Origin of the sequence: Streptomyces sp. PR69 (assembly GCF_026420845.1) — a bacterium.
GTDB lineage: Bacteria > Actinomycetota > Actinomycetes > Streptomycetales > Streptomycetaceae > Streptomyces.
Genome location: NZ_JAOWCB010000006.1, coordinates 222,138 through 270,033, shown reverse-complemented (window position 1 = coordinate 270,033; position 47,896 = coordinate 222,138). Strand labels below are relative to the sequence as shown.

Below are 47,896 nucleotides of genomic sequence, written 5' to 3'. Positions count from 1 at the left end.
CGTTGCCCCGTCCTCACTGAGTCGTGCGGGACTCTGACCGTACTGGTCGAACCGGCCGGCACTGGGTTGAGCTTCGGAGCCGAGGCGACAGTCGACCAGGCGCATGTCGTCGGGGTCTTTGTAAGACCCGAGGCCCGTGGCTCAGGGCTTGCGGACGACCTGTTCCGTGCCGCTATCGAATGGTCCTGGACCCTGACCGAGCCGAAGATCGAACGGGTAAGGCTGTATGTGCACGAGCGCAACACCCGTGCCGCGGCGTTCTATCGGCGTGCGGGTTTCATGGCGAGCGGAGAGACGATGCCCACGCCCGGCGACGCCACGGCACGAGAGGTGGAGTACGAGATACGTCGTCCTGCCGGGCCGTGACGTTCATCGGCCGTCGCCAGGACCTCACCGCGGGTCCTCAAGCGCTGCCAGGTGCTCGGTGAGCGCCACCACGGTGTGGGCGAGCCGCTGTGCGTAGGCCACGGCCTGGGTGAGGCTGCCGTTCGGGGCCTCCTCGGCGAGCCGACGTCCCGCCCGCGCGACCCCCGCCATGGCCTGGGCCAACGGGTCGTCGTTGCGCGGGTGCACCGTGATCCGGTCGCTCACCGCGGGGATGAGCAGCATGATGTGCCCGCGCAGCCGCAGGGTCAGCTCGCTCAGCCCGTCGTCCGTCGGACCCTCCGCCCCTGTGGCCAGCAGCTGCCCGGCGTCCGCCAGCATGCCTTTGACGTCGAGCCGCGCGGGACTCGCTGCCGGGATCACGCAGTGCCCTGGGATGTGGGGGTGGTTGCGAAGCTGCGTTGCAGCGGGCGGCTTTCGCATGGCACTCGGCGGCGAGCGCCGCGCCGCGCTCCTTGTCGAGCGCGGCGCATACGCCGCAGCCGGGTGCGGGCTCTGGGGCCGGGCCCAGTGGGAGGAAGCGCACCGGGAGTGGGGCGTAGAAGGTCATGGTGATCGGCTCCATGCGCAGACGGTGTGGGTACCGTCACACTGCCTGTCCTTGCGCCCCTCGGTGTTCCCGGATTTTGAACAACCGGCCCCTTCGCGTCCTGCTACATGCCGACCCAGGCGGCGAGCGACGACAAGCCTTGCGTCGATATCCGCTGACGCCGTACCAGCGCCCCGATGGTCTCCCTCATCAGCGGGTGATACCGGGCCTGCTGCGGCGCGACCTCACGAGCCGTTGCCAGCGCCTTGAGTGAGGCCTCTGTGCGGCCCATCTGGGCGTATGCTCTGGCCATCTCGATGTGGTACCGGCCCACCCGCATCTTCGGATGCTCGCTGGGAAAGCGCAGCGTCCTAGCCTTCTTCACGGCCTCACCGAGCTGCCCCAGCTCGACGAGCGTCGCCACCTCGAAGTGCTTGACGTTGGTGGTGCCGAACGAGGACCAGTAGACGCGCGGCACGTCACGGCCGATCCCCTTCGCGGTCTTCTTGGCCAGTTCCATGTATCCGCTGACGGTGTCTTCGTTCTTCGCCTGCGCGGCCGCGATGGCCGCGGCCAGGTGCAGGCTTCCCGACACCACACGAGCCTCGACCGACTGGGGGTCGTCGTGCTGCTCGACGAGCTTGTGCCCGCGCTCGATGACCTTCAGCGACATGCGGTTGTCCCCGCGGCGCAGCAGCATGCTGGAGCGCTTCGCCAGCCGGACCGCCAGCAGCAGGGGGTCCTGTGCTTGCTCGGCCATCCATCCCATGCGCTCCAGCGCGATGGAGGCTAGCGTGTGATAGCCGAGCCGGTAGGCGAACTCGTACGCCACCCAGTAGCACCAGGACAGGCAGGTCGCGGCCTGCTGCCGGTCCACTCCGGTCGGCAGGACACTCAGCGCTGTGGTCAACTCGGCGAGCAGCCCGGGCAGATCCTCCCCGACCCCCTTGTACTGGGTGGCGCACGTGCGGGCGCACAGAGCGTCGACCTCGGCTGCTATCTGGCTCATCGGGCGGGGCGTGATGTCCGGGTCCGGGCCCAGGTCGTACATGTCCAGCGCATCGGACAGCGGAGCGATGAGCCGGTCCAAATGGTCCTGTCTCAGCTCCGAGATGTAGGGCTGCCCGTTGAGGACGGCGACGTCCACCTGGAGGACTCTGGCGACGGCGGCGACGACCGCCGGGGTGGCCGGCGCCAGGCCGCTCTCGACCTTGGCGATGCAGCTGCGGGAGAGGAACGCCCGCTCGGCGAGGGCGGTCTGCGTCAACTGTCGTAGCTTGCGATAGTCGGCGATTCGCGCGCCGGTGTGCTCGTCAGCAGGGTGTGCCATGCTGAACTCCGTTCTGACATAGGCACTCAGAACGGTACGCGGAACGGCCCTCGGATTCACCGGGGGCCGTCGCGCTGTTGCCGACGGGAACGTGAAAGTGCTGTTCGGCGCAGCTGGGATGCTTCACCGGTCCCATCACTGCGGGAGCGGCTCCGGCCAGCGGGCGCGGGCCTGTTCGGGGGAGCGGAGCAGGACCAGGGTCGGCAGGCCCTGGTCCTGACCTGAGGCCAGCAGCTCCGGGAGATGGGGAAGCGGAGCCACCGCCGCGACGTCGTCGAGGATGAGCGACAGTGGTGGGTCGAGCCGGCCGGCGGATGACCGTGCGGCCACGCGGCGGCCGTGCTCGACCACGCTTGAGGCGAGTGCCGTGAGCAGCGGCATGGCACCGGGGTGGGTGCGGGGATCCTCAATCGGTTCACCCACCACATAAAGCGTGCCCCCTTCGTTTATGAATGATTCCAAGGAAAGCGAATCGGGCCGATTCCCGGTGCACGCGTCACGGATGTGGATCGAGGAGAGCGCGGACAGCGCACGGGTCGTCAGCTGCTGTGCCACATCGCGGCGTTCGGGGTGCGCGATGAGCGCCGACTCCAGCAGTCCCGCGAGACCGGCGGCGGCCTTGGGGTGGGTGCGGAGGATGCGTACGGCCTCCTGGGCGCCGCCGCCCTGTGCCCAGCGATGCACCTGCTTGAACGGGCGGCCGTCCATGGCGGCGGCATGCAGCCAGCAGCGCAGCAGCGTCTGGGCCGTGTCCGCCATGGTGGCGTCGAGGAGGGCGTGCGGGCGTACGGGGGCGAGGAGCGCGGCGGCGCGGGCCGTGGCCGTGTCGGCGTCCTCGCAGTGTGCCGTGGGCGACCAGTGGAGCCGGGCGGGTGTGTCGCACAGGTGCCCGGGGTCGTAGACCAGGACGGGGCCGAGCTTGGAGCGCGTGTCCTTCGTCTCCGACCAGACGGTGGCGTCCGAGGTGACGACGAGGGCCGGGCCGTCCGCGTCCAGGACTGCCTGGACGGTGGCCGGGCGGCGGGTGGCGGGGTCGCCGTAGAGGACGCGGGGGGTGCGGGGCGACGGGACGGTGGGGCGCGAGGACGGTGTGGGGGACGGGGGTGTTGCCCGGTCGGCTGGGGCTGCCATCTGAACGGGCTGATCGGGCTGGCCCACGGGGGCCGGGCTGGGCGGTGCGACAGCTGCCGGCGGCGGTGCTGCGGAGACGCCCGTGCTGGTCGTGCTGGTCGCGCTGGTCGAGGTGGCCTCGGGGACAGCCTTGGGGGCGGCCTCGGGCGCGGGCTTGGCCGCGGGCTTGGTCTCGTACGCCTCACGACCCCCGTACGCCTCCCGCTCGTACAGCTTCCCCTTCCTCGCCTCGCGGACCGCCCGCCAGCGCGCCGTCGTTCCCAGGACGAAGACGGACAGGACTGTCAGCACCAGCAACTCGCCGATGGCCAGCCCCCAGAACAGCCCGTGGCCCGAGAGCTGCTCCGGCGGGGTGTCCGGCCAGGCGGCGGGCAGGTCGCGCGGGTCGGAGGCCAGGGCGCGCATTGCCAGCGGCGTACGGGTGAAGGCGACCCCGCTCGGCCAGGCGCCGTGCGCGAGCAGGCCCGCCAGGCCCGTTGCCGTCCACACCAGCAGTGTCAGGCCGAGGAGAAAGCCGAGCAGGCCCACCAGCAGGCCGTCGGGGACGCCGCGTTCGCCGGGGCGTGCGTGGCCAGCGCGCCGCGCTTCGTAGTCGTCGTACCGGTCGGGCATATCACGCCACCGTTGATTCCGAGGACTCGTCCAGCTCCAGCTGCTGCTGCTCGATGAGGGCCGCGCGACGCTCTGCCTCCCATTCGGCGGCCTGGACGTCTTCGGGCAGTGAGCGGCCCTCCGAGGCGGATAGGGCGGATGCGGAGGATGCGGATGATGCGGAGGATTCGGTCATCGCGCGGTCGGTGAAGACGATCGGCCGTTCGGCCTCCGTCACCAGGTGCTTGACGACCTGCACATTGCCGTTGACGTCCCAGACGGCGATGCCCGGGGTGAGGGTCGGGATGATCTCGACCGCCCAGCGGGGCAGGCCGAGGACCCGGCCGGTCGCGCGCGCCTCGTCGGCCTTCTGGGCGTAGACGGTCCTGGTGGAGGCCATCTTGAGGATCGCGGCGGCTTCGCGGGCCGCCGCGCCGTCGACGACGTCCGACAGATGGTGGACGACGGCGACGAAGGACAGCCCGAGGCGTCGCCCGAACTTGAGGAGCCGCTGGAAGAGCTGGGCGACGAAGGGGCTGTTGATGATGTGCCAGGCCTCCTCGACCAGGAAGATGCGCTTCTTCCGGTCGGGGCGGATCCAGGTGTGCTCCAGCCAGACTCCGACGATGGCCATGAGGATGGGCATGGCGATGGAGTTGCGGTCGATATGGGAGAGGTCGAAGACGATCAGCGGGGCGTCGAGGTCGATGCCGACGGTCGTCGGGCCGTCGAACATGCCGCGCAGATCGCCGTCGACGAGCCGGTCGAGGACGAGGGCGACGTCGAGCCCCCAGGCCCGTACATCGTCTATGTCGACGTTCATCGCCTCCGCGGACTCCGGCTCGGGGTGGCGGAGCTGTTCGACGATGTCCGTCAGCACGGGCTGGCGGCCGGTGATGGTGGCGTTGACGTAGGCGTGCGCGACCTTGAGCGCGAAGCCGGCGCGCTCGTCGAGGCCGTGGCCCATCGCGACCTCGATGATCGTACGGAGCAGGGCGAGCTGGCCCGTGGTGGTGATCGCCGGGTCGAGGGGGTTGAGCCGGATGCCGCCGTCGAGCGCGGTCATCGGGTCCAGTCGGATGGGAGTTATCCCCAGCTGCTGGGCGATGAGGTTCCATTCGCCGACGCCGTCCTCGCCCTGGGCGTCGAGGACGACGACCTGGCGGTCGCGGAACCGGAGCTGACGCAGGACGTAGGTCTTCTCCAGCGCCGACTTGCCGTTGCCGGACTCGCCGAGGACCAGCCAGTGGGGGGCGGGGAGCTGCTGCCCGTACAGCTGGAAGGGGTCGTACACATAGCCCTTGCCGCTGTAGACCTCACGGCCGATGATCACGCCGGAGTCACCGAGTCCGGGGGCCGCGGTGGGCAGATATACGGCCTGGGCCTGGCCGGTGGAGGTGCGGACGGGCGGGCGGGTCGTCTCCACCTTCCCGAAGACGAAGGAGGTGAAGGCGTCGGTGAGGACGGACAGCGGATCTCGCATGGCTGGGCCCCTATCGGCGGATGCCGGTCGCGAACGGCAGCGTGTTCACAAAGGCCCGGTGGTGCTCGCGGTCGCACCACTCCAGCTTGAGGTAGGACTTGCCGGCTGAGGCCCTGATCGTGCGCTTGTCCTTGGCCAGGGCCTCGGGGGAGCGCGCCGACACGGTGATGTACCCGACGAGGTTGACGCCCGCCGCGCCGCTCGCGAGATCTTCACCCCGCTGGTCGAGCCGGCCGTGTGCGGCGATGTCGCGTGGGTCGACGGTGCGGTTCAGCTTGGCGGCGCGGCTGGCGTCCGCCTCGTCGTTGGTCTTCTCGGTGAGCATGCGCTCGATGGCGACCTCGGTGGGCTCCAGGTCCATGCAGACGGCGACCGTGCGGATGACGTCGGGGGTGTGGACGAGCAGCGGGGCGAGGAAGTTGACGCCGACGGGCGTGAGCGGCCACTCCTTGATCCAGGCGGTGGCGTGGCACCAGGGGGCGCGGGTGGCGGACTCGCGGGTCTTGGCCTGGAGGTAGGTGGGCTCCATGGCGTCGAGTTCGGCGGGCCAGGCGTTGCGCCGGGTCATGGCCTGGATGTGGTCGATGGGGTGGTCGGGGTCGTACATGGAGTGCACGAGGGAGGCGAGGCGGCTCTGGCCGAGCGGCTGGCGTACGCGGATGTCGGCCTCGGCGAGCCGGGCGCAGATGTCGGTCAGCTCGCGGGCCATGACGACGGCGAGGCCGGCGTCCTTGTCGAGCTTGCGGGCGCCGGTGGCCTGGCGGGCGGCGCGGGCCATGGCGTTCGCCTCGGCGGCCAGCTCGCGGGTGTAGTGCATACAGGCGACGAGATAGGCGCGGTGCTGCTCGCTGGAGGTGGAGACCATCGACTGGAGCTGGTCGTACGAGTCGCGCAGCCAGGCCGGGGCGTGGGCGTTGCCGCGCTGGGCGACGTCCTTGGCGTGGGCGTCGGGGTCGGCGGGGAGGGTGCGGGCCAGCATCTGGAGGCGGGTGACGAAGCCGTCGCCGTTGGCGACATGCTTGAGGAGCGTGCCGAAACGGTCCACCAGGGCTTCCTGGTCCTCGCTGTCGCGCAGTCCGACGCCCGGGCCCTCGATCTCGATGGCGGCGGTGACGGTGCGGCGGTCGGCGTGGAGGAGTACGGCGATCTCGTCGGGCCCGAAGGGGGCGGCGAGCCAGTTGATCCGGCCGATGCCGGGGGGCGGTCCGACCTCGACCTCGCGGCCGTCGAAGCGGGTGCCGGCCTCGGCGGCGGCGGAGCGGTAGACGGCGACGCCGCTGCGGACGGTGCGGCGGTAGCTGCGGCTGATCTCAAACCACTTGTAGAAGGTGCGGCCCTTGAAGGGGACGTACACGGCGGCCAGGGCGAGCAGCGGAAAGCCCATCAGCAGCACGATGCGCAGGGAGAGGAAGGGGACCAGCAGTCCGCTCATCATGCCGAGGAACGCGCCGGCGATGATCAGGGCGATCTCGCCGGTCTCGCGGTTCTTGCCGATGATCGCGTTCGGCCGGGAGCGGCCGATGAGATACGTACGGCGGGGCGTGATGGGTTGGGACTGGGTCGTCAACGCCCTCCACCTCCTGTGCCTGTGCCGGTGCCTGTGCCTGTCGTGCTTCCGGCGCCGTGTGCGCCGCGTGTGCCGTGTGTGCCGTGCGTGCCTGAGCCGCTGGTGCTGCGGCTGGTGTGCGGGGTGCCGCCGGACGGGCCTGCCCCCGCGTTACGGGGCGGGGGCGCGGCCGTTGCCGCTGAGCCGCCGCGGGAGCTGTGGGCGGCGACGCCGCCGCTGACGGGGTTGGCGGGGCGGGCCGCGCCGCTGCCCGCGCCGCCGGAGCCGTCACCTGAGGGGTTGCCGCGGGCGCTGTGAGTCTTGATGCCCTGCGAGACGAGAGCGGCGGGGGAGCTGATGACGGCGGCCGCGGCGTTCTCGGCGCTGTTCTGGAGGCGGTTGTTGCGGGAGGACACGATCTCGTCGCCGAAGCCCGGCACGAAGCGGTAGATCATCACGGACGCGAAGATGGCCAGGATGATGATCGCGAGCCCGGAGACCACGGCCGAGAAGGAGTCGGGGCCGCCTTCGGAGGCGAGCGCTCCGGCGAGGCCCAGCACAATGACGATGATCGGCTTGACCAGGATCACCGCGATCATGATCCCCGCCCAGCGGCGGACGTGCCCCCACATGTTCTTGTCGACGAGCCCCGAGTAGACGACGACGCCCAGCAGCGCGCCGACGTACAGGAGCACCGCCCGGATGAACAGTTCCAGATACAGCACGCCGGCGGCGAGGATCGTGACCAGCGAGACGACGATCAGCATGATCGGCCCGCCGCCGATGTCCGTGCCCTTGGTGAGCGCGGCCGAGAAGTTCCCGAAGAACATGTCCGTCTGGCCGCTGCTGCCGCCCGCGATGACTTCGGTGACGCCGTCGGTGGCGGAGACGATGGTGTAGAGGATCAGCGGGGTGAAGGCGCAGGCGAGGACGGTGAGCCAGAGGAAGCCGACGGCCTCGGAGATGGCGGTGGTGAGGGGGACGCCGCGGATGGCGCGCTTGGCGACGGCGAGGAGCCAGAGCACGAGGGTGAGGACGGTGGCGGCGGCGAAGACGATGGCGTACTGGGCCAGGAAGGTGGTGTTGGTGAAGTCCACGGTGGCCGTGGACTTCACCGCCTTGGAGAGCGTGTCGACGGTCCAGGCGGCGGCGTCGGCGCAGCCGCGGGCGAGCGAGGACAGCGGGTCGAGGGCGTCGGCGGGGTCGCTGACCCCGCCGGTGCGCGAGCCGCTGCCGGCGCCTTCGCCGTTTTCGCAGTAGTCGCGGGCGGGGCCGGCGATGAGCGCGCAGGGGTCGTCGCTCTCACTGGGGCTGGGAGTCGGGGTAGGCGTGGGGGTGGGTGTCGGCTCTGCTGCGGAGCGCGCCGCGTACAGGAACACCGTGGAGTGGATCGCCACCAGAGCGGCGAGCACGGTGCGGGCGCGGCGAGGGCTACCGGGCATACGTGAACCCTCCGAATTCGTTGACCGCGTTCGCGATCTCGTCCGACCCGGAGATGGCGTTGTCGCCGGTGACCGGGGTCGGCCCGGTCTTCTGGCTGGTCGTCAGAACCTTCCAGTCGGAGTCGTCCCATTTCAGCTGCACCGTTACGGTGAACCAGCCGCTCGTCACCGGTTTGGTGGACTTCTCCCCGGTGAGGCCGAACAGGCCCATGCACCACACGTCGACGTCGGCTGCGTCCTCGGTGTACTTCCGGACCTTGGTTCCTGCGGGGATGGTGCGGTTGACGAACGTCGTGCCCGCGGGGGCGGTGCCGTCCGCCTTCAGCCCCAGTTGCGCGAGGAACTCAGCCGAGTAGTCGGAGTCGAATCCGGACTGCAGGGCCGCCAGGGTGCTGGGGTCCGCGACCGCCTCCACGATGCGGCGTCGGCGCTCCTTGTTGAACATCCCGTCAGAGCCCAGCGCCACCGCATAGTTCGCCGCCGCGCTCTGCGCCCCCTGCTCGTCGTGGGCGTAACCCGAAGGGATGGTCCCGGCTCCGGCCTTCCCCGTCACCGGCTTGACGCCCGTGGCCGCCGTGGGCCCCGCCCCCGCGGAGTTGCCGCGGGAGGAGGAGCCGCCGTCGCTGTCCCCGCCCCGGTTGGCGAAGGCGATCGCGGCGATCAGGAGGACGACGACGCCGACCACCGCGACCAGCGAGCGTGAGCTGCGGGACGGTCGGCGGGCGCCGCCGTAGACGTCGGGGGCCGGGGCGCTCGGGAGGCGGGTGCGGGTCTGGCGCGGGGGATCGGTCTGCTCGCCGCCGTAGCCCTGCTCGTCGCCGAGGCTCATGGTGCGTACGCCCCCTCAGTCGTCTGCTGTTCCGCGTGGCACGCCGAAGCCGCCGTGTGGGTGTCGTACGACGGCAGCCTTGCTGCTCTCCGCGCAGGTGCGGTGTGGTGACTCGACATCAGGGGACGCAACCTCAATGTGGCCGGACCCGGACCGGCGGGCCCGGCGATGACTGACGGGTGGTTAGACAGCCATCCCGTAGACGATGGTGAACAAGGTCCCCAGCGATCCGATGATGAAGACGCCGGTCAGGCCGGCGACGATCAGGCCCTTGCCCTGTTCCGCGCTGAAGGTGTCGCGCAGCGCCGTCGCTCCGATGCGCTGCTTTGCCGCGCCCCAGATGGCGATGGCGAGGCAGAGGAGGATGGCGATCGCCATCACGACCTCGATCATCACGCGGGCTTCGTTGCCCAGACTCCCGAAAGGCCCCCAGTTTGGGGCGATTCCTCCGATAATGGTGGTGATGTCGCCCTTTTCGGCTGCCAGGATCATGTAACTCACCGCCCCTGTCGGGTTGTTCGGTGCCCCTGCCCCTTGGCATGGGCCGTGGCTCTATCTTCGCTGATGAAACCGTCCGCGTATGCCGACTTGGCTGGTCTCTTTACCCGATCTCCGCACGTATGACCGACTGCACCCGCCCTGACCTGCGATGGCGAGATCAGGATGTGGCGCGAGCAGGCCCATCGTCACTCTGTGTATCACGCTGCGTGACTCCGGGCAATGACTGTCGTTGTCCCACATTTGGGGCGCTGTGAAGCGCGGTGGGCGGCGGGGCGTCGGCGGCGTGGGCTGACGGGGGCAGTCGAAGCGCGCGCGGGGCGCAGCCGCGCGCGGGGTCGGGCGCGCGTTCGAGTGGTTTGCGCCGAGGCGAGCGGCCGTCAGCCGCCCCCTCGCCGGTGTCTGCTGACGTCTACTGAAGTCAGCCGCCGTCAGTAGACGCCGTTGAGGTCGGTGCCCTCGGGGGCGCGGAAGCAGCCGGAGACCACGTACACCGTGATACGGGGTTCCTCGTCGGCCGGTCCCCCGACGTTGAGCGTCGCATTGATGGAGTACCGGTCCTTCTCGGAGTCGGCAGTCAGCTCAAGCGTCCTGGCTTTGCTGTTGTTCGGGCCGTACTCGACGATCTTCCAGCCGTTTTTCGGCAGGTTCTCCCGAAGCCGCTGGAACCCCTGCTTCAGCTCGTCCTGCGAGACTTGGTAGACGGACCATGGGTGCCGCGACATGAACAGGTGCTCCGGGTCCTCCTCGCAGGTGGAGATCCCAGGGCCGGGCTCCGTCGTCTTGCCGCCCTTGATGCCGATCATGTCGTAGATCTGGCTGGATACGGACTTCGTCCGGGCCCGCAGGTCGTCGACCGCCAGCGTGGTGGGGGTGTACCCAAGATCGTCCACGTCTTTCGAGCATCCTGTCGTGAGGGCTGTCATGGCAAGGAGAGGGGCCAGCGTCGCCAGAGTTCGGCGGTGGCCTGCGTTGTTGATGCGTACTGTCACTCAGTCGTCCTCTTCCACCCTGTGGTAATCCCCGACCACGACCAGGGCCTGATTGCGCAGGCTCAGCGAGTCCCGTTTCCAGTAGTCGCTGTGCCCGGAGGTGTCCACGTCCATCCGGTGCGCTCCGAAAGCCTCGTCAGAGGGGACCGTCTGGATGTATCCGGCGTCGTAGGGGATGCCGTTCCAGGTATGGACATCCCACTTCCGGCCGCCGAGCCCGGCGAGCTTTCCCCCAGTGGGGACGAAGTCGTCGCCAGCGGCCGCGGACCAGACATGGCCCTTCGGCACGTCGAGGTCGTCCGCCTCGGCGACCAGCATGCCCGGGCTGCCCGCCACGATGATGTCGTCAGCTGACAGATCGCCCTTGTTGGAGGCGTCACCGACGACCGTGGAGCCGTAGCTGTGGCCGATGACGGTCGTGTGGCTGGCGTCGGCCCCGCCCTGGGCGGCTTCGAGGCCGTCCATGAAGTCGTTGAGCTTCGGTGAGCCGTCGTACGCCCACTGCTTCTCCGTCGCCTCCGAGACAATGGCCTGTGGGGGGTCGTACCCGAGCCAGGTGATGGTGGAGGTGGTTTCGCCGGGGGCTTCGGTGTTGGCTGCGCGCCACATCTCCGTCATCCGGTTGATGTCGCCGCCGATGCCCTCCAGCCTGGCCGTGGTGCCGGGGACGTACACCGCGGTGTTGTCCGCCGTGTCCGGGTTGCCGTTGGCGATGATCGCGCGGCCGGTGCCCTTGGCGTCGAAGCCGAGGAGGAAGGCCGGGGGCAGCCCTTCGGAGGGCGGGGCGTCAAACCGCTTCTGGATGGCGTTCATGCCCTTGAGGCCCTTCTCCAGCTCCTCCTTCCGGGATTTCCACTTGCGCCAGTCCTCGGACTCGACGGCGGCCGGGTAGGAGCCGTTGGGGTTGGCGACGTACCGGGCGGGCTCCGCCGGGAAGGAGTTCAGCTCCAGCTGGTACTTCGCCCGGGTCTCGGCCAGCACCATGCGGTTGGCGTCGTCCCGTACGGCCGACGGGAGGCCGTCGAGGGCGCCGATGGAGGCCGGGTAGAGCGTCGCGTACTCCGCCTGCCTCTCCGCGTCCAGGCTCTTCCACCAGGCGGCGTTATCGGCCGCGGACTTGCCCTGGGGGATGTCCGACGCCTTGGCGTAGTCGCCGGCCGCCTTCTGGAGGTCCCTGGTGTCCTGGGCGGCGTCCGCGAACATCGCGTCGGTGACGTCGAGTCCGTCCGTCGTCTTGAGCTTGCGCAGCACGCGCGCGTACCGGCCGTCGATCTCGTCCGCCTCGCGCACGGCGGCGGCGATGTCCTCGGCTATCTGCTCGGCGAGCGCCTTGTTCCGATCGGCGCCTCCCTCCGCGCTGCCAGGAAGAAGGGGAATCGGTGCGCCAGGCGTGGCTGTGGCGTTGCCGGAAGCGAACGGGACAGCAGCGGGGTACTGCACCGATCCGTCCGCCTTGACCGTGAACTTGTTGTCCTCGGCGAGCTGCAGCGCCCGCTTCAGCTTGTTCTTGGGCGCTTCCAGCTCGGCGGCCAGGCCGTTGAGGGCGGTGCGGATCAGACCGCACTCGGTGTGGATGTACTGGTAGTTGCGGCTGAGGCGTTCGAGGTCGCCGATGGCCGCGGTCGCCGTCTCGCCCTTCTGGGTCTCACGGAGCTTGCCGAGCATTTCGTTGTCGACGCGGTCCTTGGCGGCGTTGGCGCGGCTGGAGACCTTGCCCCAGCCGTCGGCGGCGTCCGTGTACTCGCTGAGGCTGACTTGTCGCAGTTCCTGCCAGGTGGTCACCGCGGGCCGGCCCCGTTTCCGCTGTGCGGCCGCTGGCGGTCCCAGTCGTGCCTGGTCTGCTCTTCGCGCTCGCCGAACTCCTTGCCCGCCGTCTTCAGGGCGCCCTCCAGGCGGGAGCATTCGTTCCGTACGGCGGTCAGGCGGCCCTTCCAGGAGGTGAGGACCTCGGCGAGGGCGGAGGTGGAGTCGAGGCCCTTGGCGTTGTCGGCAACGCCCTTGGAGGCGGTCTCCAGCTCGGTGAGGGCGGAGGACGAGGAGGTGTGGAGCGCGCCCGCGACGCCGGAGGCGGCAGTCCACGGGCCTTTGCTGCTCTTCAGGTCGAAATCGGAGCCCCCGCCGCCCCCGCCGTTGCCCCCGGCACTGCCTCCGCCGTCGGTGGACGCCAGGCGCATGCCAGTGCCGCCGCTACCGCCGCGCTCCGCGCCGGTCTCGGCGTCGCCGAACAGCTCCTGCCATTTCTCGCTGAGCGCCATGCGCCCTCCCCCGTATTTGCGATCGGATTGCTTCCGTGAAGCTAACGGACGGCGGGGTGTGCGTCCAGCGCGGGTCGAATGGCGCAGCAACACCCCCTCCTCATATGGGTGTTGGCTATCGTGTCGAAGGTGACCGAATACGCTGATGACAGCGCTCGAATCCTTTCCAGGATCGACACTTCTCGACCGCATACCGCCCGAATCTGGAATTATTGGACAGGCGGCAAGGACAACTACCCCGTGGACCGCGAGGCCGGGGACCAGATCCGCAATCTGCATCCGGGCATCGTCGATTACGCCATGGCAGACCGGCATTTTCTCGGGCGTTCCGTGCATCACCTGGCGGGCGAGGCGGGGATACGCCAGTTCCTGGACATCGGCACGGGCCTGCCGAGCGCCGACAACACGCATGAGGTGGCCCAGCGGGTCGCGCCCGACGCGCGGATCGTCTACGTGGACAACGACCCGCTCGTCCTCGCGCACGCCCGCGCCCTGCTCACCAGCTCCCCCGAGGGCCGTACCGACTATCTCGACGCCGACCTCAGGGACGTCGACGCCATCCTGGAGCAGGCCGCCAAGACGATCGATCTGAGCGAGCCGGTCGCGCTGATGCTGCTGGGCATCGTCATCTTCATCGAGGACGACGAGGAGTCGCGGCGGATCGTGCGCAGCCTGATGGACGCCCTGCCGTCCGGCAGCCATCTGGTGCTCTCCCACACCATCACCAGCCCGGCGATGCCGGATGTGGACCAGGCCGTCGCCTTCTGGAACGAACACGGCACGCCGAAGCTCACCCAGCGGACGCCCGACCAGATCGTCCGCTACTTCGACGGGCTGGAGCTGCTGGAGCCGGGCGTCGTCAGCTGTACGCGGTGGCGGCCGGAGCCGGGCGACGGTCCGGAGCCGGAGGAAGTGGCGATGTACTGCGGGGTCGCGCGCAAGCCGTGACGGAGGTCGTGGGCGGCGGCCGTGACGTATGAGACGCCTGTGAATTCCGGCAGGAAGACAACCCGTTCATGTGACGATATGTGTCATGAGTGAGAACGGGGACCGCGGTGGGGCCCAAGGCGGCATACCGGACCGGCCGGAACGTCCACTGCGGCTCGCGGACTTGGCCGGTGAGCCGTCGAAGACGCCGCCACCGCCACCGCCACCGTCCCCTGTCCAGCCGACCGTCGCGAACATCGAGGCGGAGGCGGCGGACGAGGCCGAGGCGCGCCGCCGTGAGTTCGCCGCCCTGCTGGGGGAGTTCCGTCGTACGGCCGTACTGGTGCCGCTCGACGCACACGGCAGCCTCTGGTCGGCCGAACAGGGCGGCGTGCGCTGGATCTGCGCCTTCTCCGACGAGGCGGCGCTTGCCCGGTTCGCGTATGCGCAAGGCGACCCCGGCCGCGAGTGGGAGTACCGCACCGTGCTGGGCGCACGGCTGCTCGATGTGATGGTGCCGATGCTGGGGGTCCCGGCGGGTGTGGCGCTGGACGCGGGCAGCGAAGAAGGAATGTTGTTCCCGCCGGTCGCCGGGGTGGTCCCGGACGCCGCGGCGGTCGACTTCGGGGGAGAGCAGCGGTGAGCGGGAACGATCCGGATCTGGCCGCGCCCCCGGGCGCGCTGGAGCAGATCGCCAAGGGCATCAACAGCGCCTACGCGGAGCTCAAGGACCTCGGCATGATCGGGGAGGCGTCGGCCGGCCGGGGCTTCTCGGATCTGGCGCTCAGCGGTCTTGAGCTGGGCCATGCGGGCCTGACGGGGGAGTTCGAGACGTTCTGCGAGCGCTGGGAGTGGGGTGTGCGGGCGCTGATGCAGCGGGGCGCGGGGTTCGCGAGCGCGGTCGGGCTGTCGGCGGGCGCGATCCATGAGCAGGAGCAGTACATCAAGGGGACCTTCAAGATCGCCGCGAACTCCCTGAACGGCAACCCTCATCTGTCGGAGGAGGAGGTCAAGGCCAAGTCCTGGCAGGAGATCAGCACCCAGAGCGTGCTCGACGACGCCGACTGGAGCGCCGAATCGTTCCAGCAGGCGCATGCCGAGGTGAAGCAGACCTGGAAGGACACGGCGTACGACGTCGAGGACTCGCTGCTGGACTCCATGGAGACCTCGGGCGCGCTCGACCCGAAGCTGCGTGAGGCGCTCGACGGGGAGCTGAAGGAGATGCTCGACCCGTCCGACGAGGCGGTGCGGCGGGCCGAGGAGCCGGGCTGGGACGGACGCTGATGGGCGGCCTCGACAAGCTCGGCAATCTCGTCGGCGCCGGATACGACAAGGTCCGGGACGGCGTCGACTGGGGCAAGGAGAAGCTCGGCCAGGGCATCGACGCCGCCACTGACAAGATCGGTGACGGCCTGGAGTACATCGGCGCGGAAGACATCGCGGACAAGGTCGAGGACTGGGGCGACCGTACGGCCTCCTCGCTCGGCGCCCACGTGGGAGAACAGCAGCTCGGCGAGACCGAGGACGCGGACGAGCTGATCCACGGCAATCCCTCGAAGATCACCGCGGCCGTGCGGAACCTGCGGGACTTCCGCGACGCCTTCAACAGCGTTGGCCGCGGCATGAAGGGCCTGGACTCCAGCCACTGGAAGGGGGAGGCGGCCGACGCGTTCCGGGAGAAGTTCGCCACGCACCCCGGCGAGTGGATGCGGGCCGCGGACGCCTTCGACGACGCGGCCAAGGCCCTCGACTCGTACGTCTCCACCGTGCGCTGGGCGCAGGGCCAGGCAAAGGAGGCGATCGCCCTCTATAAGAAGGGCCAGGAGGCGTCCAAGACCGCGGTCGACGCGTACAACGAGAAGGTCGACGCGTACAACGCCGCCCGCAACGGCCCCGATCCGCTGCCCAAGCCCGCGCCCTTCACCGACCCGGGCGCGGCGCAGCGCGAACGCGCCCACGAGATCCTCAAGGAAGCCCGCCGCCAGCGCAACGAGGCCGGCGACACGGCCAAGTCGGCCGTCACGGCGGCCATGGCGCACGCGCCGAAGGAGCCGACGGGCCTGGAGCGCGCCAAGTTCGACCTGGCGGACTACGGCGTCGCGCAGGGCGTGGAGATGATCCACTTCGGCGGCGGCATCGTGAAGGGCACCGCAGGCATCCTCAACTTCGTCCGCAGCGTCAACCCGGTCGACCCGTACAACCTGACCCACCCGGCGGAGTACTACAAGAGCGTCAACATGACCCTGGCGGGCCTCGCCTCGACGGCCGCCAACCCGGACCGGGCGCTGAAGAACGCGTGGGAGGCAGCCAAGGGAGACCCGAGCGAGTTCCTCGGGCGTCTCGTCCCGGAACTCATCGGCACCAAGGGCGCGGGCAGCATCAGAACCCTCGCCCGCGCAGGCGCCCGCAACGGCCTCAAGGAAGGCGCTGAATCGGTTGCCCGCGGCCCACTCGACAGTCTGACGAGCAGGGGGTCAGGGGGCGAGATGCCCTCATTTGAGGAAGTCAAGCGCGCAGTAATGGAAAGCAATCCGAAGATCAGCTCGGCTAAGTGGCCAGATGATGACGGACGGTACTACGCGACTCGAGTACTTGAAGGTGGACGCCCCGACGGTGAAACGGTTTTCGCGGGCCATGGATTCCTTAGGCCGAATGACGGCGAAGTAACTGTTCCTGGCGGAACGAGTATCTCCTTCTATGTGCCGGACGGTGAGAGGATTCCTGGCCTGAACGGTGTTGCTGTGGAGGGAGGGTCCTACCCCGGCGGCGCCGTGGAAACATTCCACCCCGGGCAAAAGGTGCCCAATTACACGCTAGGACCTCCCGAAGCCGTGGGGCCGGGAGGGTTTACCGTGTACGAGAACTCAATCACGGTGGCCCGTCGAACGTTGCTGAGTGACCTTTTGAAGGAAGATATGGGGAACGTTCACTGGGCGGCATGTCGAGAGTATGTTAGGCGGTAAGATGAGTTGTGGAAAGTCGGAGGTAGGTAGTGGTGGCGGATAAGGATCGGCTTGGCGAGTCGTGGACACTGACAACAGTATCCATCGAAGTGGAGACAGGAGACGTTGACCCTGAGGTCGTAACGCAGCGGCTAGGGTTGACGCCGACGGGTGTCTGGCGGCCAGACGCTGGCATCCAGAGCATCAAATCCGAGATCGGAGCGTACTGGCTACTTGAGTGCGATGATCGCACGACGAGAGTTTTCTCTGAGCAGCTGGACGAAATCCTCAAGGCCGCAGAGCGGGTTTCGTCAAAGTTGTCGGAATTGCAAGATGAAGGCTTCGCCGTCGCCCTTGTCATCAGAGGGTACGCCGATCACGATTCGCAACTTCTTATTTCTGCATCGAACATGATGAGGATTTCTCGGTTGGGAATCCCGCTAGTAATGCAGCCCAGCTTGAGTGACCGCTAGCTGCGTTACCGTATATCAATAGAGAGTGGACACGTCGATGGATCTCTGGACTTCGCTCAACACATCGCTAGCCGTTACGAAACAAGGCTTGGATCCGAAATTTGTCAGCGAGGCGCTGAAGGGCGGTGCGCAAGGCGCTGATCTCGAAGAGGCCTTCATTCATTCGGGTGTGAACTGGTGGTCCTACACCCTGGATGAGAGCTTCGCCGAGAGTCTGGATTCCCAAATTGGCTCTCTTGTTGCCCGCATCTCGCCGCGCCTGACCGCAGTCAAAAAAATCCGAGATGCCGGTTATTCAGTCCAGGTAGCCATCGCAGGCTTCGTCGAACCGCGTCAGGTTCTGCCTGTGTCTTCGGCGGCGGTGGCCAAATTGGCCTCGCTCGGCCTTCCAGTGTCCTTCACGACACTCAAAGCGTCGGGTCCAAGCGAGGACCCCCTCGCTTGGCTCGACTGAGAGGCTCCTGCTTCAGCAGCGCGCAGCTGTGACAGACCTGCCGATGCAGTGACCGCTCCGGAGCGCCCGGGGATGGAATAGCGGTACGGGTACGACGCCGACGGCGCGGTCACGACGATTGTCTACGTCCGCGACCGGTACGGCCGTCTGAAGTCCGAGACGGTGAACGGCCGTACGGTCTCCTACGGTCACGACGAGCTGGGCCGCCGCACGTCGCGGACGACGCCCTCCGGCGCGGTGAGCAGCTGGACGTACGACGCCGCCGGCCGCCGTACCTCCCTCACATCCTCCGGACACGAGCTGTCCTTCGAACGGGACGCGGCGGGCCGGGAGGTGGCGCGCAGCGTCGGCGAGACCGTCACGCTCGCCAGCACCTTCGACGAGCTGGGCCGGCTGACCGGCCAGACCGTGACCGGCCGCGGCCGCACGCTCCAGCGGCGCAGCTACGCCTACCAGGCCGACGGGCATCTCGTCGGCATCGACGACCTGCTGGGCGGCAGCCGCCACTTCGATCTCGACCCGGCCGGGCGGGTCACCGCCGTCCACGCGGACGGCTGGACCGAGACGTACGCGTACGACGAGGCGGGCAACCAGACCGGGGCGGCCTGGCCCGCCGCCCACCCCGGCCAGGAGGCCACCGGCCCCCGGTCCTACTCCGGCACCCGCATCACCCGCGCCGGAAACGTCCGCTACGAACACGACGCCCTCGGCCGCATCACCCTGCGCCAGAAGACCCGCCTCTCGCGCAAGCCGGACACCTGGCGGTACGAGTGGGACGCCGAGGACCGCCTGACCGCCGTCACCACCCCGGACGGGGCGCGCTGGCGCTACCGCTACGACCCGCTGGGCCGCCGCATCGCCAAGCAGCGCCTGGCCGCCGACGGCGAAACGATCCTGGAGCAGGTCGCCTTCGTCTGGGACGGCACCACCCTGTGCGAGGAGACCACCACCTCAGCCGCGCTGCCCAACCCGGTCACACTGACCTGGGACTACGACGGCCTGCGCCCCATCGCCCAGACGGAACGCATCACCGCGGCGGCTGCCCCGCAGGAGGAGATCGACCGGCGCTTCTTCGCGATCGTCACGGATCTGGTCGGCGCCCCGACCGAACTGATCGACGAAGCGGGCACGATCGCCTGGCGCACCCGCAGCACGCTCTGGGGCACCACGGCCTGGAACGCCGACGCCACGGCCCACACGCCGCTGCGCTTCCCGGGCCAGTACTTCGACCCCGAAACGGGCCTCCACTACAACTACTTCCGCCACTACGACCCCGAAACAGCCCGCTACCTCACCCCGGACCCCCTGGGCCTCACCCCGGCCCCGAACCCAGGCATATATGTCACCAACCCCCACATGTGGGCGGACCCACTTGGCCTTTCGCCGTGTCCCAATGGCGGGAGTTGGGACCCCAACGAAGCTCCCTACATCTATCGAGGTGTGAGTTTCGCCGACGGTTCCGCCCCCGACCATTGGCAGCGGATGTATCAGGACGCCTTGGAGGGGCGGGCTGTGCCGCATGGCGGACATTCGGACGTCCAGCGGCACGTGGGTGGCGATGAGGGGACGTGGAGTACCTTCACGTCGTGGACGACTGACCTTGACGACGTCGCACGGGAAGCCAGCACGTATGGAAATGGTCCAGGTGTCGTTCTCAGGATACCCAACGCGGACGGGCCAGGATATTCGCGAGTCCCTGGCGTTTCGTACCCCTATGAGGAATTTGAAGTCACCCTTGAGGGGATCATTGAGGGGGCGGAGATAAGTATTGGTGGGGGCCCGTGGCGTAGGCCGGGCTAATGCGAGTGATGTTCGAGACGCGTTTTCAGTTCCTCGATGGCTGAAATCACAGAATGCTCTGCCTTGTCATTAGCGTGGCTGCTAGGCGGCATGATGATCCAATCGCCATGTTTTGGTGCAGTGTTGAATAGCACGGCGTGGCACTCTCGGCATTTCGCGATAGAAAGTGGCTCCAAGAGCGAGTCGTTGCTGATGCTGGCGAGGTGAGCACCGAGCGTTGCATCGATGCGACGCCTTTCGGATTCGCCCTGCACTACAAGCCATGGGGTCGGAAGGTGATGCGGTTTCCATGCATCGAACCTGTCCCTGATATCTTGATTGTTCCCCGGCTGCTCGCTCCGGCTCCCGTAGGTGTTTGCGAAGTTGCACAGGGTTTGAATGAGTCTGTACTCGTCAGGTTCTTGGGATGACCAGGATGGCCACGCATTCGTGGCCAGGAAGCGGTCGGCGTAACTGCTTTCTAGTTGAGCGTCCAGGTAGAGAAGTCCGCCCAAAGCCCATGTTTCTGCATGATTGCGAGTTTGCAACCGGAGGGATTTGTCAAGGTAAGAGCTTATGGCTTCAGCGTCTGCCGGACTGCCGAAGCGAGTCAAAGCGAAACAGTACCCTTTGAGCTGGTTGCTTCCTTCCTGCTGGAGCAGCAAGTTGCTGATAATATCCCGAAATCCGGTGCGCATGTCGATGGCGATGAGCCAGGCGGCAGCGAGACTGGCTCGCCAATCAGATTTGAGAAGGGCGATTATTTCGTGGTCTGCAGCTCTGGATGCCGCTTTAGCGAGTGACCGTCCGAACTCGTCTCGCTTTTCTTCGCCCATGTGTGCGATGTTCCAGCCGTGCAGCTTCATATAACGGCGCTCGGGCATCACGTAGCGGCGGACAGCGGCGAGGATCTGTGGTTCATCGTTGGGCATCAGCACATGAGCATTCTTCCTGATTCGGTCACTGTAAGCCATCGACTTCGTGGACTGCGATCAATGAGCGGGTTGGGGCCGACACGGGTGGTACGCGACGCTGCGACGGGAGAATCGCTCATGGGTATTCGTCGAGGACGGACTGGGTGAGGCGGAGCAGGTCCGCTTCGGTGGGCATGTGGGTGCGGACGCGTGGGGGCAGGGCTGCGTACGGTCCGCGGCCGCCTTCGCCGACCGCCTCTTCGACCACGTCCTTGCCGTTGACCCAGAGCCGCACTTGGGCAGCGAACCGGGGACCCGGCGGCAACACCCTGATCTCCAAGCGATCGAACATCAGACCACCCTACGGGGGTGCGCTGACGTCAGCGCGCGGCCCGGCCGGCGCCTGCCTCCCCCGGTCGGCGGGAGGGTCCACGAGGTGCCTCCCCTCTCGTGAACATCGGCCACGTCCCGGGCGGGGCGTGTCCCCGAAGCCGTGCGCATCTTCCGTCGGAACTCGTGAACAGAGCCAAAGGCGAAGCCGACGCCCGGCTCGGTGAGGAAGTGGACGAGGCTGGTGGCGAGGGTGTCCGCGAGGCTGCGTGACAGGTGCAGGCGCTGGGCGATCGAGCGCTGCAGCGTGGTGCGGGACCAGCCGTGGCGGTCCGCCGCCGAGACGTAGAGTATCCGCCCCCCGTACCGCCAGATCTGGCGGCCAGCGGTCGGTCGGCACGATCTCGGCGCCGTCGGAGCGCAGGTGCCCCGGCAGCGGCAGGTGCCGCCCCAGCAACACCAGCGGACCTCGTTTCGCGAGTCGCCGCTTCAGGGCCGTCTCCGGCATTGGGCCGCGTCCACGTTCACCGGTGCGGGGCTCTCCCGTACCGGAGTCGGAGCGCTATCGGCCGGATGTTTCGGCACTCACCGAACCTCCGAGGGGGCGGGCCTGGCCTGCTGAAGGCCGATCTGACAGAAAAGTGCCTTCTCCGCCTCCCTGCGGAGAAGGCACTTTCGCGTTTCCGGGGGGGTACCCCATGTCACGTACGTTTTCGCGATGAACCATGCGCGAAACCGAGTGTGAGATTCTCCCGGGCGACCCGGCCATCAGGCCCTGTCGAGATAGAACTTCTCGTGCTCGCCGCCGTCGGCGTTGACCTGGCAGTTCACCGTTCCTCCGGGGCCGGTGGCGGTGGTCACCCCGCTGTCGGTCACCATGCGCAGGTAAATGCCCGGGAAGGCCGCCGACTCGAAGGAGAACGAACCATCCGCCTGGGGGCGAAGGTGGTACTTCTCGTAGGGGTGGGCGCCGTATTGACAGTTGACCTTCCCGCCGCCGGCCATGGTGGCGGGGACCCCGGTGCCGTCCATGCGCAGGAACACGTTCGGGAAGGCCGCCGACTCGAAAGCGTACGACCCGTCTGCCTGTGGCCGGACCTTGTACGTTGTCCAGGGGCCGGTGCCGTACTGGCAGTTGACCGTCCCGCCGCCGGGGTCGGTGAAGGACGTCACCCCGGTCCCGTCCATGCGCAGGTAGATGTTCGGGAAGAACGTCGACTGGATCGTGATGGGCGTGTCCCCGAGCTTTGCGAGGTCAGCTGCCGATAAAGGCATGATTGCCTCTCCTTCGGTATAGGTGTGCCGTGGACGAGTCGAATTCAGTGCCGATGGCGGCAGTCTTTGCGGCGCTGAATGCTGGGACAGCGGATTGCAAGGGGCCAAACCACGCGGCCTCATCAGCTCTATGAGCAACTCCCCGCAGAAAGGAAGCCCGCCGAATCGCGGATAAGGCGGCATCGCAGCCGCCGTCTATGTCACCCCGCCCCCCTATTCCCTGCCCCCACAGGACTGAACTCACTGTATTCGCGGGAACACAGCCTGTCCACCCCTCGTGCTTCAGTGAGCCTTTTTCGGCCTTTCAGTGAAGTATGAAAGTTGTCCTGACATCGTGTGCCCTGCCGGGAGCGCCGGGAGCGCCGGAAGCGTAGGAGTGAATCGCCTGACGTCATGGGTATTCGTCGAGGACGGACTGGGTGAGGCGGAGCAGGTCCTGCTCGGTGGGCATGTGGGTGCGGACGCGTGGGGGCAGGGCTGCGTAGGTGTTGACCGCGGGGGAGTGGGTTCGGCCCCGGAGGGCGATGCGGCAGGTGGGGGTGGTGTCGGAGGTGTTCAGCTGGAGGCCGAGGGTTGTGTCGTCGCGGTCCGGGTCGCGGATCAGGTGGTCGACCAGTTCGAGGTAGAAGCCGAGCTTGCCGGTGTCGTCGCGGCGGGTGGGCGGTTTCGTTCTGAGTTCGATGACGACGTAGCGGCGCAGCCTGAGGTGATAGAAGAGCAGGTCGATGTGGAACTTCTCTCCTCTGATCGTGACCGGGTGGCGCCGGCCGACGAAGGCGAAGCCGAGGCCCAGTTCGGTGAGGAAGTGGACGAGGCTGGTGGCGAGGGTGTCCGCGAGGCTGCGTGACAGGTGCAGGCGCTGGGCGATCGAGCGCTGCAGCGTGGCGCGGGACCAGCCGTGGCGGTCCGCCGCCGAGGCGTAGAAGTCCAGTTCGGAGCGGGCCTTCAGATGGGTGACCAGGACCGTGATGTGGCCCCAGGGCAGCCGGGACACCGGCTGCTGTGTGATGGGTTCCGGCCAGCTCCTGGCCATCTGTTGCATATAGAGCAGGTTGCGGCGGGAGAAGCCGCGCTGATGCGGGAACGCCGTCCTCAGGTCGGCGGAGAGCCGGTGCACGACCTTGGTGTGCCAGTCGGCCTCCTTCTCGTGGCGGAGGATGCAGCGGCCGATCTCCCAGTACGTCTCGGTTCGCGAGCGGGCATGGGGGCAGGCGACGGTCTCCTTGACCTCGTTCAGCAGGTCCTCGTACCAGGAGACGCTGTCCGGCCTCTCGTTGGTGTGCGGCATAATGCAGAGCTTTGCCCAATGCTCTGCATATTCGTATGGCACTGGCCCGGATGTCTACCGAATGGGTGAAGTCCGGCCCGCCCAGGTGACTCGGGCGGGCCGGACTGCTGCACGATTAGCGGATGGCCACCATGTAGCCCAGCAGCGCCGCGGCGATCGCCAGGAGGGCGATGAACGTCAGGGTGGCTACCGTGCCGCCCGCGTCGCCGGAGCGGCGCGAGGACTTCTTCCCCGTGGTGTGCGCGTTGCTCGTGCTGGCTGCGTTCGCCAGGTTCTTCACTTGTGCTCCTGTGCTGCTTGCCCCGCCGTGGTCACCGGTGGGTGTCTGACCTCAGCCTTCGTGGCTGTGTGACACAGAGTAGTTGCATCTGGTCCAGACCACTTGACTGGGGTCGCAGCTTGGCCGGAAGCGGCCTATCGCTCCATGAGTCTACGGCTCGACAAAGTGATCGAACTCCCCAGCTCGCACGCCCAGTACGAAGGCGTCCCACTTGCGCCGGGTGGTCGTCACGACCGTGTCCGGATCGCTCGTCTCCCGCAGATAGACCGCGTCGTCCTCACCGTACGCTACCTCGATCCAGGGGCCCGGGCCGGTGGCCCCCTCGGGGGCGGCGCGGATCCAGTCGAGGCCGGGGGGCACGTCAGACATGGTTCTCCTTGACTGCGCCGAGCAGCGCGGTGAATCCCTGGCGGGTGGCGGAGAGTATGGCTCCGGCCGGGTCGGCGCTCTCGGTGAGTCTGACCGTGCGGTCGGCCGGGTCGCGGCTTACGTGTATGCAGGACTCGCCTTCGCCGCAGTACGACGACTTCTGCCAGCTGGGGGACAGCATGGGGCTCCTCACAGGTTCTTGATGATGGCGTGGATGAAGTCACGGGAGGCGGAGGGTGTCAGCGCCAGGTTCTCAAGCCGCTCCAGCACTCGGCGGTACTTGTCCAGTTGGGCCTCGGCGTCGAGCAGGGTCATGCCGTGGGACTGGTCGAGCTGGACCGTGTCCAGCCGCGGCACTGGTCCGTGCACGTAGTAGATGTGCTGGCCTGCACCGGGGTAGCCCCCGGCCTCGAAGGGGATCACTTGGATGGTGATGTGCTCGTGCTCGCCCATGGCGAGCAGATGACGCAGTTGCTGCCGGGCGACGTCAGGGCCGCCGAACCTCATGCGCAGGGCGGCTTCGTGAACGATGGCCTGGTACGGGGGTGGGGCGTCCCTGTGCAGTACTGCTTGGCGCTTCATGCGGAATGAAAGCCGGTGTTCGATCTCGGGCTGCGTCAGTTCCGGGACCACCTGGCGGAAGATCTCCAGCGCGTGTTCGCGGATCTGGAGCAATCCGGGGAGGCCCGAGGTGTGGGCCGTGCGCAGGGCGTGCCCATGGTGTTCAAGCTCGGCGAGGTCCAGCAGCCCAGGAGACAGGATGTCGCGGTACGCCTCCCACCAGCCCCGCCTGCGCTCACCGGTCATCGAGGCGAGGGCGTCGACGAGGGCCTGGTCGGGGCAGTCGTAATGGCACGCCAGGGTCCGTACGCGGTCGGCGCTCACGCCGTACCGGCCGGCTTCGATGTTGCTGATGCGTGCCTGGTTGCCGCCGAGCAGCTTCGCGGCCTGTGTGGCGGTGAGCCCGGCGCGTTCCCGGAGCCTGCGGAGTTCGGTTCCGAGCCGTTGCCGCCGGGCCGTTGGGATGGTGCTCGGGTTCATCAACTGCTCCCCGGTCCGGATCACTCGTATGGGTGTACTTGGGAATCAAATCCATGGATTTCATGGAATGTATTCCATGAAGCACCGTAGCGTCTGTACCAGGACGACGCCCGGAAGTGCACCGCTAACGCAGCGGCAGAGCCACCGGGCTCCCAACATCCGCTCCGCGAAGGAGACTTCCGATGGCAACCGTAACGCCGCCCTGGGCCTACACCCTCCAGCTCCCGCACGACCCCCGCGGCCCCGGCGTCGCCCGTCAGACGCTGCGGACCGTGCTCGCCGCGTACGGCATGGGCGGCGGGCAGATGGCCGAGGCGGCGGAGGCCGTTGCCGGGGAGATGGTGGTCAACGCGTATCTGCACTCCGACGGGCCTTATACCCTCCGGCTGCGGTCCATGGAGCCCGACCGGCTCCGGGTCAGCGTGTGGGACGGGAATCCGGACATCCCGCCGCCCTTCCAAGGGGCGCACGCGCCCGGTGCGGCCCCGCACGAGGAACGCGGGCGCGGGCTGCGGATCGTCGAGGCGTACGCGGATCGGGTCGGGGCGTATCCCCTCGGGGACGGCGGGCTCTTCGGGGAGGGCGGCGGAAAGCTGCTCTGGGCGGAGTGTCGGGGCGGCTGAACCGGGCCCGGGCGTCGTTACGCTGCTGGAGCCCTTGCCCGGCAGAAGGAGCGGAAGGAGCGGACATGCACCAGCCCAGGCGCGGCAAGCACGCGGAAGTGGTGCGGGTGCTGCGGCGGCAGATTGACGCCGACGCGCACAAGGGGCTGGCCGCGTACGAGGTCGTGTCCGTCCGGGGGCGCGGCGGCGGCATGGGCGATGCGGTGACCGCCGACCTCGCCGTACTGCCCGCGGCCTGGGGCGAGAGTGACGACACCCTCGCCGATGCGCACAGCGTGGCCCTCGCCGTCGACGTGGCGGCGGAGGAGGGGCAGATCGCCCGGTACGCCGGGGCCGGTGTGCCGGTCCTGCTCGTCGTCGATCCCCGGCGCGGGGCCTGGACGCTGTACGACCGTCCCGAGGGCGGCTCGTACCAGGGGGCGCACCACGGGCGATACGGCGACGACATCCCCGTCCCCGAGCCCCTTTCGCTCGCCCTCGCCACCGGACTGCTGCCCCGGTACGCCTGACCGCCCCTCCGGGCCCCACCGCGCTGCCGCGGCCCCCTCCTGCCGTACCGGCTGCCGACCTAGACTGACGTGAGCGGACACCCCTGTGACCGAAGGGCGGCTGACGGTGCGTAAGGCGTGGGCAGTGGGGGGCGTCTGCGTCGGGCTGTGCCTGGGTCTTGTCGCGCTGCTCGTCGTCGGGACGTACGCGGCGGCCGCCGGGCTCGTCGGCGGAGCCGGCAAGAGCGGTGCGGTGGCGCTCGCCAAGGGGGCCGTGCCCGCGCGGTACCAGGGGCTCGTGCAGACGTGGGGGAACCTGTGCCCCGCCATCAACCCCGCGCTGCTCGCCGCCCAGCTCTACCAGGAGAGCGGCTGGAACCCCCGCGCGCAGAGCCATGCCGCCGCCCAGGGCATCGCGCAGTTCATCCCCGGCACCTGGGCCGTGCACGGCATCGACGGGGACAAGGACGGGGACCGCGACGTCTGGGACCCGGCCGACGCCATTCCGTCCGCCGCCTCGTACGACTGCAAGCTGGCCGAGTATGTGAAGGACGTGCCGGGCGACCCGACGTCCAATATGCTCGCCGCCTACAACGCGGGCGCGTACGCCGTCATCAAGTACCAGGGCGTGCCCCCGTACCGCGAGACACAGAACTATGTGAAGGTCATCCGCACCCTGGAGAAGAGCTTCGCCCGGCCTGTCGGACGGGTCCAGCCCTCGCGGCAGGCGGCCGGGGCCATCTACTTCGCCCAGCAGAAGCTCGGCGCCAAGTACCTCTGGGGCGGCGAGGGCACGCCCGAGGACGGCGGGCGGTTCGACTGCTCGGGGCTGACCCAGGCCGCGTACCGCACCGTCGGCATCGAGCTGCCGCGGGTGGCGAACGACCAGTACAACGCCGGGCCGCACCCCGGCCGGGACGAGCTGCTCCCGGGCGATCTGGTGTTCTTCTCCGACGATCTGACGAACTCGCGGGCCATCCGGCATGTGGGGATCTATGTGGGCGGCGGGTACATGATCAACGCGCCGTACACCGGAGCCGTCATCCGTTTCGACAAGATCGACACTCCCGACTACTTTGGCGCCACCCGAGTCACCGAGGACGGCGCCAAGGCGCTCCCGAAGGATCTGCCGACAGGTCTGACGCCGGAGCAGCCGTCGTCCTCCGCGGGCGACTCGCAGTCATGAGCCGCGTTTCCGTCTCTCTTGGATAACGTCATCGTGATCATTCCGTGGAGAGCGGAACGCGCGGCAGGAAGCGGCCGTTCCGTAGAGACGGCAGGGTTACGGAAGCGAAAGCAGGGTCGCAGCAGATGTCGCAGCGGATGGCTGGACTCGCAGTCGACGGGGGCAACCCGGACGTCGGTCTGCTCTTTGACATCAACGGCCTGACCGAGGACACGCCTTCGTGGTTCGACCGCGCCATGACCTTCGTCGGGGAGTACGGAATCCTCCTCGCCCTGGTGCTCACCATGCTGTGGTGCTGGCTCAGCGTGCGGCGGCGCGGCACCCCTGAGGACTCGGTCTCCGCCGTCGCCGGGCTGATCTGGACGCCGCTCGCCGCGGGCGTCGCGCTGCTCGTCAACATCCCGATCCGCGGCTTCGTGGAACGCCCGCGGCCCTTCCTCGACCACCAGGGCCTGGACGTCCTCATCGACGGCAAGACCGACTACTCCTTCGTCAGCGACCACTCCACCCTGGCCATGGCCATCGGGGCCGGACTCTTCCTCGCGCACCGGAAGTTCGGCTTCGCGGGCATCGGGCTGGCACTCGCCGAGGGCTTCTGCCGCGTCTACATGGGCGTCCACTACCCCACCGACGTCATCGGCGGCTTCGCCCTCGGCACCGCCGTCGCGCTGCTGCTCGCCCCGCTCGCGCTCGCGCTGCTCACCCCGTTCGTCTCCGCGGTCGCGGCGTCCGGGCGGTTTGGGCGGCTCGTACGGTCCCGGCGGGCCGGTTCCGGTTCCGGCTCCGGCGGCGGCCGGGGGCAGCGCGCCGCGGGGTCCGCCGCGGATGCCGGCGCGGACTCCTTCGGGGTTCCGGAGCCGCGCACCGGCGGGCCCGGGCCCGGCGCCTGCGAGAACGACCTCGCGGCCTGACGGGCGGGGACGCGGCCCCCGTCGCCCCCGTCCCCCTCCGGCCTCGACCCCCGGCCCCGGCTACAGCGCCTGCGCGAAGTCGAACAGCCGGTCGGGGTCGTACTGCTGCTTGAGCCGGGTGAGCCGGTCGAGCGCCGGGCCGTAGTACGCCTGCCGCCAGTCCCTCAGCGAGGGGTCGGGATAGTTCTGGTACGCCGCCCCCGACGCATACGGCCGCATGGCGGCGTGCGCGTCGCGGAGCCAGGACCGCTGGGCCGTCCCCAAAGTGCCCGCCCGCCACGAGGCGATGTACTGGACGAGCACCCGTGAGCGGCGGTGTACGAAGGCCGTGGCCAGCGGGTCCACCCGGTTGACCGCGCCGCCGAGCGCCGTGAGCAGCAGGGTGCCCGCGCCGCCGCCCTGCGCCACTGTGATCCGGGTGAACGCCTCCGTCTGCGCGATCAGCGTGCGCAGCCCGGCGGAGGCGAGGTCGCGGTCGAAGAAGTCGGAGGCGGCGGAGTACGTCTCGCGCTGAAGCGTTCCTTCAGGACTGCGGCCGGGCGTGGTTCCCGCGAGCCGGCACTGGTCCTCGGTGAGCCCGAGGCAGCCGGCGTTCGCCAGCATCGCGTCCTGGAAGCTGCGGTTCCGGAAGGCGGCGTTGGCCGCGGGCGCGCCGACCCGGCCGACGAGGCGGTCCACCGCGTTGCGCAGCTCGCTCTCCGCGCCGAGGGAGAGCATGTTCACCGAGACCGTGGGGGTCACCCCGCCCGCGCCCGCCGACAGATGCAGCGCCGACCAGATCTCGTCCGGCTGGTCGGGGCCCCAGCGCTGCCAGGCGTCCAGCACGGCCTGAGCCCTTGACCAGGGCCAGGTCAGAAACGCGGCGACGGTGGCGGGGGCCGGGTGCGTACGGAAGCGGAAGCGCGTGACCACGCCGAAGTTGCCGCCTCCCGCCCCGCGCAGCGCCCAGAACAGGTCCTTGTTCTCGTCCGCGTCGGCCGTCAGCACCCGTCCGTCGGCGGTGACGACCGTGGCGGACGTGAGGCTGTCGCAGGTCAGCCCGTACGCCCGCGAGACCACGCCATGGCCGCCGCCGAGCGCGAGACCGGAGACGCCGACGGTCGGGCAGGAGCCGCCGGGGATGGTGCGGCCGTGCCCGGCGAGGGACTCATAGACGCCGATCAGCTTCGCGCCCGCTCCGACGGCCCCGTCCGCCGTCACTTCGTCGAGCGAGGAGACGTCGATGACCAGCCGGCCGTCGCCGGAGGACCAACCGCCGTAGGAGTGCCCGCCGTTGCGGATGGCGACCGGGGTGGCGTGGGCGCGGGCGAACGCCAGGCACTCCTTGACGTCGTCTTCCCCCGCCACATACGCCACGGCCGCCGGTTTCAGGCCGTCGAAGCGTGTGTTGTAGAGGAGCCGGGCGGTCGGGAACTCGGCGTCGCCGGGCCGGACCAGCGCGCCGTCCAGACCGCGGGCAAGCGCGGTCCAGTCGGCGGGCGGCGGTGAGCCGGTGCCGCCGCCGGTGGGCGACGGGGTACGGGCGGGGGTACGGGCGGGCGTGGCGGTGGCCGTGGCCGTGCTGCCGCCGGTCGCGGTGCAGCCGGTCGCGGTGGCCGCCGTCGCGGCGATGAGGAACGTACGCCGGTCCACGGCGGCCTCCGGGGGGTCAGTCGGGTGCCGGCGCTGTCGGCGGTGTCGTGGGCGCCTGGGGCGTCGGCGGCTGCGGCAGATGCAAGGCCGCGTCGGCTCGGGCCCGTTCCCGTGAGCGGCGGGCCGGGCCGCGCCATCCGCAGGAGCAGTGGGCGTGGGCGAAGGAGCCGTTCTCCGTGGTCGAGGGGGAGTGCGCGGCGGACTCGCCGCTGGCGTCGGCTCCGGCATCGGCTCTGCTGTCGTCTCTGGCGATGTGTCTCGTGTCGTGTAGCGGTGCGGGCGGCGTTGCCGGGGCGGCGGTGCGGGGCGCTGGCTGAGGCACGGTCCAACGGTACTCGGGGCGCGGGGCCGCCGCGTCCCGTCGACGCCTGCCCCGGCAACGCCTGCCGCGTCGACGACCGCCGCGTGGACGCCCGCTGCGTGGACGCCTGCCCCGTCGACGCCGCGTGACGGCTTGCCCCGGGCCGTCGTTAAGCGGGCGGGAGGGGTCTCGTACAGGCAAAGTCGGCAGACCACGGCCGGGCGTTGGGGGTTGGCAGGCGATGGCAGTGCAGCAGCACAGGCACAGGGGCGGGGCGGACACGACCCGGACGATCGCCGTCGTGGCGGCCGCCGTGCTGGGCGTGGCGGTGGCCGTCGGCTGCTCCGGCGGTGCGGACACGGTCGCCGAGGGCGCGACACGCGACGGCGACCGGCCGCGGGACGGCTCCCCCGGCGAGGTTCGCGAGGCCGCGGACAAGCTCGCCGGGGCGGGCAGCGCCCTGGCCCGTACGTCCATGGAGATGGCGTCGGGAGGCACCCGGCTCACCATCCGAGGCGAGGGCGGCTACGACTTCAAACGGCGGATGGGGCGGCTGACGGTGGTGCTGCCCGAGGACCCCACCGGCGCGGAGGCAGGGCGTCCCGTCACCGAACTGCTGACGCCCGGTGCGCTGTATATGAAGAACCGCGGCGCGGGCGTGCCCGCCGACAAGTGGGTCCGGATCGACACCACGACCCTGGAGGACGGCAACCTCGTCACGGGCGGCGCGACCGATCCGCTGGCGGCCGCCGAGCTGCTGCGCGGCGCGCGGGACATCGCATACGTGGGCGAGGAGACGCTGTCCGGCGCGACGGTGCGGCACTACCGCGGCACCGCGGACATCGCGCAGGCCGCCAAGGCCGCGGAGCCGCATGCGCGCGCCTCGCTCGCCGCGGCGGCGAAAGGGTTCGCCAATGACGCGGTCCCGTTCGACGCGTACGTGGACGACAAGGGGCTGCTGCGCAAGGTGCGCCATCGGTTCAGCTTCGTCAACGAGGGGCGCACGGTGGATGTCACCTCCACCACCCTGCTCTTTGACTTCGGCTCCCCGGTCACGGTGCAACTGCCAGACAAAAAGGACATTTACTCGGGGAAGATCAGGGCTTAAATGGTCCAGACGTGTCATGCGCCGCGCGTGTATCGCTCCCTACGCTGGGAAGTCGGCAGTTGGCACGTCAGCAGAAGCCGACACGCCGGCAGGGGCCGGCACGTCGGCGGAAGCCGACCTGTCGGCAGAGCACGCAGGCAGCATCGCAGGCCGCACGAAGGCATGGTGGGAACGCACGGCAGGAAGAGGTGAGTGCACGTGGCCCCGAGCAGCGCGACCGCGACCATGACAGCGAACGCGACGGCAAGCGCGACCGTCCAGGATCATGTGGCCCTCGCCGAGATCGAGCTGTGCGGGGAGCTGATGATCGCGGCGTCGGCCGCGAACGAGGAACGGCTCAGCCCCGACCGCATCGACGAGGTGCTGAAGGTGGCGGCTGAGCGTTCCGCGCTCCTGGCGGCCCTGGAGTGACACGCGCCGAAGTGCCCTGCCATGGACTGACCGCCCCGGCAGGCCCCCGGGAGTGACCCCGGCAGGCCCGGCAGGCCCCGGCTTCAGGTGCGCAGCAGGCGGGCGATCGCCTTCGTCGCCTCTTCGACCTTCGCGTCGATCTCGTCTCCGCCCTTCAGCGCCGCGTCCGCCACACAGTGGCGCAGATGCTCCTCCAGAAGCTGGAGTGCGAAGGACTGCAGGGCCTTCGTGGACGCGGACACCTGCGTGAGTATGTCGATGCAGTAGACGTCTTCCTCGACCATCCGCTGGAGACCGCGGACCTGTCCCTCGATCCGGCGCAGTCGCTTGAGGTGCTCGTTCTTCTGCTTGTGGTACCCGTGCACCGCGTGGTCTGCGGGCTCGGCGTGGTCTGCGGGGGCTGTGGCGTGGGCGGGGCTGTCGGCTGGTTCGGTGACCGGGGGGCCGGCCGCCTCGGTGGTCGTCATCGCGTCCTCCCGTTGTCCGAAAAGGGATCCGATACCCCTCGTGGGTATATCGTAACGAATCGTACGAGAACGGGGCGGGCCCCCGTGCTGATCACTGTGCCTGATGGGCGACACTGGGGACTTGCCGGTTAGCTGTGGCCGGATGATGCGCCTAGCATCAGCCTGACCCACCCCAAAGCACCCCGAGGACCCCACGTGCGTTTTCGTCTGACCCCCAGGGAGACGAGCTTCTACGACATGTTTGCCGCATCCGCGGACAACATCGTCACGGGCTCGAAGCTCCTGATGGAAATGCTCGGGGCGGACGCCTCCGCCCGGGCCGAGATCGCGGAGCGGATGCGGGCAGCGGAGCACGCCGGGGACGACGCCACGCATGCGATCTTCCACCAGCTCAACTCCTCGTTCATCACGCCGTTCGACCGCGAGGACATCTACTCCCTCGCATCGTCGCTCGACGACATCATGGACTTCATGGAGGAGGCCGTCGACCTCGTCGTCCTGTACCAGATCGAGGAGCTGCCCAAGGGGGTCGAGCAGCAGATCGAGGTCCTGGCGCGGGCGGCGGAGCTGACGGCGGAGGCCATGCCGCATCTGCGGACGATGGACAACCTCACTGAGTACTGGATCGAGGTCAACCGTCTGGAGAACCAGGCCGACCAGATCCACCGCAAGCTGCTGGCGCACCTCTTCAACGGCAAGTACGACGCCATCGAGGTCCTCAAGCTCAAGCAGATCGTGGATGTGCTGGAAGAGGCCGCGGACGCGTTCGAGCATGTCGCGAACACGGTGGAGACCATCGCGGTCAAGGAGTCCTGAGGCTTAGTGGACACCCTTGCCCTGATCGTGACCGTTGGGGTCGCGCTCTTCTTCACCTATACCAACGGCTTTCACGACTCCGCGAACGCCATCGCCACCTCGGTGTCCACCCGCGCGCTGACGCCCCGAGCCGCGCTGGTGATGGCGGCGGTGATGAACCTCGCGGGCGCCTTCCTGGGCAGCGGGGTCGCCAAGACCGTCAGCGAGGGCCTGATCGAGACGCCCGAGGCCAGCAACAAGGGGATGGGCATCCTCTTCGCGGCGCTGCTCGGGGCGATCGCCTGGAACCTGATCACCTGGTACTTCGGGCTGCCGTCGTCCTCCTCGCACGCGCTGTTCGGCGGCATGGTGGGCGCGGCGCTCGCGGGCGGCACCGAGGTGATCTGGAGCGGGGTGCTCGAGAAGGTCGTCATCCCGATGTTCGTCTCGCCGATCGCGGGCCTGCTGGCCGGCTATCTGGTGATGACCGCGATCATGTGGATCTTCCGCAAGGCCAACCCGCACAAGGCGAAGCGCGGCTTCCGGATCGCCCAGACGGTCTCCGCGGCGGGCATGGCACTCGGCCACGGCCTCCAGGACGCCCAGAAGACCATGGGCATCGTGGTGATGGCCCTGGTCATCGCGGATGTGGAGGACTTCGGCGACCCGATCCCGCTATGGGTGAAGATCGCAAGCGCGGTGATGCTGTCCCTGGGCACCTACGCGGGCGGCTGGCGCATCATGCGGACGCTCGGGCGCAAGATCATCGAGCTGGATCCGCCGCAGGGGTTCGCGGCGGAGACCACCGGTGCGTCGATCATGTTCGGCGCGGGGCTGATGTTCCATGCGCCGATCTCCACGACGCATGTCATCACCTCGGCGATCATGGGCGTCGGCGCGACGAAGCGGGTGAACGCGGTGCGGTGGGGCGTCGCGAAGAACATCGTGATGGGGTGGTTCATCACGATGCCGATGGCGGCGCTGGTCGCTGCGCTGAGCTATGGGCTGGTGTGGCTGGCGTTCGCCTGACCGGTGTGCCGTGGGGTCGGGTGTTGCTGGGGGTCCGGGGGTTATCCCCCGGGGGAATGCGGTATCGCGATGCCGATGGCTGCGTTGGTGGCTGCGCTGAGCTATGGGCTGGTGTGGCTGGTGTTCGCCTGACGGCTTGAGGCACAGAAATGGGCCCGCCCCCTCTGGGAGTGAGGGGGCGGGCCTTTTTTCGTCTTGCGGTGGCACCGCCATGCAGCACCGCGAGACGGTCCTTGGGGGTTATCCGAAGCGGCCCGAGATGTAGTCCTCGGTCGCCTGGACCGACGGGTTGGAGAAGATGCGCTCCGTCTCGTCGATCTCGATCAGCTTGCCCGGCTGGCCCACGGCCGCCAGGTTGAAGAACGCCGTGCGGTCCGAGACGCGCGCCGCCTGCTGCATGTTGTGCGTCACGATGACGATCGTGAAGCGTTCCTTCAGCTCGCCGATCAGGTCCTCGATCGCCAGCGTGGAGATCGGGTCCAGCGCCGAGCAGGGCTCGTCCATCAGCAGCACATCCGGCTCGACCGCGATCGCGCGGGCGATGCACAGACGCTGCTGCTGACCGCCGGAGAGGCCCGAGCCCGGCTTGTTCAGCCGGTCCTTGACCTCGTTCCAGAGGTTCGCGCCGCGCAGCGACTTCTCGACGATGTCGTTGAGCTGGCTCTTCTTGTAGTTGCCGTTCAGCCGCAGGCCCGCCGCGACATTGTCGAAGATCGACATGGTCGGGAAGGGGTTCGGCCGCTGGAAGACCATGCCGACCGTACGGCGTACGGCGACGGGGTCGACGCCGGAGCCGTACAGGTTCTCGTCGTCCAGCAGCACCTTGCCCTCGACGCGGCCGCCGGGGGTGACCTCGTGCATCCGGTTCAGGGTGCGCAGGAACGTGGACTTGCCGCAGCCGGACGGGCCGATGAAGGCGGTGACGGAGCGGGGCTCCACGGTCATCGAGATGTCCTCGATCGCCTTGTGGGAGCCGTAGTAGGCGGTCAGGCCGCTGACGTCGATTCGCTTGGCCATTTAAATCACTTCCAGATGGCCTTAGCGGCCGGTCTTCGGGGCCTTCCAGCGGGCGATGCCGCGGGCCACCAGGTTGAGGAGCATGACGAAGGCGATCAGTACGAGGGCGCCGGCCCAGGCACGCGCGATGGAGGCGTCGGTGCCGACGGCGTACTGCTCGTACACATACAGCGGCAGGGATGCCTGAGCGCCTTCGAAGGGGTTCGGGTTGATCAGCTTGGTGCCGAAGACAAGCAGCAGCACGGGGGCCGTCTCACCGGTGATACGGGCGATCGCGAGCATGACGCCGGTGGTGATGCCGCCGATCGCGGTGGGGAGCACCACCTTGAGGATGGTCCGCCACTTGGGGACGCCGAGCGCGAGTGACGCCTCGCGCAGCTCGTTCGGGACGAGCTTGAGCATCTCCTCGGTGGAGCGGACCACGACCGGCATCATCAGGATGGCGAGCGCCAGCGAGCCGGCGAATCCGGAGGGCCCGAAGCCCAGCATCAGATTCCAGGTGGCGAGGATGAACAGACCCGCGACGATCGACGGGATGCCCGTCATCACGTCCACGAAGAACGTAATGGCCTGCGCCAGCTTCCCGCCGCCGTACTCGACCAGGTAGATCGCGGTCAGCAGGCCGATCGGCGCGGCGATCAGGGCGGCGAGCGCGACCTGCTCGATGGTGCCGAGCAGCGCGTGGTAGAGACCGCCGCCGGGCGCGGCGTCGAGGACGCCGTTCATCGAGTGGGTGAGGAAGTACGGGTCGAGGACTTCGATGCCCTTGCTGATCGTGACCCAGGACAGGGAGAGCAGCGGGACGATCGCCAGGATGAAGGAGACCCAGATGACGCTGGTGGCCGCCCGGTCCTTGGCCTGCCGGGCGCCCTCGACCCTGGTGGTGATCGCAAAGCTGGCGAGTACGAAGATCAGCGCGGCCAGCAGGCCCCACTGGACCTTGCTGTGCCAGCCGGCCGCCAGGCCCAGGCCACAGCCCGCGGCGATCGAGGCGACCGCGATGGCGGGCTGGGCCCAGCGCGGGAGGCGGGCGTGCGAAAGGTGGTTGACGCGCTGGACCGCGGCCGGGCGGCGCTGGTCCTGGATGGTCTGGCTCATCATGCGTTGGCCCCCGAGTACTCCTTGCGGCGGGCGATGATCATTCGGGCCGCGCCATTGACCAGCAGCGTGATGACGAACAGGACCAGACCGGAGGCGATCAGGGCGTCGCGGCCGAACTCGTCCGCCTCGTTGAACTTGGCGGCGATGTTCTGGGCGAACGTTCCGCCACCGGGGTCGAGCAGATGCCCGGAGATCAGGAAGCTCGGGGAGAGGACGACCGCGACGGCCATGGTCTCGCCGAGTGCGCGGCCGAGGCCGAGCATGGAGGCGCTGATGATGCCGGAGCGGCCGAAGGGCAGCACCGACATCCGGATGACCTCCCAGCGGGTGGCGCCCAGCGCCAGCGCGGCCTCCTCGTGCATCTTCGGCACCTGGAGGAAGACCTCACGGGTCACATTGGTGATGATCGGCAGGATCATGATCGCCAGCAGGATGCCGACGGTGAAGAGGTTGCGGGCGACGCCCTCGCCGGACTTGTCGAAGATGTACGTCCAGCCCATGTACTGGTCGAGCCACTTGTTGAGGCCGTCCAGATACGGGACGAGGAAGATCGCGCCCCAGAGGCCGTAGATGATCGACGGCACGGCGGCCAGCAGGTCGACGACGTAGGCGAGCGGGGCGGCCAGCTTGCGCGGCGCGTAGTGCGAGATGAACAGCGCGATGCCCACCGCGACCGGCACGGCGATCACCATGGCGATGATCGAGGAGACGATCGTGCCGAAGGCGAGGACGGCGATGCCGAAGACCGGCGGGTCGCCGGCCGGGTTCCAGTCGAAGGTGGTGAAGAAGTTGCCCTCGTTCTTCGAGATCGCGAGGGCCGCGCGGTAGGTGAGGAAGGCGGCGATCGCGGCCATGATCACCAGCAGGGTGATGCCGGAGCCGCGGGACAGGCCCAGGAACACCCGGTCGCCCGGGCGGACCTTGTTCCTGGCCTTGGAAGTCTCTATGGCCGGCCCCTTGGGGGGCGGCACTTCGGTGTGAGCAGTTGTTGCCATCGATTTTCTCCGGTCTGCGGAGCTGTGCGGCTCCTGGCGGCGGTGCACCGGATGCCGGGGCCGGCCGGGTCCCTCACGGGTGTGTGGTGGACCCGGCCGGCCCCGGTCGGGGTCAGGACAGGGTGGGGACGATCTCGCGGACCTTGGCCGCGATCTCCGCCGGCAGCGGGGCGTAGTCGGCGTCGGCGAGGACCTTCTGGCCCTCGTCGCTGACGGCGTAGTTCAGGAACGCCTTCAGGGCCGGCAGGGTCTCCGCCTTGTTGCCCTTGTCGCAGGGGATCTCGTAGGTGACCAGGATGATCGGGTAGGCGCCCTCGGCCTTGGTGGCGTAGTCGAGCTCCAGGGCCAGGTCGTTGCCGGTTCCCTTGACCTTGGCGGCGGCGATGGCCTTGGAGGCGTTCTCGGTGGTCGCCTTGACCGGCTCGCTGGCGCCGGTGTCGATGCTCACGGTCGGGATGGACTGGGCGGTGGCGTAGGAGAGCTCGAAGTAGCCGATCGAGTTCTCAGCGCCCTTGACGGCCGCCGCGACGCCGGAGGAGCCGTTGGCCGCCTGGCCGCCGGGGGCCTCCCACGACTTCGACTTCGGGTCGTGCTTCCACTCGTTCGGAGCGGACGCGCTGAGGTACGCGTGCAGGTTCTGCGTGGTGCCGGACTCATCCGAGCGGTGGAAGGCCTGGATCTCGGTGTCCGGGAGCTTCGCGTCGGGGTTGAGCTTGGCGATGGCCTCGTCGTTCCACTTGGTGATCTTCGAGTCGAAGATCTTGGCGAGGGTCGGGCCGTCGAGGACCAGGTTCTCCACGCCGGGGAGGTTGTAGCCGATGGCGACCGGGCCGCCGACCATCGGGAGGTTGATGCCCTTGCCGTCCTTGCAGACCTTCTGCGACTCGGTGACCTCGTCCGGCTTCAGGGCCGAGTCGGAGCCGGCGAAGGCGACCTGGCCCTGGGTGAACTTGGTGATGCCGCCGCCGGAGCCGATCGACTGGTAGTTGATCTCCACACCGGAGCAGGCGGCCTGGAAGTTCTTCACCCACAGGTCCATGGCGTTCTTCTGGGCGCTGGAGCCCGCCGCGAGCAGCTGGCCCTTGGCGTCGCCGCAGTCGATGTTCGACGTGGCCGCGGTCTTCTCACCGCTGTTGCCGCCGCTGCCGTTGCCAGGGGCGTTGTCGTCCGAACCACACGCCGTGAGAACCAGGGCGCCGGAAACGGCGAGGGCGCCGAGCGCGGTCGCGCGAAGTCCGTTCTTGCGCTGAAGCTTCACTATCGGGTGTTCCTTCCAGGAGCCGCCGTGACGCAGACCGATGTCGGAAACGTATGGCGGCGTGCGTCGGGGTGAGGTGGTGCAGCAGTGCGCTGGTCACCGTGTACGGCCGAAATTAAGCAGATCAGGTGAAGCCGCAAACCGGGGAGGGTGAACGGAAGGTGAACCGTGCTAGGCGGCTGGGTGCTGAGGTCGGGCGGCTGAGGTCATACGGGGTTCCGTAGCCGTTCCGTGTCCGGCCCGTTATGAGGCTGTTGTGCGGATAGCGCACGGGCCGGAACGAGTGCCCGGGGCCGGCTGTCGTGCCACCGTCGTCACGCGGTCGTCACGGTGCGTCACTTGCCGTCAGGCCGAGCGGAGCGCGTCGAGCAGCGCGTCCACCAGTTTTCGGTCACGTGGCTGGGTGAGCCGGTGACGGGCCGCCGCCGGGGGGAGCCAGACGATCTGGTCGACCTCGTGACCCGCGGCGAAGGAGCCGGTGGTGGCCTCCGCCGCCCAGTACCGGACCTCCTTGGGGCGGCCGTTCGCAACATAGCGGACCGTGGGCAGCCGGGCGCCCGGGACACAGCGGTGGCCGGTCTCCTCCAGCACCTCGCGCAGCGCGCAGGAGAGGGCGTCCTCGCCGCGCTTCAGCTTCCCCTTCGGATGCGACCAGTCGCCGTATTTCGGGCGGTGTACGAGACAGATCTCGATGCCCTCGCCTGCGTACGGGGTGCCCTGGGCGTAGCCGTGCGGGGAGCGCCGCCACAGGACGCACCCGGCCGCCAGGACCGTGGCCGTGTCCTCGCCCGTCTCGGGGCCGCCCGTGTTCATGACACCGTGGCCGGGGCTGCGGCGGCCGTCTGCTGCCAGACCTGCTGGAACGCGAAGCGGGCGGCCTCCACCTCATGCCGCTGATCCGCGTGCAGCACGCCCAGCGCGTACGCGGTGGCCGGGGCGATGCGCGGCGTGCGCGCCGCCGCGGCGGCGGCCGCGGCCGCCTCGGCCGCGTCCCGGTGCCGGTCGAGAACCCGTCCGGCCTGGCCGAGCACCGGATCAGCGGTCTGCGGGTGCAGCACCTCACGCGCGTACCGGTGCAGCCGCAGCAGTTGGCGCACCTGATGCCACGGCGCGTCCTGCGCCTCACCGGCCGGCGGCGCGGACAGGCCGTGGACCAGCGCCTCCGCGTTGTACGGGTGGGCCGCGCGGGCCAGCGGAAGCGCGGCGACCGCGTCCAGCAGCAGCCGCTCCGCGAGCTGCGCGGGGCGGACGAGCGCCTCGGCGGCCGACGCCCCGGCCGCCGGGGTGAGCGGCAGCTCGGAGGCGAGGACGGCGACGGCGTCGGCGACCGCGTGGAAACGGGACGAGCCGAGCGCCTGCAGCGCGGCGGAGTGGGCGCGCGTCCGGGCGAGGGTGAGCTGCCGCTCCAGCAGGGCCCCGGCACGGGCGGCCCCGACGGTGAGCGAGCCGGTGCCGGCGGTGGTGCGGCCGTGGGCGTTGGGGGCGGTGGCCCTGGCGGCGGGGGTGACCGGCTGGCGGGTATGGGAGGCGGCGGCCTTGGGGGTGGCGGTGTTGCCGGTGGCGGTCGGCTCGTGGGCGCCGGGGGGCGTCCGGCCGTCGGCGTGCCCGGTGGCCGTCGGCTCGTGGGCGCCGGGGGCGGTGGCCTTGGGGGTGGCTTGGGTGGTGGTGTTGCCGGTGGCGGTCGGCTCGTGGGTGCCGGGGGGCGTCCGGCCGTCGGCGTGCCCGGTGGCCGTCGGCTCGTGGGCGCCGGAGGAGGTCGTCTCCGGTACGGCTCCGATGCCGGCGCGTCCCCCGGCAGCGTCGGCCCCCGCGGCCGCGCTCCCCGTGCCGCCCGTGTCACCAGGTCCTCCCGTGGCCGTCTCCTGGGCCGACGGCGCCCCGCCGTCCCGGGAACCTCCGGGGGCCGCGGAGCCCGAAGACCCCGCGCCTTGCCGGGCCTGCGCCCCCGCGGCCGCGCTCCCGGCGTCGGCCCCCTGAGCCCCCTGAGCCCCCTGAGCCTGCGGGGCCTCCCGGGCGGGGTCCCCCTTGCGCGCCGCCGCGCCGCCCGACGGCGGCAGCGTCAGCTCCGCACGGGCCGGGGGCAGCGGAACCGCGCCCGAAAGGCGGGACAGGGCGTCCAGCAGCCGGGACAGCCGGGAGATGCAGGCGTGCTCCTGGGCGAGCGTGGCGGACAGCCAGGCCAGCTCCGCACGCAGCTCGTCCGCCCATACGGGGTCCAGCAGCGGCCGGAACGTCTGCAGCGTCCCGCCGATGCGCCGTGCCGCCATCCGCAGCGCCAGCGCCGCCTCGGCCGTGGCAGCCGTGTCAGAACCGCTCTCGCCGTGCAGCCGCAGGCTGCGCAGAAAATCCCCCGCCTGGGCATGGAGATACCGGCCGAGGGCCTCACCGGCCGTGACCGCCTCCAGCGGCTCCAGGGCCTCCAGGGCCTCCAGCGCCTCCGGGGCCTCCCGGACCTCCAGGCCCGGGAACCCCGCCGGGTCCCCGCCCCCCGTGGAGCGGGGTTCGATCACCGCGGCAGGGTCCTGCCGGGAAACTTCAGGGCTGTGCACGCCGGCGCCTCCGGGCGTCAATGAGCATCTCCTGTACATGCCGCAGCGGCTGGCCGTCGGGGTCCGTGGCGTGCCGGGTCCAGGCTCCGTCCGGGCCGAGGTGCCAGGAGGAGGTGGAGTCGGACATGCCCGTCTCCAGCAGCCGGTTCAGGGCCGCGCGGTGGGCCGGGTCGGTGACCCGGACGAGCGCCTCGATACGGCGGTCGAGGTTGCGGTGCATCATGTCGGCGCTGCCGAGCCACACCTCCGGCTCTCCGCCGTTGCCGAAGACGAAGACCCGGGAGTGCTCCAGGAAGCGCCCGAGGATCGAGCGGACCCGGATGTTCTCCGACAGGCCGGTGACTCCGGGGCGTATCGCACAGATCCCGCGCACCCAGATGTCCACGGGCACGCCGGCCATGGACGCCCGGTACAGGGCGTCGACGACGGCCTCGTCCACCATCGAGTTGACCTTGATGCGCACCGAGGCGGGGCGTCCGGCGCGATGGTGGGCGATCTCCTTGTTGATACGGGAGATCAGCCCGTCGCGCAGCGACTTGGGGGCGACCAGCAGCCTGCGGTACGTCTCCCGGCGCGAGTAGCCCGACAGCCGGTTGAACAGATCCGACAGATCCGCGCCGACCTGCGGGTCCGCGGTGAGCAGCCCCAGGTCCTCGTACAGCCGGGCCGTCTTCGGGTGGTAGTTGCCGGTGCCGACATGGCTGTACCGGCGCAGGGTCTCGCCCTCCTGCCGGACCACCAGCGACAGCTTGCAGTGCGTCTTCAGCCCCACCAGGCCGTAGACGACATGGCAGCCGGCCTCCTCCAGCTTCCGCGCCCACTTGATGTTGGCCTGCTCGTCGAAGCGGGCCTTGATCTCGACGAGGACGAGGACCTGCTTGCCGGACTCGGCGGCGTCTATCAACGCGTCCACGATCGGGGACTTGCCGGAGGTGCGGTACAGCGTCTGCTTGATCGCCAGCACGTCCGGGTCGGCCGCGGCCTGCTCCAGGAAGGCCTGCACGGAGGTGGAGAAGGAGTCGTACGGGTGGTGCAGCAGGACATCCCGTTCGCGCAGCGCCATGAAGATGTCGGGCGCGGAGGCGGACTCCACCTCGGCGAGGTCGCGGTGCGTGCCGGCGATGAACTTCGGGTACTTCAGCTCGGGCCGGTCCAGCGCGGCGATCCCGAACAGACCGGTGAGGTCCAGCGGACCGGGCAGCGGATAGACCTCGGACTCGGAGATCTTCAGCTCGCGGACCAGCAGATCCAGGACGTACGGGTCGATCGACTCCTCGACCTCCAGCCGCACCGGCGGGCCGAAGCGGCGGCGCAGCAGCTCCTTCTCCAGCGCCTGAAGGAGATTCTCGGCGTCGTCCTCCTCGACCTCCAGGTCCTCGTTCCTGGTCACCCGGAACATATGGTGCGCAAGCACCTCCATGCCGGGGAACAGCTCCTCCAGATGCGCGGCGATCACGTCCTCCAGCGGGACGTACCGCTGCGGGGAGGCCTCCAGGAAGCGGGAGAGCAGCGGGGGGACCTTCACCCGGGCGAAGTGGCGGTGTCCGCTGACCGGGTTGCGGACGACGACCGCGAGATTGAGCGAGAGGCCGGAGATATACGGGAACGGGTGCGCGGGGTCCACGGCCAGCGGGGTCAGCACCGGGAAGATCTGCTGGCGGAACAGCGTGAACAGACGCGCCTGCTCCTTCTCACTGAGCTCCGGCCAGCGGATGATGTGGACGCCCTCGTCGGCCAGCGCGGGGGCCACGTCCTGCTGGTAGGCGGCGGCGTGCCGCGCCATGAGCTCGCGCGAGCGGGTCCAGATCAGATCGAGCACCTCGCGGGGCTGCAGCCCCGAGGCCGAACGGGTGGCGACGCCGGTCGCGATGCGGCGCTTCAGCCCGGCGACGCGGACCATGAAGAACTCGTCCAGGTTGGACGCGAAGATCGCGAGGAAGTTGGCGCGCTCCAGCAGCGGGGTGTTCGGGTCCTCGGCGAGCTCCAGGACCCGCTCATTGAAGGCGAGCCAGCTCCGCTCGCGGTCCAGGAACCGGCCCTTGGGCAGCTCCCCGTCGTGCCTGGCGTCCGGGCCGTCCCCGTTGCTCACCTCGTATCCGTCCAGGTCAGCGTCGATGTCGGGCTCCAGGTCGGAGACCGTGGCGGCGGTGGCATGCGGACGGTGCGCGGCGATCGAGCCGACGGACGGCTGCGGCTGCGGCGGCTGGGACTGCTGCGGGACCGGGACCTCGGCGGGCTGCTGGCTCATGAACCCATTCTTCCGCGCCATGGGCAGCTCAGGCGCGTCGGAGAGGTCTGAGGTGAGGGGATTTCTCCCGTTGGGGGCGGCGGGCACAGCGGGCTGCATTGAGTGAGGGTCGCAAGGGAGGCTGAATGGCCGGTAACGAGGACATGACGTCCTGGCAGCGCGGGGCGCGTCTCCGGCGGGGCGGTGGCCCTCGCGGGTGCGGGTCCTTTCCCACCCTCCCGCCCTCTCGGGTGCGGGGGCTTCGCCCCGCGCACCCCCTGGCGGCGCTGCGCGCCGTGCGGGTTTCCCGGGCGTGCCGGTCTCCGCGGGTGCGGGTCTTTTCCCGCCCACCCGCCCTGTGCGTGGGAGAGGCGCCTGCCCGGGCCGCGGGCGACCCGCGCGGACGGGGGCCCCGAAGCACCCTGCCCCACCCCCCGGCCCCCGGCCTTACGTCTCCGTGCGGTACATCAGGTCCACCTCATGCGTGGTGAAGCCGAGCCGCTCGTAGACCGTCAGCGCCGCCACGTTGTCCGCGTCGACGTACAGCATCGCGGTGGGCATGCCCTCGGCGGCGAGGTGCCGCAGGCCCAGGCTGGTGAGGGCGCGGCCGAGGCCGCCGCCCTGGGCCTCGGGCAGTACGCCGAGCACGTACACCTCGCCGAGCCGCTCCTCGGCGTGGACCTTCGTCCAGTGGAAGCCGATCAGTTCCCCTTCGCGTTCCGCGAGGAAGAAGCCCTTGGGGTCGAACCAGGGCTCGGCCTTGCGGTCGTCCAGGTCGCGCTGGGTGAGGGAGCCCTGCTCGGGGTGGTGGGCGAAGGCGCGGGCGTTCACCGAGAGCCAGGCCGCGTCGTCCTCGCCGGGGACGAAGGTGCGGACGGTCACGCCGGGCGGGAAGTCCGGTTCGGGGATGTCCATGGGGGTCAACGGCCGCCGCAGCTGCCGTAGTTCGCGGAAGAGGGTGAGGCCGAGGACCTGCGACAGATGGCGGGCGGCCGACTTCCCGCCGTGCGCCCAGACGCGCAGCCGCTTGCCGGACGTCCCGAGCAGGGCGGTGCCGAGGGCCCGTCCGTGTCCGCGTCCCCGGTGGGCCGGGTGTACGACCAGCTCGGCGGCGGGGGCCTCGACCGGGTCGGTGTCCTCCAGCTGGGCGTAGCCCCGCAGCTCGCCTTCGACGGTGAGCAGGAAGTGCCGTACGCCTTCCCGCTTTCCGCCCCGCAGCTGCAGCCGGCCCTGCTCGGAGACGGCCTGCATGCCGTCGGCCCGGGCGGACTCGCGGAGCAGCTCAAGGACGGCTTCGGCCTGCTCGGGCGTCAGCTCGTCGAGCGTCTGGATCTGCCGGCCGGGCTCCGGAATGACTGCGTCAGTGGTCATGCATCGAGGGTACGGCGGAGATCTCGCAACCTGCCCGTAACCCTTTCCCCCTGTTGCGCTACGCGCGTTGACTCTAGGCTGCCGCTCGCAGCCCTCATGCCACGCTGAACTGACAAGGGGACAGATGTCAGCGACAACTCCACACAGCCGCGCCCTCAGGCGGTCGCGGCGCACGCGGCGGACGCTGGCCGTCGCCGCCGGGATCGCCACCGTCGGGGCGCTCGTCGCCGCGGTGCCGGCCGGCGCGCACGACCGGGGCCAGGACGGCGACCGCGGCCGGGACCGCGACCGTGGTCACTACGGGAACTGGCAGCGCTCCCGCACGGTCGATGTGCAGCTGCTCTCCTTCAACGATCTGCACGGGCATCTGGAGCCGCCGTCCGGCTCCTCCGGCACGGTCAAGGAGACGCACCCGGACGGGACGGTGACCTCCATACCGGCCGGCGGGATCGAGTATCTGGCCACTTCACTGCGCGAGGCCCGCAAGAAGAATCGCTACTCCGTCACCGCCGCCGCGGGTGACATGGTCGGCGCCAGCCCGCTGATCTCCGGTCTCTTCCATGACGAGCCGACCATCGAGGCGCTCAACGAGCTGGACCTCGATGTGGCGGGCGTGGGCAACCACGAATTCGACGAGGGCGCTGTCGAGCTGGCCCGTCTGCAGAAGGGCGGCTGCCACCCGGTCGACGGCTGCTCCGAGGAGGGGAAGACCTTCAAGGGCGCGGACTTCCCGTACCTCGCGGCCAATGTCACGAACGAGAAGACCGGCAAGCCGATCCTCAAGCCGTACACCGTCTGGAAGAAGGGCGGTGTCAAGATCGGCTTCATCGGGGTGACCCTGGAGGGCACCGCGGACATCGTCAGCGCGAACGGCATCAAGGGCCTGAAGTTCCACGACGAGGTCGAGACGATCAACAAGTACGCCCGTGAGCTGGACCGCCAGGGCGTGAAGTCGATCGTCGCGCTGATCCACGAGGGCGGCGCGCCCGCCTCGTCGTCGTACAACTACGACTGCGACTCGCCCGGCGCCGGCGACGGCATCTCGGGCCCGATCGCCGACATCGCCAAGGGCATCACGCCGAAGGTGGACGCGCTGGTCACCGGCCACACCCACCAGGCGTATGTGTGCACCATCCCGGACCCGGCCGGCAAGCCGCGTCTGGTCACCTCGGCCGCCTCGTACGGCAGGCTCTACACGGAGACCACCCTCACCTACGACCGCCGCACCAAGGACATCGTGCGCACGGCGGTGAACACGGAGAAGTGGCGGCAGAAGAAGCTGCCGAAGTGGCTGCCGTGGTGGTGGGTGCACCACACGTACGGGAAGAACCCGACCGCGGCCAACCATGTCGTCCGCCGGGACCAGACCCCGGCCGCCGATATGACGCGGCTCATCAAGCGCTGGAACGAGCTCGCGGTGCCGATCGCGAGCCGTCCGCAGGGCTATATCTCCGCTGACATCAACGGCCGTGGCGCGACCACGCCGGAGAAGCCGCTGGGCGATCTGATCGCGGACGCCCAGCTTGAGGGGCTCGCCCCGGCCGACAAGGGCGGGGCACAGCTGGCGCTGATGAACCCCGGCGGCATCCGCGCCGATCTGGTCCACAAGGCCTCGGGCGACGAGGGCGACGGCGTGGTGACCTACGGCGAGGCATACACGGTGCAGCCGTTCACCAACATGATGAACGTCGTCGACCTGACCGGCGCGCAGCTCATCACCGCGCTCCAGCAGCAGGTCAGCGGGCCGAATGAGGAGTTCCCGAAGATCCTTCAGGTGTCCGAGGGCTTTACGTACACCCTGGATCTGACCAAGTCGGGCGCCGAGCGGATCGTCGTCGGCTCGGTGCGGCTGAACGGCGAGGCGATCGACCCGTCGAAGACCTACCGGGTCGCCATGAACGAATTCCTGGCGGGCGGCGGCGATGGCTTCACCGTCTTCAAGGAGCACACGAACAAGCTGGTCGGCGCGTCCGACCTGGAGATCTTCAACGCGTATCTGAAGGCTCACTCGTCTCCCGAGAAGCCGCTCGGTCCGCCGGCGGGCGGCCGGATCACGGTCATCGAGTAGGACGATTTAAGGCTCTGGGAAGGGGGCGTCGGGCCGTGCGGTCCGACGCCCCTTCGTTCTCCCGGTGTCGTTCTTCCGGCTCCTGTCGCGTTTCCGCCATCGCACAGCCATGCCGTTTTTGACGTGCACGCGCCATACTCCGCTTTCATGGACATGGACCGACGGAGCTTCCTCGCAGGCGCCGGAGCCACGGCCGCGGCCCTGACCGCCACCGCCCTCATCGGCGCGCCCTCCGCCTCCGCCTCCGCTTCCGCCTCTCCCGCCGCGCCGCCGCGGGCGCTGTCGACCAGGGACTGGATGGCGGGCCACGGCGACGGCACCGCCCTCCACACGCTGACTGTCCCCGGCACCCATGACTCCGGCGCGCGCCACGGCGGGCCGTGGGCCGAGTGCCAGAACACGGCCGTCGCGCAGCAGCTCGACAGCGGCATCCGGTTCCTCGACATCCGCTGCCGGGCCATCGACGGCTCCTTCGCCATCCACCACGGCGCGGCCTTCCAGCACATGATGTTCGGCGATGTGCTGATCGCCTGCCGCGACTTCCTGCGGGCGCATCCGTCGGAGACCGTGCTGATGCGCGTCAAGCAGGAGTACTCAAACGAGAGCGACGCCGTCTTCCGCGCCGTCTTCGACGACTACCTCGACCGGCGCGGCTGGCGCGGTCTGTTCCGCATCGGCGACGGGCTGCCCGCGCTGGGCGAGGCCCGCGGCCGGGTGGTGCTGCTCGCCGACAACGGCGGACTGCCCGGCGTACGGTACGGGGACGGCGCGCTGTTCGACATCCAGGACGACTACCTGGCCGAACCCGGGGCCAAGTACCCGAAGATCGAGGCGCACTTCCGCAAGGCCGTGCGGCAGCCGGGCAGGCTGTACGTCAACCATGTCAGCACCTCGGCGTATCTGCCGCCCCGCTGGAACTCCGACCGCCTCAACCCGCGCGTCCACTCCTTCCTGGACGGCGCGGAGGCGGACGGCTGGACGGGCCTCGGCATCGTCCCCATGGACTACCCCAACACCCGCGCGGGCCTGGTCGAGTCGCTGATCCGCCACAACTGACCCGGTGGGGACGGCGTCCCTGCACAGTGTCCGGCGTCCCTACGGAGTGTCCGGCGGCGGGGTCGGGGCCCCCGGGAGGCGGATCGAGGCGCGCGTGCCGCTGCCCTCCGCGCGGGTGAGGGCGATCTCGCCGCCCGCCTGGTGCACCGTACGGGCCACGATGGACAGGCCGAGACCGGAGCCCGGCAGGGAACGGGCGGACGGGGAGCGCCAGAACCGCT

The 47,896-nt window shown here is 69.4% G+C and carries 47 protein-coding genes and 1 pseudogene (1 of these 48 running past the window's edge); 18 read left to right on the top strand and 30 right to left on the bottom strand.

The features are described from left to right. Positions 1 to 366 (top strand): GNAT family N-acetyltransferase (locus OF819_RS08730; protein WP_267242811.1); only part of this gene is annotated, 366 nt, incomplete at its 5' end. Positions 367 to 390: 24 nt separating this feature from the next. Here the strand turns inward: OF819_RS08730 and OF819_RS08725 are convergent. The 11 genes from OF819_RS08725 to OF819_RS08675 form a co-directional block, all read right to left on the bottom strand. After that, positions 391 to 747 (bottom strand): DUF6415 family natural product biosynthesis protein, encoded by a 357-nt coding sequence (locus OF819_RS08725; RefSeq protein WP_267242810.1) that lies wholly within the window; start codon positions 745 to 747, stop codon positions 391 to 393. A 290-nt stretch (positions 748 to 1,037) separates the two neighbouring features. Next, positions 1,038 to 2,243, bottom strand: a complete 1,206-nt coding sequence (locus tag OF819_RS08720; protein WP_267242809.1) for a helix-turn-helix domain-containing protein — start codon at positions 2,241 to 2,243, stop codon at positions 1,038 to 1,040. Positions 2,244 to 2,378: 135 nt separating this feature from the next. Continuing rightward, complete coding sequence (locus tag OF819_RS08715) at positions 2,379 to 3,986, bottom strand: type IV secretory system conjugative DNA transfer family protein (protein ID WP_267242808.1); 1,608 nt, start codon at positions 3,984 to 3,986, stop codon at positions 2,379 to 2,381. 1 nt (position 3,987) lies between these two features. Beyond that, entirely contained in the window at positions 3,988 to 5,448 is a 1,461-nt protein-coding gene (locus OF819_RS08710; RefSeq protein WP_267242807.1) for an ATP-binding protein, read from the bottom strand. 10 nt (positions 5,449 to 5,458) lie between these two features. Next, positions 5,459 to 7,015: an SCO6880 family protein gene (locus OF819_RS08705; RefSeq protein WP_267242806.1), complete on the bottom strand. Its 1,557-nt coding sequence runs from the start codon at positions 7,013 to 7,015 to the stop codon at positions 5,459 to 5,461. Further along, positions 7,012 to 8,436, bottom strand: a complete 1,425-nt coding sequence (locus OF819_RS08700; protein WP_267242805.1) for a hypothetical protein — start codon at positions 8,434 to 8,436, stop codon at positions 7,012 to 7,014. The genes OF819_RS08705 and OF819_RS08700 overlap by 4 nt, the downstream gene beginning before the upstream one ends. Further along, entirely contained in the window at positions 8,426 to 9,265 is an 840-nt protein-coding gene (locus OF819_RS08695) for a hypothetical protein (protein WP_267242804.1), read from the bottom strand. Before OF819_RS08695 ends, OF819_RS08700 begins: the two co-directional genes overlap by 11 nt. Positions 9,266 to 9,448: 183 nt before the next feature. Next, a complete protein-coding gene (locus OF819_RS08690) occupies positions 9,449 to 9,757 on the bottom strand; it encodes a hypothetical protein (RefSeq protein ID WP_240139251.1) in 309 nt (102 codons plus the stop codon). Positions 9,758 to 10,194: 437 nt separating this feature from the next. Beyond that, positions 10,195 to 10,656 carry a hypothetical protein gene (locus tag OF819_RS08685; RefSeq protein ID WP_267242803.1) on the bottom strand — a complete coding sequence of 154 codons (462 nt, stop codon included), beginning with the start codon at positions 10,654 to 10,656 and terminating at the stop codon, positions 10,195 to 10,197. A 99-nt stretch (positions 10,657 to 10,755) separates the two neighbouring features. Then, a complete protein-coding gene (locus OF819_RS08680) occupies positions 10,756 to 12,537 on the bottom strand; it encodes an alpha/beta hydrolase (protein WP_267242802.1) in 1,782 nt (593 codons plus the stop codon). After that, positions 12,534 to 13,010 carry a hypothetical protein gene (locus OF819_RS08675; protein ID WP_267242801.1) on the bottom strand — a complete coding sequence of 159 codons (477 nt, stop codon included), beginning with the start codon at positions 13,008 to 13,010 and terminating at the stop codon, positions 12,534 to 12,536. Before OF819_RS08675 ends, OF819_RS08680 begins: the two co-directional genes overlap by 4 nt. A gap of 78 nt (positions 13,011 to 13,088) precedes the next feature. Here OF819_RS08675 and OF819_RS08670 point away from each other — a divergent pair, with 78 nt between their 5' ends. The 7 genes and pseudogenes from OF819_RS08670 to OF819_RS08640 all read left to right on the top strand — a co-directional run. Further along, complete coding sequence (locus OF819_RS08670) at positions 13,089 to 13,958, top strand: SAM-dependent methyltransferase (RefSeq protein WP_267242800.1); 870 nt, start codon at positions 13,089 to 13,091, stop codon at positions 13,956 to 13,958. Between the two features lie 85 nt (positions 13,959 to 14,043). Next, positions 14,044 to 14,580, top strand: coding sequence for an SseB family protein (locus tag OF819_RS08665; protein ID WP_267242799.1), 537 nt, complete (start codon positions 14,044 to 14,046; stop codon positions 14,578 to 14,580). Continuing rightward, positions 14,577 to 15,221, top strand: coding sequence for a hypothetical protein (locus OF819_RS08660; protein ID WP_267242798.1), 645 nt, complete (start codon positions 14,577 to 14,579; stop codon positions 15,219 to 15,221). The genes OF819_RS08665 and OF819_RS08660 overlap by 4 nt, the downstream gene beginning before the upstream one ends. Beyond that, the gene (locus OF819_RS08655; protein ID WP_323748907.1) at positions 15,221 to 16,900 is read left to right on the top strand and encodes a WXG100 family type VII secretion target; all 1,680 of its coding nucleotides are present in this window, start codon (positions 15,221 to 15,223) and stop codon (positions 16,898 to 16,900) included. Before OF819_RS08660 ends, OF819_RS08655 begins: the two co-directional genes overlap by 1 nt. A 32-nt stretch (positions 16,901 to 16,932) precedes the next feature. After that, the gene (locus tag OF819_RS08650) at positions 16,933 to 17,352 is read left to right on the top strand and encodes a DUF4279 domain-containing protein (protein WP_267242797.1); all 420 of its coding nucleotides are present in this window, start codon (positions 16,933 to 16,935) and stop codon (positions 17,350 to 17,352) included. Positions 17,353 to 17,377: 25 nt separating this feature from the next. Then, on the top strand, positions 17,378 to 17,806 hold the full coding sequence (locus OF819_RS08645; RefSeq protein ID WP_267242796.1) for a hypothetical protein: 429 nt from the start codon (positions 17,378 to 17,380) through the stop codon (positions 17,804 to 17,806). A gap of 93 nt (positions 17,807 to 17,899) precedes the next feature. Next, positions 17,900 to 19,199 (top strand): annotated as a pseudogene (locus OF819_RS08640) (RHS repeat-associated core domain-containing protein); the annotation flags it as partial. A gap of 403 nt (positions 19,200 to 19,602) precedes the next feature. On the opposite strand, the gene OF819_RS08635 reads toward OF819_RS08640, so the two are convergent. The 8 genes from OF819_RS08635 to OF819_RS08600 all read right to left on the bottom strand — a co-directional run bounded on the left by OF819_RS08635 (position 19,603) and on the right by OF819_RS08600 (position 25,082). Further along, positions 19,603 to 20,517 carry a DUF6000 family protein gene (locus tag OF819_RS08635; protein ID WP_267242830.1) on the bottom strand — a complete coding sequence of 305 codons (915 nt, stop codon included), beginning with the start codon at positions 20,515 to 20,517 and terminating at the stop codon, positions 19,603 to 19,605. A gap of 118 nt (positions 20,518 to 20,635) precedes the next feature. Beyond that, positions 20,636 to 20,851, bottom strand: a complete 216-nt coding sequence (locus OF819_RS08630; RefSeq protein ID WP_267242795.1) for a hypothetical protein — start codon at positions 20,849 to 20,851, stop codon at positions 20,636 to 20,638. A 746-nt stretch (positions 20,852 to 21,597) separates the two neighbouring features. Next, positions 21,598 to 22,104 (bottom strand): fascin domain-containing protein, encoded by a 507-nt coding sequence (locus OF819_RS08625; RefSeq protein WP_267242794.1) that lies wholly within the window; start codon positions 22,102 to 22,104, stop codon positions 21,598 to 21,600. Between the two features lie 391 nt (positions 22,105 to 22,495). Beyond that, positions 22,496 to 23,392, bottom strand: a complete 897-nt coding sequence (locus tag OF819_RS08620) for a PDDEXK nuclease domain-containing protein (protein WP_267242793.1) — start codon at positions 23,390 to 23,392, stop codon at positions 22,496 to 22,498. Between the two features lie 115 nt (positions 23,393 to 23,507). Beyond that, positions 23,508 to 23,672, bottom strand: a complete 165-nt coding sequence (locus tag OF819_RS08615; RefSeq protein WP_267242792.1) for a hypothetical protein — start codon at positions 23,670 to 23,672, stop codon at positions 23,508 to 23,510. Between the two features lie 150 nt (positions 23,673 to 23,822). Continuing rightward, positions 23,823 to 24,041 carry a DUF397 domain-containing protein gene (locus OF819_RS08610; protein ID WP_267242791.1) on the bottom strand — a complete coding sequence of 73 codons (219 nt, stop codon included), beginning with the start codon at positions 24,039 to 24,041 and terminating at the stop codon, positions 23,823 to 23,825. Beyond that, a complete protein-coding gene (locus OF819_RS08605) occupies positions 24,034 to 24,222 on the bottom strand; it encodes a DUF397 domain-containing protein (RefSeq protein WP_267242790.1) in 189 nt (62 codons plus the stop codon). Before OF819_RS08605 ends, OF819_RS08610 begins: the two co-directional genes overlap by 8 nt. Positions 24,223 to 24,230: 8 nt before the next feature. After that, positions 24,231 to 25,082 (bottom strand): helix-turn-helix domain-containing protein, encoded by an 852-nt coding sequence (locus tag OF819_RS08600; RefSeq protein ID WP_267242789.1) that lies wholly within the window; start codon positions 25,080 to 25,082, stop codon positions 24,231 to 24,233. 182 nt (positions 25,083 to 25,264) lie between these two features. On the opposite strand from OF819_RS08600, the gene OF819_RS08595 reads away from it, so the two are divergent. From OF819_RS08595 to OF819_RS08580, 4 genes are all read left to right on the top strand, one after another. Then, positions 25,265 to 25,705: an ATP-binding protein gene (locus OF819_RS08595; RefSeq protein ID WP_267242788.1), complete on the top strand. Its 441-nt coding sequence runs from the start codon at positions 25,265 to 25,267 to the stop codon at positions 25,703 to 25,705. A 65-nt stretch (positions 25,706 to 25,770) separates the two neighbouring features. Then, a complete protein-coding gene (locus tag OF819_RS08590) occupies positions 25,771 to 26,214 on the top strand; it encodes a Uma2 family endonuclease (protein WP_267242787.1) in 444 nt (147 codons plus the stop codon). Positions 26,215 to 26,320: 106 nt separating this feature from the next. Next, on the top strand, positions 26,321 to 27,379 hold the full coding sequence (locus OF819_RS08585; RefSeq protein ID WP_323748909.1) for an NlpC/P60 family protein: 1,059 nt from the start codon (positions 26,321 to 26,323) through the stop codon (positions 27,377 to 27,379). Between the two features lie 137 nt (positions 27,380 to 27,516). Further along, positions 27,517 to 28,290, top strand: a complete 774-nt coding sequence (locus OF819_RS08580; protein ID WP_267242785.1) for a phosphatase PAP2 family protein — start codon at positions 27,517 to 27,519, stop codon at positions 28,288 to 28,290. A gap of 60 nt (positions 28,291 to 28,350) precedes the next feature. Here the strand turns inward: OF819_RS08580 and OF819_RS08575 are convergent, their stop codons facing one another. Continuing rightward, on the bottom strand, positions 28,351 to 29,922 hold the full coding sequence (locus OF819_RS08575; protein ID WP_267242784.1) for an FAD-binding oxidoreductase: 1,572 nt from the start codon (positions 29,920 to 29,922) through the stop codon (positions 28,351 to 28,353). Positions 29,923 to 30,464: 542 nt separating this feature from the next. Between OF819_RS08575 and OF819_RS08565 the strand changes: the two genes are divergently transcribed. Continuing rightward, a complete protein-coding gene (locus OF819_RS08565) occupies positions 30,465 to 31,331 on the top strand; it encodes a hypothetical protein (protein ID WP_267242783.1) in 867 nt (288 codons plus the stop codon). Positions 31,332 to 31,556: 225 nt separating this feature from the next. Next, positions 31,557 to 31,742: a hypothetical protein gene (locus OF819_RS08560; RefSeq protein WP_267242828.1), complete on the top strand. Its 186-nt coding sequence runs from the start codon at positions 31,557 to 31,559 to the stop codon at positions 31,740 to 31,742. A gap of 83 nt (positions 31,743 to 31,825) precedes the next feature. On the opposite strand, the gene OF819_RS08555 is transcribed toward OF819_RS08560, so the two are convergent. Next, the gene (locus OF819_RS08555; RefSeq protein WP_267242782.1) at positions 31,826 to 32,209 is read right to left on the bottom strand and encodes a metal-sensitive transcriptional regulator; all 384 of its coding nucleotides are present in this window, start codon (positions 32,207 to 32,209) and stop codon (positions 31,826 to 31,828) included. A gap of 195 nt (positions 32,210 to 32,404) precedes the next feature. Between OF819_RS08555 and OF819_RS08550 the strand changes: the two genes are divergently transcribed. After that, positions 32,405 to 33,025 (top strand): DUF47 domain-containing protein, encoded by a 621-nt coding sequence (locus tag OF819_RS08550; protein ID WP_267242781.1) that lies wholly within the window; start codon positions 32,405 to 32,407, stop codon positions 33,023 to 33,025. A gap of 6 nt (positions 33,026 to 33,031) precedes the next feature. Continuing rightward, on the top strand, positions 33,032 to 34,033 hold the full coding sequence (locus OF819_RS08545; RefSeq protein WP_267242780.1) for an inorganic phosphate transporter: 1,002 nt from the start codon (positions 33,032 to 33,034) through the stop codon (positions 34,031 to 34,033). A gap of 240 nt (positions 34,034 to 34,273) precedes the next feature. Here OF819_RS08545 and pstB read toward each other — a convergent pair whose 3' ends face one another. The 8 genes from pstB to mshD all read right to left on the bottom strand — a co-directional run bounded on the left by pstB (position 34,274) and on the right by mshD (position 44,551). Then, the gene (gene pstB, locus OF819_RS08540) at positions 34,274 to 35,050 is read right to left on the bottom strand and encodes a phosphate ABC transporter ATP-binding protein PstB (protein ID WP_267242779.1); all 777 of its coding nucleotides are present in this window, start codon (positions 35,048 to 35,050) and stop codon (positions 34,274 to 34,276) included. 21 nt (positions 35,051 to 35,071) lie between these two features. Continuing rightward, positions 35,072 to 36,148, bottom strand: a complete 1,077-nt coding sequence (gene pstA, locus OF819_RS08535) for a phosphate ABC transporter permease PstA (protein WP_267242827.1) — start codon at positions 36,146 to 36,148, stop codon at positions 35,072 to 35,074. Further along, positions 36,148 to 37,146 (bottom strand): phosphate ABC transporter permease subunit PstC, encoded by a 999-nt coding sequence (gene pstC, locus OF819_RS08530; RefSeq protein WP_267242778.1) that lies wholly within the window; start codon positions 37,144 to 37,146, stop codon positions 36,148 to 36,150. The genes pstA and pstC overlap by 1 nt, the downstream gene beginning before the upstream one ends. Before the next feature lie 112 nt (positions 37,147 to 37,258). Continuing rightward, positions 37,259 to 38,404, bottom strand: coding sequence for a phosphate ABC transporter substrate-binding protein PstS (pstS, locus tag OF819_RS08525; RefSeq protein ID WP_267242777.1), 1,146 nt, complete (start codon positions 38,402 to 38,404; stop codon positions 37,259 to 37,261). Positions 38,405 to 38,749: 345 nt separating this feature from the next. After that, positions 38,750 to 39,217: an NUDIX hydrolase gene (locus OF819_RS08520; protein WP_267242776.1), complete on the bottom strand. Its 468-nt coding sequence runs from the start codon at positions 39,215 to 39,217 to the stop codon at positions 38,750 to 38,752. Then, positions 39,214 to 40,914, bottom strand: coding sequence for a CHAD domain-containing protein (locus OF819_RS29230; RefSeq protein WP_416370491.1), 1,701 nt, complete (start codon positions 40,912 to 40,914; stop codon positions 39,214 to 39,216). Before OF819_RS29230 ends, OF819_RS08520 begins: the two co-directional genes overlap by 4 nt. A 25-nt stretch (positions 40,915 to 40,939) precedes the next feature. Next, on the bottom strand, positions 40,940 to 43,201 hold the full coding sequence (locus OF819_RS08505; RefSeq protein WP_267242775.1) for an RNA degradosome polyphosphate kinase: 2,262 nt from the start codon (positions 43,199 to 43,201) through the stop codon (positions 40,940 to 40,942). A gap of 426 nt (positions 43,202 to 43,627) precedes the next feature. Continuing rightward, positions 43,628 to 44,551 (bottom strand): mycothiol synthase, encoded by a 924-nt coding sequence (gene mshD / locus OF819_RS08500; RefSeq protein ID WP_267242774.1) that lies wholly within the window; start codon positions 44,549 to 44,551, stop codon positions 43,628 to 43,630. A gap of 124 nt (positions 44,552 to 44,675) precedes the next feature. Here mshD and OF819_RS08495 point away from each other — a divergent pair, with 124 nt between their 5' ends. Continuing rightward, positions 44,676 to 46,619 (top strand): bifunctional metallophosphatase/5'-nucleotidase, encoded by a 1,944-nt coding sequence (locus tag OF819_RS08495; RefSeq protein WP_267242773.1) that lies wholly within the window; start codon positions 44,676 to 44,678, stop codon positions 46,617 to 46,619. Positions 46,620 to 46,772: 153 nt separating this feature from the next. Beyond that, positions 46,773 to 47,675 carry a phosphatidylinositol-specific phospholipase C gene (locus OF819_RS08490; protein ID WP_267242825.1) on the top strand — a complete coding sequence of 301 codons (903 nt, stop codon included), beginning with the start codon at positions 46,773 to 46,775 and terminating at the stop codon, positions 47,673 to 47,675. A gap of 39 nt (positions 47,676 to 47,714) precedes the next feature. Here the strand turns inward: OF819_RS08490 and OF819_RS08485 are convergent, their stop codons facing one another. Further along, positions 47,715 to 47,896, bottom strand: the 3' portion of a protein-coding gene (locus OF819_RS08485; RefSeq protein ID WP_267242772.1) for a sensor histidine kinase. Its footprint extends 1,222 nt past the window's final position; only the last 182 of its 1,404 coding nucleotides appear in the window; its start codon lies off the right edge, out of view — the gene reads right to left on this strand; it ends in the stop codon at positions 47,715 to 47,717.

Excerpts from the sequence above, each read along its gene's own strand:
- OF819_RS08720 (WP_267242809.1), bottom strand. The coding sequence starts at position 2,243 with ATGGCACACCCTGCTGACGAGCACACCGGCGCGCGAATCGCCGACTAT.
- OF819_RS08715 (WP_267242808.1), bottom strand. The coding sequence starts at position 3,986 with ATGCCCGACCGGTACGACGACTACGAAGCGCGGCGCGCTGGCCACGCA.
- OF819_RS08710 (WP_267242807.1), bottom strand. The coding sequence starts at position 5,448 with ATGCGAGATCCGCTGTCCGTCCTCACCGACGCCTTCACCTCCTTCGTC.
- OF819_RS08700 (WP_267242805.1), bottom strand. The coding sequence starts at position 8,436 with ATGCCCGGTAGCCCTCGCCGCGCCCGCACCGTGCTCGCCGCTCTGGTG.
- OF819_RS08695 (WP_267242804.1), bottom strand. The coding sequence starts at position 9,265 with ATGAGCCTCGGCGACGAGCAGGGCTACGGCGGCGAGCAGACCGATCCC.
- OF819_RS08690 (WP_240139251.1), bottom strand. The coding sequence starts at position 9,757 with ATGATCCTGGCAGCCGAAAAGGGCGACATCACCACCATTATCGGAGGA.
- OF819_RS08675 (WP_267242801.1), bottom strand. The coding sequence starts at position 13,010 with ATGGCGCTCAGCGAGAAATGGCAGGAGCTGTTCGGCGACGCCGAGACC.
- OF819_RS08670 (WP_267242800.1), top strand. The coding sequence starts at position 13,089 with ATGGCGCAGCAACACCCCCTCCTCATATGGGTGTTGGCTATCGTGTCG.
- OF819_RS08665 (WP_267242799.1), top strand. The coding sequence starts at position 14,044 with ATGAGTGAGAACGGGGACCGCGGTGGGGCCCAAGGCGGCATACCGGAC.
- OF819_RS08655 (WP_323748907.1), top strand. The coding sequence starts at position 15,221 with ATGGGCGGCCTCGACAAGCTCGGCAATCTCGTCGGCGCCGGATACGAC.
- OF819_RS08635 (WP_267242830.1), bottom strand. The coding sequence starts at position 20,517 with ATGCCCAACGATGAACCACAGATCCTCGCCGCTGTCCGCCGCTACGTG.
- OF819_RS08630 (WP_267242795.1), bottom strand. The coding sequence starts at position 20,851 with ATGTTCGATCGCTTGGAGATCAGGGTGTTGCCGCCGGGTCCCCGGTTC.
- OF819_RS08625 (WP_267242794.1), bottom strand. The coding sequence starts at position 22,104 with ATGCCTTTATCGGCAGCTGACCTCGCAAAGCTCGGGGACACGCCCATC.
- OF819_RS08620 (WP_267242793.1), bottom strand. The coding sequence starts at position 23,392 with ATGCCGCACACCAACGAGAGGCCGGACAGCGTCTCCTGGTACGAGGAC.
- OF819_RS08610 (WP_267242791.1), bottom strand. The coding sequence starts at position 24,041 with ATGTCTGACGTGCCCCCCGGCCTCGACTGGATCCGCGCCGCCCCCGAG.
- OF819_RS08605 (WP_267242790.1), bottom strand. The coding sequence starts at position 24,222 with ATGCTGTCCCCCAGCTGGCAGAAGTCGTCGTACTGCGGCGAAGGCGAG.
- OF819_RS08600 (WP_267242789.1), bottom strand. The coding sequence starts at position 25,082 with ATGAACCCGAGCACCATCCCAACGGCCCGGCGGCAACGGCTCGGAACC.
- OF819_RS08595 (WP_267242788.1), top strand. The coding sequence starts at position 25,265 with ATGGCAACCGTAACGCCGCCCTGGGCCTACACCCTCCAGCTCCCGCAC.
- OF819_RS08590 (WP_267242787.1), top strand. The coding sequence starts at position 25,771 with ATGCACCAGCCCAGGCGCGGCAAGCACGCGGAAGTGGTGCGGGTGCTG.
- OF819_RS08580 (WP_267242785.1), top strand. The coding sequence starts at position 27,517 with ATGGCTGGACTCGCAGTCGACGGGGGCAACCCGGACGTCGGTCTGCTC.
- OF819_RS08565 (WP_267242783.1), top strand. The coding sequence starts at position 30,465 with ATGGCAGTGCAGCAGCACAGGCACAGGGGCGGGGCGGACACGACCCGG.
- OF819_RS08560 (WP_267242828.1), top strand. The coding sequence starts at position 31,557 with ATGACAGCGAACGCGACGGCAAGCGCGACCGTCCAGGATCATGTGGCC.
- OF819_RS08555 (WP_267242782.1), bottom strand. The coding sequence starts at position 32,209 with ATGACGACCACCGAGGCGGCCGGCCCCCCGGTCACCGAACCAGCCGAC.
- pstB (WP_267242779.1), bottom strand. The coding sequence starts at position 35,050 with ATGGCCAAGCGAATCGACGTCAGCGGCCTGACCGCCTACTACGGCTCC.
- pstA (WP_267242827.1), bottom strand. The coding sequence starts at position 36,148 with ATGAGCCAGACCATCCAGGACCAGCGCCGCCCGGCCGCGGTCCAGCGC.
- pstC (WP_267242778.1), bottom strand. The coding sequence starts at position 37,146 with ATGGCAACAACTGCTCACACCGAAGTGCCGCCCCCCAAGGGGCCGGCC.
- OF819_RS08520 (WP_267242776.1), bottom strand. The coding sequence starts at position 39,217 with ATGAACACGGGCGGCCCCGAGACGGGCGAGGACACGGCCACGGTCCTG.
- OF819_RS08505 (WP_267242775.1), bottom strand. The coding sequence starts at position 43,201 with ATGAGCCAGCAGCCCGCCGAGGTCCCGGTCCCGCAGCAGTCCCAGCCG.
- mshD (WP_267242774.1), bottom strand. The coding sequence starts at position 44,551 with ATGACCACTGACGCAGTCATTCCGGAGCCCGGCCGGCAGATCCAGACG.
- OF819_RS08495 (WP_267242773.1), top strand. The coding sequence starts at position 44,676 with ATGTCAGCGACAACTCCACACAGCCGCGCCCTCAGGCGGTCGCGGCGC.
- OF819_RS08490 (WP_267242825.1), top strand. The coding sequence starts at position 46,773 with ATGGACCGACGGAGCTTCCTCGCAGGCGCCGGAGCCACGGCCGCGGCC.